This window comes from Lysobacter sp. CCNWLW3 (assembly GCF_036697405.1).
Classification (GTDB): Bacteria; Pseudomonadota; Gammaproteobacteria; order Xanthomonadales; family Xanthomonadaceae; genus Lysobacter.
In genome coordinates, this window is record NZ_JBAHWA010000003.1 from 230,006 (window position 1) to 287,676 (window position 57,671).

The 57,671-nt window shown below is 68.0% G+C and carries 49 protein-coding genes and 2 pseudogenes (2 of these 51 running past the window's edge); 19 read left to right on the forward strand and 32 right to left on the reverse strand.

Going from position 1 to position 57,671, the window contains the following annotated elements; all coding sequences use genetic code 11:
* From V1318_RS08405 to V1318_RS08415, 3 genes are all read left to right on the forward strand, one after another.
* Window positions 1–302, forward strand: partial view of a cation:dicarboxylase symporter family transporter gene (locus tag V1318_RS08405; RefSeq protein WP_332939196.1) — the final stretch only. The gene continues 943 nt to the left of window position 1, outside the view; 302 of the gene's 1,245 nt are visible here — the last part of the coding sequence; the start codon falls outside the window, past its left edge; it ends in the stop codon at window positions 300–302.
* A gap of 234 nt (window positions 303–536) precedes the next feature.
* On the forward strand, window positions 537–2,339 hold the full coding sequence (locus V1318_RS08410) for a hypothetical protein (protein ID WP_332939197.1): 1,803 nt from the start codon (window positions 537–539) through the stop codon (window positions 2,337–2,339).
* Between the two features lie 274 nt (window positions 2,340–2,613).
* Window positions 2,614–3,675 carry an alpha/beta hydrolase gene (locus tag V1318_RS08415; protein WP_332939198.1) on the forward strand — a complete coding sequence of 354 codons (1,062 nt, stop codon included), beginning with the start codon at window positions 2,614–2,616 and terminating at the stop codon, window positions 3,673–3,675.
* 46 nt (window positions 3,676–3,721) lie between these two features.
* On the opposite strand, the gene V1318_RS08420 is transcribed toward V1318_RS08415, so the two are convergent.
* The 3 genes from V1318_RS08420 to ssb all read right to left on the reverse strand — a co-directional run bounded on the left by V1318_RS08420 (window position 3,722) and on the right by ssb (window position 6,448).
* Window positions 3,722–4,465, reverse strand: coding sequence for a LytTR family DNA-binding domain-containing protein (locus tag V1318_RS08420; RefSeq protein WP_332939199.1), 744 nt, complete (start codon window positions 4,463–4,465; stop codon window positions 3,722–3,724).
* On the reverse strand, window positions 4,462–5,445 hold the full coding sequence (locus tag V1318_RS08425; RefSeq protein WP_332939200.1) for a histidine kinase: 984 nt from the start codon (window positions 5,443–5,445) through the stop codon (window positions 4,462–4,464). The genes V1318_RS08420 and V1318_RS08425 overlap by 4 nt, the downstream gene beginning before the upstream one ends.
* A 460-nt stretch (window positions 5,446–5,905) precedes the next feature.
* Window positions 5,906–6,448, reverse strand: coding sequence for a single-stranded DNA-binding protein (gene ssb, locus V1318_RS08430; protein ID WP_332939201.1), 543 nt, complete (start codon window positions 6,446–6,448; stop codon window positions 5,906–5,908).
* 278 nt (window positions 6,449–6,726) lie between these two features.
* On the opposite strand from ssb, the gene V1318_RS08435 reads away from it, so the two are divergent.
* Complete coding sequence (locus V1318_RS08435; RefSeq protein WP_332939202.1) at window positions 6,727–6,948, forward strand: hypothetical protein; 222 nt, start codon at window positions 6,727–6,729, stop codon at window positions 6,946–6,948.
* Window positions 6,949–7,025: 77 nt separating this feature from the next.
* Here the strand turns inward: V1318_RS08435 and V1318_RS08440 are convergent, their stop codons facing one another.
* The 4 genes from V1318_RS08440 to V1318_RS08455 form a co-directional block, all read right to left on the reverse strand.
* Window positions 7,026–7,526 carry a hypothetical protein gene (locus tag V1318_RS08440; protein WP_332939203.1) on the reverse strand — a complete coding sequence of 167 codons (501 nt, stop codon included), beginning with the start codon at window positions 7,524–7,526 and terminating at the stop codon, window positions 7,026–7,028.
* Between the two features lie 120 nt (window positions 7,527–7,646).
* Window positions 7,647–7,997, reverse strand: a complete 351-nt coding sequence (locus V1318_RS08445; RefSeq protein ID WP_332939204.1) for a hypothetical protein — start codon at window positions 7,995–7,997, stop codon at window positions 7,647–7,649.
* A 151-nt stretch (window positions 7,998–8,148) separates the two neighbouring features.
* Window positions 8,149–8,289 carry a hypothetical protein gene (locus V1318_RS08450; RefSeq protein ID WP_332939205.1) on the reverse strand — a complete coding sequence of 47 codons (141 nt, stop codon included), beginning with the start codon at window positions 8,287–8,289 and terminating at the stop codon, window positions 8,149–8,151.
* A gap of 156 nt (window positions 8,290–8,445) precedes the next feature.
* Entirely contained in the window at window positions 8,446–8,838 is a 393-nt protein-coding gene (locus V1318_RS08455; protein ID WP_332939206.1) for a DUF1801 domain-containing protein, read from the reverse strand.
* A gap of 861 nt (window positions 8,839–9,699) precedes the next feature.
* On the opposite strand from V1318_RS08455, the pseudogene V1318_RS08460 reads away from it, so the two are divergent.
* Window positions 9,700–10,740, forward strand: a pseudogene (locus tag V1318_RS08460) (PQQ-dependent sugar dehydrogenase); the annotation flags it as partial.
* 195 nt (window positions 10,741–10,935) lie between these two features.
* On the opposite strand, the gene V1318_RS08465 reads toward V1318_RS08460, so the two are convergent.
* Window positions 10,936–11,409, reverse strand: coding sequence for a group II truncated hemoglobin (locus V1318_RS08465; RefSeq protein WP_332939297.1), 474 nt, complete (start codon window positions 11,407–11,409; stop codon window positions 10,936–10,938).
* Window positions 11,410–11,653: 244 nt separating this feature from the next.
* On the opposite strand from V1318_RS08465, the gene V1318_RS08470 reads away from it, so the two are divergent.
* Window positions 11,654–12,961, forward strand: a complete 1,308-nt coding sequence (locus V1318_RS08470; RefSeq protein WP_332939207.1) for a PQQ-dependent sugar dehydrogenase — start codon at window positions 11,654–11,656, stop codon at window positions 12,959–12,961.
* A 54-nt stretch (window positions 12,962–13,015) separates the two neighbouring features.
* Here V1318_RS08470 and V1318_RS08475 read toward each other — a convergent pair whose 3' ends face one another.
* The gene (locus tag V1318_RS08475; RefSeq protein WP_332939208.1) at window positions 13,016–14,158 is read right to left on the reverse strand and encodes a serine hydrolase domain-containing protein; all 1,143 of its coding nucleotides are present in this window, start codon (window positions 14,156–14,158) and stop codon (window positions 13,016–13,018) included.
* 318 nt (window positions 14,159–14,476) lie between these two features.
* Here V1318_RS08475 and V1318_RS08480 point away from each other — a divergent pair, with 318 nt between their 5' ends.
* The 6 genes and pseudogenes from V1318_RS08480 (at window position 14,477) to V1318_RS08505 (ending at window position 17,292) form a co-directional block, all read left to right on the forward strand.
* Window positions 14,477–14,818: a helix-turn-helix transcriptional regulator gene (locus V1318_RS08480; protein ID WP_332939210.1), complete on the forward strand. Its 342-nt coding sequence runs from the start codon at window positions 14,477–14,479 to the stop codon at window positions 14,816–14,818.
* Complete coding sequence (locus V1318_RS08485; RefSeq protein WP_332939211.1) at window positions 14,815–15,303, forward strand: ArsI/CadI family heavy metal resistance metalloenzyme; 489 nt, start codon at window positions 14,815–14,817, stop codon at window positions 15,301–15,303. Before V1318_RS08480 ends, V1318_RS08485 begins: the two co-directional genes overlap by 4 nt.
* Window positions 15,304–15,359: 56 nt before the next feature.
* Window positions 15,360–15,719 (forward strand): annotated as a pseudogene (arsN2, locus tag V1318_RS08490) (arsenic resistance N-acetyltransferase ArsN2); the annotation flags it as partial.
* 15 nt (window positions 15,720–15,734) lie between these two features.
* Window positions 15,735–16,232: an arsenate reductase ArsC gene (locus V1318_RS08495; RefSeq protein WP_332939298.1), complete on the forward strand. Its 498-nt coding sequence runs from the start codon at window positions 15,735–15,737 to the stop codon at window positions 16,230–16,232.
* A complete protein-coding gene (locus tag V1318_RS08500) occupies window positions 16,229–16,633 on the forward strand; it encodes an arsenate reductase ArsC (RefSeq protein WP_332939212.1) in 405 nt (134 codons plus the stop codon). The genes V1318_RS08495 and V1318_RS08500 overlap by 4 nt, the downstream gene beginning before the upstream one ends.
* Window positions 16,630–17,292, forward strand: coding sequence for an aquaporin (locus tag V1318_RS08505; protein ID WP_332939213.1), 663 nt, complete (start codon window positions 16,630–16,632; stop codon window positions 17,290–17,292). The genes V1318_RS08500 and V1318_RS08505 overlap by 4 nt, the downstream gene beginning before the upstream one ends.
* A gap of 22 nt (window positions 17,293–17,314) precedes the next feature.
* Here V1318_RS08505 and V1318_RS08510 read toward each other — a convergent pair whose 3' ends face one another.
* The 11 genes from V1318_RS08510 to V1318_RS08560 all read right to left on the reverse strand — a co-directional run bounded on the left by V1318_RS08510 (window position 17,315) and on the right by V1318_RS08560 (window position 23,228).
* A complete protein-coding gene (locus V1318_RS08510; protein ID WP_332939215.1) occupies window positions 17,315–17,599 on the reverse strand; it encodes a hypothetical protein in 285 nt (94 codons plus the stop codon).
* 91 nt (window positions 17,600–17,690) lie between these two features.
* On the reverse strand, window positions 17,691–18,218 hold the full coding sequence (locus V1318_RS08515; protein WP_332939216.1) for a hypothetical protein: 528 nt from the start codon (window positions 18,216–18,218) through the stop codon (window positions 17,691–17,693).
* Window positions 18,219–18,344: 126 nt separating this feature from the next.
* A complete protein-coding gene (locus V1318_RS08520; RefSeq protein WP_332939217.1) occupies window positions 18,345–18,620 on the reverse strand; it encodes a hypothetical protein in 276 nt (91 codons plus the stop codon).
* Between the two features lie 316 nt (window positions 18,621–18,936).
* Window positions 18,937–19,398, reverse strand: a complete 462-nt coding sequence (locus V1318_RS08525; RefSeq protein ID WP_332939218.1) for a hypothetical protein — start codon at window positions 19,396–19,398, stop codon at window positions 18,937–18,939.
* Window positions 19,395–19,868, reverse strand: a complete 474-nt coding sequence (locus V1318_RS08530; RefSeq protein WP_332939219.1) for a hypothetical protein — start codon at window positions 19,866–19,868, stop codon at window positions 19,395–19,397. Before V1318_RS08530 ends, V1318_RS08525 begins: the two co-directional genes overlap by 4 nt.
* Window positions 19,869–19,968: 100 nt before the next feature.
* Entirely contained in the window at window positions 19,969–20,673 is a 705-nt protein-coding gene (locus tag V1318_RS08535; protein WP_332939220.1) for a hypothetical protein, read from the reverse strand.
* A gap of 75 nt (window positions 20,674–20,748) precedes the next feature.
* Window positions 20,749–21,207 (reverse strand): hypothetical protein, encoded by a 459-nt coding sequence (locus V1318_RS08540; protein ID WP_332939221.1) that lies wholly within the window; start codon window positions 21,205–21,207, stop codon window positions 20,749–20,751.
* Window positions 21,208–21,209: 2 nt separating this feature from the next.
* Window positions 21,210–21,596, reverse strand: coding sequence for a hypothetical protein (locus V1318_RS08545; RefSeq protein WP_332939222.1), 387 nt, complete (start codon window positions 21,594–21,596; stop codon window positions 21,210–21,212).
* Window positions 21,597–21,624: 28 nt separating this feature from the next.
* Window positions 21,625–21,945, reverse strand: a complete 321-nt coding sequence (locus tag V1318_RS08550; RefSeq protein ID WP_332939223.1) for a DUF2277 domain-containing protein — start codon at window positions 21,943–21,945, stop codon at window positions 21,625–21,627.
* 176 nt (window positions 21,946–22,121) lie between these two features.
* On the reverse strand, window positions 22,122–22,598 hold the full coding sequence (locus V1318_RS08555) for a hypothetical protein (RefSeq protein WP_332939224.1): 477 nt from the start codon (window positions 22,596–22,598) through the stop codon (window positions 22,122–22,124).
* 345 nt (window positions 22,599–22,943) lie between these two features.
* Window positions 22,944–23,228 carry a hypothetical protein gene (locus V1318_RS08560; RefSeq protein ID WP_332939225.1) on the reverse strand — a complete coding sequence of 95 codons (285 nt, stop codon included), beginning with the start codon at window positions 23,226–23,228 and terminating at the stop codon, window positions 22,944–22,946.
* A gap of 614 nt (window positions 23,229–23,842) precedes the next feature.
* Here V1318_RS08560 and V1318_RS08565 point away from each other — a divergent pair.
* Window positions 23,843–25,228, forward strand: a complete 1,386-nt coding sequence (locus V1318_RS08565) for a hypothetical protein (RefSeq protein ID WP_332939226.1) — start codon at window positions 23,843–23,845, stop codon at window positions 25,226–25,228.
* Window positions 25,206–25,562 (forward strand): hypothetical protein, encoded by a 357-nt coding sequence (locus V1318_RS08570; RefSeq protein ID WP_332939227.1) that lies wholly within the window; start codon window positions 25,206–25,208, stop codon window positions 25,560–25,562. The genes V1318_RS08565 and V1318_RS08570 overlap by 23 nt, the downstream gene beginning before the upstream one ends.
* Before the next feature lie 334 nt (window positions 25,563–25,896).
* Here the strand turns inward: V1318_RS08570 and V1318_RS08575 are convergent, their stop codons facing one another.
* Genes V1318_RS08575 through V1318_RS08585 form a run of 3 tightly spaced genes read right to left on the reverse strand, consistent with a single transcriptional unit; the run spans window position 25,897 to window position 41,877 of the window.
* A complete protein-coding gene (locus V1318_RS08575; protein ID WP_332939228.1) occupies window positions 25,897–29,580 on the reverse strand; it encodes a hypothetical protein in 3,684 nt (1,227 codons plus the stop codon).
* Window positions 29,581–29,590: 10 nt separating this feature from the next.
* The gene (locus V1318_RS08580) at window positions 29,591–40,540 is read right to left on the reverse strand and encodes an Ig-like domain-containing protein (protein ID WP_332939229.1); all 10,950 of its coding nucleotides are present in this window, start codon (window positions 40,538–40,540) and stop codon (window positions 29,591–29,593) included.
* Between the two features lie 17 nt (window positions 40,541–40,557).
* The gene (locus V1318_RS08585; protein WP_332939230.1) at window positions 40,558–41,877 is read right to left on the reverse strand and encodes a hypothetical protein; all 1,320 of its coding nucleotides are present in this window, start codon (window positions 41,875–41,877) and stop codon (window positions 40,558–40,560) included.
* Between the two features lie 580 nt (window positions 41,878–42,457).
* Here V1318_RS08585 and V1318_RS08590 point away from each other — a divergent pair.
* Window positions 42,458–43,456 (forward strand): polyprenyl synthetase family protein, encoded by a 999-nt coding sequence (locus V1318_RS08590; protein WP_332939231.1) that lies wholly within the window; start codon window positions 42,458–42,460, stop codon window positions 43,454–43,456.
* Window positions 43,457–43,481: 25 nt separating this feature from the next.
* Here the strand turns inward: V1318_RS08590 and V1318_RS08595 are convergent, their stop codons facing one another.
* From V1318_RS08595 to V1318_RS08615, 5 genes are all read right to left on the reverse strand, one after another.
* Window positions 43,482–43,946: an SRPBCC family protein gene (locus V1318_RS08595; protein ID WP_332939233.1), complete on the reverse strand. Its 465-nt coding sequence runs from the start codon at window positions 43,944–43,946 to the stop codon at window positions 43,482–43,484.
* 58 nt (window positions 43,947–44,004) lie between these two features.
* Entirely contained in the window at window positions 44,005–44,793 is a 789-nt protein-coding gene (locus V1318_RS08600) for a dienelactone hydrolase family protein (protein ID WP_332939234.1), read from the reverse strand.
* 77 nt (window positions 44,794–44,870) lie between these two features.
* A complete protein-coding gene (gene murD / locus V1318_RS08605; RefSeq protein ID WP_332939235.1) occupies window positions 44,871–46,259 on the reverse strand; it encodes a UDP-N-acetylmuramoyl-L-alanine--D-glutamate ligase in 1,389 nt (462 codons plus the stop codon).
* Window positions 46,240–47,601, reverse strand: coding sequence for a UDP-N-acetyl-alpha-D-muramoyl-L-alanyl-L-glutamate epimerase (gene murL / locus V1318_RS08610; RefSeq protein ID WP_332939236.1), 1,362 nt, complete (start codon window positions 47,599–47,601; stop codon window positions 46,240–46,242). Before murL ends, murD begins: the two co-directional genes overlap by 20 nt.
* The gene (locus V1318_RS08615) at window positions 47,601–50,216 is read right to left on the reverse strand and encodes a bifunctional aspartate kinase/diaminopimelate decarboxylase (RefSeq protein ID WP_332939237.1); all 2,616 of its coding nucleotides are present in this window, start codon (window positions 50,214–50,216) and stop codon (window positions 47,601–47,603) included. Before V1318_RS08615 ends, murL begins: the two co-directional genes overlap by 1 nt.
* 279 nt (window positions 50,217–50,495) lie before the next feature.
* On the opposite strand from V1318_RS08615, the gene V1318_RS08620 reads away from it, so the two are divergent.
* From V1318_RS08620 to V1318_RS08630, 3 genes are all read left to right on the forward strand, one after another.
* Entirely contained in the window at window positions 50,496–51,383 is an 888-nt protein-coding gene (locus V1318_RS08620; protein WP_332939238.1) for a PhzF family phenazine biosynthesis protein, read from the forward strand.
* Window positions 51,384–51,440: 57 nt separating this feature from the next.
* The gene (locus V1318_RS08625) at window positions 51,441–52,316 is read left to right on the forward strand and encodes a PhzF family phenazine biosynthesis protein (protein ID WP_332939239.1); all 876 of its coding nucleotides are present in this window, start codon (window positions 51,441–51,443) and stop codon (window positions 52,314–52,316) included.
* 73 nt (window positions 52,317–52,389) lie between these two features.
* On the forward strand, window positions 52,390–52,827 hold the full coding sequence (locus V1318_RS08630; protein WP_332939240.1) for a DUF3592 domain-containing protein: 438 nt from the start codon (window positions 52,390–52,392) through the stop codon (window positions 52,825–52,827).
* A 499-nt stretch (window positions 52,828–53,326) separates the two neighbouring features.
* Here V1318_RS08630 and V1318_RS08635 read toward each other — a convergent pair whose 3' ends face one another.
* The 4 genes from V1318_RS08635 to V1318_RS08650 form a co-directional block, all read right to left on the reverse strand.
* The gene (locus V1318_RS08635; RefSeq protein WP_332939241.1) at window positions 53,327–53,464 is read right to left on the reverse strand and encodes a hypothetical protein; all 138 of its coding nucleotides are present in this window, start codon (window positions 53,462–53,464) and stop codon (window positions 53,327–53,329) included.
* Between the two features lie 179 nt (window positions 53,465–53,643).
* Window positions 53,644–54,333, reverse strand: coding sequence for a hypothetical protein (locus V1318_RS08640; protein ID WP_332939242.1), 690 nt, complete (start codon window positions 54,331–54,333; stop codon window positions 53,644–53,646).
* A 102-nt stretch (window positions 54,334–54,435) separates the two neighbouring features.
* Window positions 54,436–55,125, reverse strand: coding sequence for an alpha/beta fold hydrolase (locus V1318_RS08645; RefSeq protein WP_332939243.1), 690 nt, complete (start codon window positions 55,123–55,125; stop codon window positions 54,436–54,438).
* Between the two features lie 93 nt (window positions 55,126–55,218).
* On the reverse strand, window positions 55,219–55,647 hold the full coding sequence (locus tag V1318_RS08650; RefSeq protein ID WP_332939244.1) for an OsmC family protein: 429 nt from the start codon (window positions 55,645–55,647) through the stop codon (window positions 55,219–55,221).
* Window positions 55,648–56,141: 494 nt separating this feature from the next.
* Between V1318_RS08650 and fusA the strand changes: the two genes are divergently transcribed.
* Window positions 56,142–57,671 carry the 5' portion of an elongation factor G gene (fusA, locus tag V1318_RS08655; protein ID WP_332939245.1) on the forward strand. Its footprint extends 546 nt past the window's final position, so 1,530 of the gene's 2,076 nt are visible here — the first part of the coding sequence; the start codon lies at window positions 56,142–56,144; its stop codon lies off the right edge, out of view.

Here is a 57,671-nt window from a genome sequence, read left to right on the forward strand (position 1 = left end):
CCTTCGTGGCCTGGATCTACGGCGTCGACCTGAGCGCCGCACAGCTGGCCGGCTGCGCCGCGCTGGCGGTGGTGATCAGCCTGGGCTCGGTGGGCCTGCCCGGCCAGGTCAGTTTCATGGCGACCAATATGCCGGTGGTGCAGGCCGCCGGACTGCCGGTGGAACCGATGGGCCTGTTGTTGGCGGTCGACACCATCCCCGACGTGTTCGCCACCCTGGGCAACGTCACCGGCGACCTCGCCGCCACCGGCGTGGTGGCCGGACGCGAGCGCGCGGCGGACGCGGACGACGGCGCGGCCTGAGCGCGTTGCTCGCGGCCGCCTGCCCAGGCAATAGTCGGGCCGGCCACGATTTCCATCCCGGGCCGGCGTCGCTGCGATGCTCCTACCGTCCGCTCTCCATCTCCGATACTGTCGCCCTGCGCCGCCGGCCGCACTGGTATGGGCCGGGGTCCGGCGCGGGATCCCAACGACAGCCCGAGCAAGCCCGGCCCGCTGCCGTAGCGATTCGATCGCACCTGCGTCGCCAATACGTCCTTGGGCTTCAAACACGGTAACCGTATGAAACGTGCTTCGCCGTCGACCATTGCGCTGTCCGCCGCTCTCATGGCGATCGCGACGCTGATTCCCACACCTGGCCGGGCCGCCGCGCCATCCGCCGAGGAAACCACCCAATTCGATGTCCGCCGGTTCGTATGTCCTCTGGGCGGCGCCGAGTTTTCCCAGGACGTGGGCTACTTCTCGCTGGCGCTGGTGGCGTTCGCCGACGGAAGCTGGCTCGGCGATGTCCACATCGATGCGCAGATCCCGGAGTGTCCTGGCAACGGGCTGCTGTTGATCCCGGACTATCTCGGCACGGACGAATCTTCGAAACTCTCGTACCTGGACTACACACCCGAGCAGCTCGCGCAACTGCCCGCGCTGCTCAAGAGCGCCGAGTTCCGCAGGCAGCGCGAATACAGCCGCCACGACGGCGCGCAATGGCTGGCCACCCGCCTGGGATTGCCGGCGCAGACGCGCTGGGAACTGCTCAGGCGCGGCAGTTGGGCGACCGTCGACCCGGCCGAACGCAAGCGGCGGGTGACGCGCCTGGTCGACGAAGGCCCGGCATTGATCGATGGCTTCGACACGCCCGAGGCGAACAAGCGCGTGGCGCGCTTCTACGTGGCCAATGCGCTGCGTGAGCTTGGCCGCTTCGACGAGGCGCACTCGCTGCTGGACTCGATCGTCGCCTCCCTGCGCAACGACCCCGATTCCGAGACCGCGCAATCCCTGCGTTCGATGGGGCCGGCCATCGCCGATCTGGGCGAGGCCATCGAAGCGCGCGACGACGATCGCTTCCCGGTCGGAATGTCGTCCGACAAATGGGCCAGCAAGGTCTGCGGGGGCGGGCCCTTGCCGCCCCCGTACGGGCCGATGACGGACAATGCGCGCGCCGCCTGCGAACGACGCCAGCAGGAAAGCGCCGCCTCCGCGGCCGCATTCCAGGAAGCGGCGCGCTTGCGCGAGCATCCCGAGGAACTCGAACGCCAGTGCCAGGCGACGCCGGAAGGCCAGCGTCCGCTCGGTCTGGCGCAGGCCTGCCTGATGTCGCAGGGCCAACGCGACGAAAAGGCCGGCCATGAACTCGCATTGCGCCAGGCCGGCAAGGTCGCCGCGGATTGCCAAGCGACCCCGCAGCAGTCGCAGCAAGGGCCGTTGTTCTATGCCTGCATTTCGTTCCAGACCCTGCTCGGATCGCAATTGGAGAAGTTGCTGACCGAGGACGACGTCGCGCACAAGATCGTCTGCGCCGATGCCGGGCGGCCCGAGGATCGCGCCAGCTACGCCACCCTGGCCTGCGACGGCTCGGAGCGCACGCGCGCGGCGCGCGCGGTCGAGCGCCTGCTCGCGGACCCAAAGACGCTGGACGCGGCCTGCGCTACCACCCCGGAGCAGGAGCGCGGCCTGGCGCTCTACTCCGCATGCTCGCAACGCCGCATCGATCTCGCGCGCGCCGACGCGGAACGGCTGGCAGGCGACGAGAAGGCCTATGCGGCCGCCTGCGCCGAGATCGACGCACGCCGCCGAGGCGTCTTGAACTGGAACCCAAGCCCGGAGGAACAACGATGCGCCGACGCCAAGCGCATGCGGGAGCGCGAGCTGGAACGGGCCGCCAGAGCCGCATCGACGCAGTCGCCACCGAAGCTGCACCGTCCGATCGACGATCCGCCCGACCTCAATCTCTACCACCCCGACTCCGGACTGAACCGCGAGGCGCAGGCGCTCGCGCGCAAGATCGTCGCCACCGCCAAGGCCGAGGGGACCTACCCTAAACGCCAGGCCGGCGATCGCTACTGAGTCGCGCGGGCAGCCCGTGCCCGCCGCGTACCGATCACGCCATCGCACGTCGGCCGCATGAGGCAGCGTGGCGCCAAGCGGGAACGTGCGGCCCTGGAAGCGGCGGCCTCGCGGCTGCGCCCCAGCCCGGCGCGGCGGAAAACGTTTCGGCACCTCACTGCGCCCGCGTTGGCCGACCGACGGCCGAGCCGCCGCGCCCGTCGACCTGAAGCGTGCCCTGGCGATCGCCCGACGCTCGCGCCCGGATTCCTGTCGTTCGTCCCAAACGTCTTGATTGCGCGACGCGGACATCGCATCAGTGCAGCCGCTGCCTGAAAACGCAGCGTCTCCCGCATCCGATCGACGATGCCGTCCGCGGCAAGGAGCAGACATGAACCGACGAAACTTCCTGGGCGCTTGCGCGAGCGTCGCCAGCATCGCGGCCCTGCCCGCCTGCCGCACGGCGCCGGCGCCGCGCGCCGACGAGGCCGTTCTGGATGCCGCGGCGTTCGCCCGGCTTCGACGCTTCGCCCGAACCCCTTACGGACGCATCGCCTACGTCGAACAAGGCGCGGGGCCGGCGGCCTTGTTCCTGCACGGCCTGCCTTTGAACGGTTTCCATTGGCGCGGATCGCTGGAGCGCCTGCGGGCCCACCGGCGATCTATCGCCCCGGATTTCATGGGGATGGGCTATACGGAGACGCTGGCGCAGCAGTCGCTATCGCCGCAGGCGCAAGCCGACATGCTGGTCGCGTTTCTGGACGCGCTGTCGATCGACGCCGTCGACCTGGTCGCCAACGACAGCGGCGGGACGATCGCGCAGCTCTTCGCCGTGCAGCATCCGGACCGGGTCCGCACGATGCTGCTGACGAACTGCGACGTGCACGAGAACTGCCCGCCGGTGCAGATGCGCAATTCGATCGAGGCCGCCAAGGCCGGCAGCTACCATCCGAAGATGCGGCGGCACCTGGACGACCGCGCTTACGCCCGCTCCGAGAAGGGCATCGTCGGCTCCGCCTACATGTACCCGGAGAAGGTCTCGGACGAAGCCATCGACTACTACTTCCGGCCCCTGGTCGCGTCGCCGCTGCGCGAGTCGCAGCTCAACCGCTACCTGGCGGATCTCGATCCCAATCCCTTGCTTTCGATCGAACCCGACCTGCGCCGCCTGAGCACGCCGACGCGCATGGTCTGGGGAACGGCGGATCCGCTGTTCCCGGTCGAATGGGCGAACTGGCTCGACAGGACCCTGCCGGGGTCCCGCGGCATTCGCCTGGCCGAGGGAGGAAAGCTGTTCTGGCCGGAGGAAATGCCGGAACTGGTCGCCGAAGAAGCGCGGGCGCTCTGGGGCGTCTAGAAACGTTCGCCTGCGCCGCGACCGCGCATGCCCGGCGCACGCCGGTCTAGGCGCCGGGCGAACGCGAAGAGCCCGGGCCCGCCAGCCCGAGCGCTGTCCGTAGCCGATCGCGATAACTGCGCCCGCTGGACAGCTTCTGGCCGTTGTGCAGACGCAGCAGATACTGCCCCGACGGCAGCAGCTCCACATCGCGCACGGCGTCGATCCGAACCACGTGCGAGCGATGGATGCGCACGAACCGCACCGGATCCAGTTTGGCCTCGAGGGCGTTCAGGGTGTCGCGCGCCAAGTGCCGCTCCTGCCCGCAATGCACTTCGACGTAGTTGGCGCTCGCCAGCAGCGAGTCTATGGCCTGCACCGGCACCAGTCGCTGACGCGCTCCGGCCTGCAGCAACAGGCGTTCGGGAAAGGCGCTCTTGCGCGCGATCATGCGCGCGCGCAGGCGCGCGAGCGCGGCCTGCAGGCGCCCTGCGGTGAAGGGCTTGAGCAAATAGTCGACCGCGTCGGTTTCGAAGGCGTGGACCGCGTGCTCGGAATGCGCCGTCACGTACACGACGCAGGTACCGGACGCAACGGCGTCGGCCGAGACATGCAGTCCGTCCATTTCGGGCATGCGGATATCGAGGAAGGCGACATCGGGGCGCTGCGAGCGCAGCGCAGCGACGGCGGAAACGCCGTCCTCGCATTCGGCGACGACCTCGACGCCGCCCTCCTCGCGCAGCAGACGCGCCAGGCGCGCCAGGGCCATCGGCTCGTCGTCCACGACGATGGCGCGGATACGCTCGCTCATGCGGCCTGCTCGATCCGGCGCAAAGGCAGGTCGATATCGACGCGGGTTCCGGTTCCCGGCGATGTCCGCACCTCGAAGCGGAAGTCCTCGCCATAAAGGTATTGCAGCTGCGCGCGCGCGCTCGCCAGCCCCAGCCCATGCCCGGGTTCCGCGACCGCCCGGCCGTCCCCATCGTCGCAGACTTCGATGAGCAAGCGGTCCCCGCGGCTTTGCGCGGCCAGGCGAATATGGCCGGGCGTCGTGCGCGTGGCCACTGCGTAGCGGATCGCGTTCTCCACCAGGGGCTGCAACAGCAACCGCGGCACCATGACCGAGTACAGGGCGCCGTCCGCCTCCAGGGAGAAGCGCAGGCGCGCCCCCAGCCGTACCTGTTCGATCGCCACGTAGTCTTCCACCAATTCGATCTGATCGCCCAGCGTGGTCTGCTGGGCCGCCCCGGCGTCGATGCTTTGCCGCAACAGGCCTCCAAGCCCCACCACCATGCGGTCGGCCGCATTCACATCGCGGTGCATCACCTCGCTGATGGAATGGAGGGCATTGAACAGGAAGTGCGGGTCGAGCCGAGCCGCGAGCGCCTCGAAGCGCGCCCTGGACAGCTGCGACTGCAGCTCCGCGTGCTGCTGGCGCCGCTGCCGTTCGCGGCGCGCGAACAAAAGCGCGTGCGCCACGCCGACGATCATCCAGGCGGTAAGGAAATTGCTGAAGAAGCTCGTGCGCAGCAAGGCGGGCCATTCCGGCAGCTGCGCATACCAGCCCACCCATGGATTGAACGCCGCCATGCACACCGCGCGCAGCACGATCACCCCGGCGACGGCCAGGCTCAGCCATGCGATCGAACGCAAGGCGACGCCGCGCTCGATCGCATGGCGACCCGTCCACCAGAACAGGAACACGGTGAAAGGGATCCACAGCACGGCCTTGGCCATTTCCGTGCGCAGCAAGTAGGACCAAGCGACTTGCCCGGAGAAGGCCTCGTACATCTGCCGGGTCCATACCAGCCCGGAAAGCAGCCACCAAGCGCTGACCCAGCACCATGTCATAGCCGTTTGCCGTCGCATGCCCTCGATCTTATAAACAAGGGCCGCAGGCGCAAGCCCCGGCGTAGCCGGATAAAGTCCCGAGCGCGGCTCGTCAGCGCCCTATCGGAACGGGTCGATCGTCTTGAGCGCGGTTCAGGCGTAGCGGCTCGCGTTCCATGGCTGCCCGCCGCGGGTACTGGCGGCCACGGGGGCGTTGCCGCGTCAGCCCAAAGAATGGGAGATGCTCCCCTTCCGAGCACACTAGGGCGAAATCCTATTGCCCACCTCCCGGCTAGGGATGCGTATCAGAGCGGCCTGACGGTGCGAGCCCCGGGCCCGCCGCGGCCTGCCAGGACCGGAAAAGCGAAAAGGCCTGCAAAAGCAGGCCTTTCCGACTCGATACACCGGTTTGCGGCCGGGATCAGAACGGGATGTCGTCGTCCGCGAAGTCGTCGCCGAAGTCGTTGGACTTGGCCGGGGGCGCATCGCGGCGCGGAGCCGATTCCTGACGGCCGCCGCCACCGTAGCCACCACCACCACCACCGCCGGACGGTCGCGCGGCGCGTTCGCCGCCACCGCCACCGCCGCGGAATTCGCGACCGCCACCGCCGCCGCCGCCACCTTCGCCGCCCGGACCGCCAAGCATCTGCATGTCGTCGGCGACGATATCGGTGAAGTACTTCTCGACGCCGTCCTGGCCGGTGAACTTGTCGTAGCGGATCGAGCCTTCGATGTAGACCTGGCGGCCCTTGCGCAGGTATTCGCCGGCGATCTCGCCGAGCTTGCCGAACAGCTTGACCCGGTGCCACTCGGTGCGCTCCTGGGTGTTGCCGTCCTTGTCCTTGCGCACGCTGGTCGTGGCCAAGCTGAGCGTGGTCACGGCCATGCCGCCCTGGGTGTACTTGGTTTCGGGGTCGTTGCCGAGGTTGCCGACCAGGATGACCTTATTGATGCCACGTGCCATGAGGATGCGGGTCCTTAAGTTGTCGCCGAAAGCGGGCGATAGATAGTGAAGTATAACCGCCGGCCCAGGACCGTCGGGCCGTCGCCCGGCGCCGTGTCGGGAAAAGCCCCGCTCGCGGGTAGGTCCGGTTCACCGGCACGAGCGCCTGAGAGCCCGCAGGGACGGGCTTTGCGGGGCCGGACTGGGCCGATCCGGGGCCTGGACCGGGTCCCGACACCCCGCCCGTCTGGCCCGCCCCGCCGGGGTGGCCTTCGGCAACTGCTGCCGGGCGGCCGGCGGTGCGGATCATCCGCTGGCCCTCGCCACTGGAGAAGCCCCGCCATGTCCCCGCCCAGCGCCCGCTCGCCGCCCTCGCCCGGCTCCTGGTCCTGCCGTCCGCTGCGGCCGCGCCCACCGGCGGCAAGACCGATCTACACCGGCTGACCCAGGAGAACCTGGACACGATCGCGCCGGGCCGGGTCGAGACCCAGATCGGCAGCACCACGGCGGCCGGCCCCTGACCCTGCAGGCGAGGTGGCGCCATCGCGGCTCACGCCGCTCCCACAGGAAGCCAGGGCGGCGCCTCGACCGCCAAGCCTCATCGCACCGGCGGCGGCAGCATGGTTTCGCCGCACACGCAGCGGCCGTTCCATAGCAGCATCTCGAAGCCCGGCGCGCATTTCAGGAACTGCTTGCAGGTGTCCACGCCGCCCAGACTGTCGAGCGGGCCGGGGCCGCGATCGGTCCGCGGCGGGGTATCGCCCGGCGCGGGCTGCGGCGTGCTCAGATCGCGGCAGCCGCATTCGGGCCACTCGCCCACGCCGACCTGATTGCCGTCAGCGCAACCGAAATTGCTTTCGCAGGTCAGCGGCACGCGCGGCGGCGGCGCCTTCTCGCAGGCGCACTGCGGCGGTTCGCCGATGGCGATCGTGCCTTCCGCGCAATCGACCAGTTCCGCGCACGTGCGCTGCGCCGAAGCCGACGGCATCGTCAGCGATGCCGCCAGCACGACCGTGATTGCGAACGCCGCTCGCTTCATCTGCGTTTTCATGCCTGGCCTCCTTGTGGGCGTATGGGCGCCGGTCCGCAGGCGCGGCATCGGCCGCCCAAGGCAAACACAGAACCCGACCCGCCGGAGCTACCGCTTGTCGGCCGCGCGGCCGACGGCCGTTCATCCGCGGCCGGCGCGCATCGACGCGGCGCCGAGGATCCGATCGTGTCAGGCGCCGCGACGCACTTCCCGCCAGACCAGGATCAGCGGCGTCGCGAATACCAGCAAGGCGAAGGCAGCGTAGGCCAGCGCTGGAACCGCATCGCCCTGGACCAACCAAACGAACACCGGAAGGATCACCAGCAACAAGCCCAAAGGCCGACGCCGGGTGAGCAGATAGGCGCCCGCCGCGACCAGCACCCACAGCAGCGACAGCGCCATCGATTCCAGCGACGAAACCGGCTTGGCGTCCGGCGCCGGCCCCAGGAACAGCACCGCCACCGCCCCCAGCACCGCGACCGTCATCAACATCCAGGCGCACAGGTCGGACAGACCGAAAAGTATTTTGGTAAGGCGCACGCAACGGGTCTCCGCTCTTTCGTCCCGCACTCGATGCGATCGCGTCCGAACCGACTTCGCCGGGAGGACCGAATCGCGTGCGGCAGTTTACCGCCCCACCGCGGCCCCACGGCCATCGCCGCCCATCGAACGTCTTCGTTCGCGCGTCACCTCAGTTCGGCACCGACGGCTCGTAGGCGGCGAACGGCCCGAAGCACCGCCAATCGGGCGAGGCCAAGCCGGCCATGACCTTGGCCTGGCTGGGGAAATGCACGCGAACTCCGGCCAGACCCCGGTCACGTACCGATCCCATTGCAGCGGATCCGGTTGGTGCACCTTGCCCTCGGCCAGATCGATGAACTCGTAGTCGCGCGACTGGATCTGCGCGACGGCCTGGATCAACGCTGCCCGCCACCGCCCTGCGCAGCTTACGTTTCGCTCGCATTCGACTCGCTCAACGGTGGTGCGATCAGTCGTTCCTGGAGGCTTCGGTGGGATTACCCACGCTATGGTTCAACGCCACCGCCTGCTTGGTCAGTTTGCGCACGGTCGTCGCCGCGATCGTCATGCCCTCTCGCAGATCCAGGGTGGCCAGTTCGTACTTGCCGCCCGGCTTGAGTCGGGGTTCGACGTCCAGCAGGCGTTTGCCGCGCCAGAAGCCGAACAGCACCCGCTGCGCCTCGGCGCGGATCAGCAATACGGGGCCGTTGCTGAAGTAGACCAGATGGCCCCACTTCACTGCTTCCTCCAGCTTCGCCGCGCCGAGCACGCCGGTACGCAGGCGCTCGACCAGTTCGCGTCGCCAGCCGTCCAGCGCGGCGACGTAGGCGTCGGGATTTTCGGCGGGCTTGGTCTTGTGCATCGCGGGCTTCTGGAGGCGCCGGCATCGGAGGCAAGACGCATGCTACCGGAAGGACGGGGAGCTTCGACGGTTCGCGTCGACGGCAGCGCCAAGCCGCGATCCGATCGCCGCCCGCGCCGAACCCATCCGAGACAGTCGATTCGCATGGCGCCGAACTCCGCACCGTCCGCGCATGCCCGACTCGTCCGCACGACCAATGATCAACTCGCTCCGTCCGTAACGCGTCCGACCGCCCAGCGAGGACGGCCACGACATGCGGAGCATGATCCGCGCCCATGTGGGCGAGTACCCGATTCGGCGAGTCCTCCGTGCATACGTGTTCGCAGGCGCGCACAGTCGGGCGATTGAACGCATCGATGCCGATTGCCTATTCGCACGAGACGCAGGTGGAGGTCTATTTGCTCGGTCGCATCGCCATGATGGGCGCGCCGAGGCTCGGCGGATGCGCTGATGCACGCTGCCGGAAGCGGCGAACACGAGGGCGATCACGCGCTGGCCAAGCGATGATTTCGGTCGACTGCACCACGAGTGTGCCGCACGCAATCGGCTGATCGCAGACAAATGTGCCATTCGTTACAGGCCTTCGTCGCGCCCACCGAAATTGCAGTTCGCGTCACACCTTTCGGCTCTGACGCCACGCTACAACGGGCCATCGACCGAGGGGAAACCGCAATGAGCCAGCACCTGACAACCGCATTGATCGTCGCGGCGTTATCCGCCGCCATCGCACCGGCCGTATCCGAGTCGCGCGAAAGAACCGGCGTCGCTCCGCCAACTGTCGCTACGGCATCGACGCCCGTCTCCGCCGTATCGGCGCAGGAGGTCGGCCCCAGTTCCACACTCGCGGAACCCGACCCATCCTTCGTCGCCACCGAGTTCGGGCGATTCAACGAGCCCTGGGCGATGAGCTTCCTGCCCGACGGGCGCTTGCTGGTGACCGAAAAGAACCGCCGCCTGCGGCTGTTCAACACCGTCACCAAACAAACCAGCGATATCACCGGCGTGCCCGCGGTGGCCTACGGCGGCCAGGGCGGGCTCGGCGACGTCGTGCTGCACCCGCAGTTCTCCAGCAATCGCTATGTCTATCTCAGCTATGCCGAAGCCGGCTCCAACCGCACGCGCGGCGCCGTCGTCGCGCGCGCGCAGCTGACGCTCAACTCCAGCGGCATCGGCGGCAGCCTTTCGGGTCTGCGCGTGCTGTGGCGGCAGACGCCCAAGGTCAGCGGCGAAGGCCACTACAGCCACCGCATCGCCTTCGGCCCCGACGGCAAACTGTGGATCACTTCGGGCGATCGCCAGTTGTTCACCCCCGCGCAAAGCATGCAGCAGAACCTGGGCAAAGTGATTCGCCTCAACGCCGACGGCTCGATTCCCGCCGACAACCCCTTCGTCGCCGTCGGCGGCGTCGCCGCGCAGGTCTGGACCCTGGGCCATCGCAATCCGCTGGGCATCGCCTTCGATGCGGCCGGGCGCCTATGGACCCACGAGATGGGCCCGGCCGGCGGCGACGAACTCAACCTGATCGAGCGCGGCACCAACTACGGCTGGCCCATCGTCTCCAACGGCGACCACTACGACGGCAGGCCCATTCCCGACCATTCGACGCGGCCGGAGTTCAACGCCCCGGAAGTGTCCTGGACACCGGTGATCGCGCCCGCCGGCTTCATCATCTACAGCGGCGATCTGTTCCCCTACTTCCGCGGCCAGGGCTTCATCGGCGGCCTCGCCTCGCAGGCCCTGGTGCGGGTCCAGTTCGACGGCACCGGCGCATACGAGTACAAGCGGCACCCGATGGGCGCGCGCATCCGCGAGGTCGAGCAAGGGCCTGACGGCGCGATCTGGGTGCTGGAGGACGGCAGCAGCGCGCGGCTCTTGAAACTCACGCCGCCTCCTGGCCAGTAACAACAGACCCGCGCGCGGCCGGCTGCCACCAGCGCCGTGCGACGGTTCCGCGCCAGGGCCGCGCGAAACAGCGGGGCGAGTCCCGAGGAGCGGCCGAGCCGCGCCCCGCTTCCCCCAACTCCGATGGCCAGGCTCGCGGCGGCGAAGCGGACCCTTCGCCACCGCCCTGCGCCGAGCCGGCAAGCCCGCGAACGCTCAGCCGCCGGTGTACGGCCCCTTGACCTCGCCCCAGCCCCACTTCGGCATGGGCGCATCGGCATCGACGCTGGCGCCGGCTTGCGAATTGATCACCGCCAGACGCGAACCCCACTCCAGATAGCCCACCAGCGCGGAGCGGAACTCCGGATCGTCCGGCATGCCCAACTCGTCCGCGGTTTCCAGCAGCAGGCCGACCCAGCGCCGGCGCTGATCCTGTCCGAGGTGCCGGTTGAGATGGTGCTGGATCATCTGCGGATGCCCGCCATGTTCGCGCGAGTAATCGTCCGGGCCGCCCAGCACCTCGGCGAGGAAGGCCGCGACGTGCGCCGGATGATCCGCGCCCATGTGCATGAACACGGGGCCCAATAAATCGTCCGCGCGCACATGCTCGTAGAAGCGCACGGTCAGCCGCTTGAGCGCGTCGATGCCGCCCAGCCATTCGTACAAGGTTGGAACGCCGATATTCCGCATGGTCACATCGCTCTGGGCAGGCGCACCGGCGCCCGGCGGGTCCGGCCATGCACGGCACCGGAACCAGCGAATGCTAGGGCATGCGCAGACGCTTATGGAGGCGGCGCGAGAATCTCGGCCAACCTCGTCACGGATGCGCCGCCGGGTACCGCCCGTCGCCGCCGCCATCGAAACCGCCGCGCTCGTCACGTCTTCTGATCCCACCCTGCGCTAAAACGCGCTATCGGACCGATGAGAGCTCACCATGAGCAAGTGCCTGACGACCGCCTTGGCGCTCGCGGTGTTGTCCGCCGCCTGCACGCCGATCGCCCCTGAATCCGGCGAGGACGCCGATAAGGCGCCGCAAACTGCGCATGCGCGGCCGCTGATCGCGTTCGCCATCCCGTCCCAAGCCCCGCCCCAGACGCCCGCGACAGCCGCGGCGCCCGCGCCCGCCGCGCAGGTGCAGGCGCTCGCCGAGCCGCCGGTACAAACCGGCGGCCCCAATCCAGCCGTGGCGGAGCCCGACCCACCCTTCGTCGCCACCGAGTTCGGGCGGTTCAACGAACCCTGGGCGATGACCTTCCTGCCCGACGGCCGCCTGCTGGTGACCGAGAAGAACCGCCGTCTTCGGCTGTTCAATACCGCCACCAGAACGACCAGCGAAATCACCGGCATGCCCGCGGTGGCCTACGGCGGCCAGGGCGGGCTCGGCGACGTCGTGCTGCACCCGCAGTTCTCCGGCAACCGCTACGTCTACCTCAGCTATGCCGAAGCCGGCGCCAACAGCACGCGCGGCGCCGCCGTCGCGCGGGCGCAGCTGACGCTCAATGCCGACGGCAACGGCGGCAGCCTTTCGAACCTGCAAGTGCTGTGGCGGCAAACGCCCAAAGTCACCGGCGAGGGCCACTACAGCCATCGCATCGCTTTCGGCGGCGACGGCAAACTGTGGATCACCTCGGGCGATCGCCAGAAGTTCGACCCGGCGCAGGACATGCAGCAGAACCTGGGCAAGCTGATCCGTCTCAACGACGACGGATCGGTCCCTGCCGACAATCCCTTCGTCGGCGTCGGCGGCGTCGCCGCGCAGGTCTGGACCCTGGGCCATCGCAATCTGCTCGGCATCGCCTTCGACCCGGCCGGGCGCCTGTGGACCCACGAGATGGGCCCGGCCGGCGGCGACGAACTCAACCTGATCGAGCGCGGCACCAACTACGGCTGGCCGATCGTCTCCAATGGCGACCATTACGACGGCACGCCCATCCCCGACCATCCGACGCGCCCGGAATTCAACGCGCCGGAAGCCTGGTGGAATCCGGTGATCGCGCCGGCCGGCTTCATCATCTATACCGGCGACCTGTTCCCCTACTTCCGCGGCCAGGGCTTCATCGGCGGGCTCGCCTCGCAGGCTCTGGTGCGGATCTGGTTCGATGGCACCAGCGCGCGCGAACTCAAGCGTTACCCGATGGGCGCGCGCATCCGCGAGGTCGAGCAAGGGCCCGACGGCGCGATCTGGGTGCTGGAGGACGGCGGCAATGCGCGCTTGCTGAAACTCACGCCCACGCCGTACTAACGGCGCTCGGTCGTCCTGCGGGCCGCGGGCGCACCGGCCGCGGCGTGCAAGCGCCTATTTCTTGCAGGCAGCCGCCGGATCCACCTTGGCCACGTCCGCGCCCCACAGGCAGACCACGCGCTCCAAGGCCAGGCCGCTGCGCGAATTGCTGAAGAAGACGATGCCGTCGCCGCTGCTGGGGCGCATCAGGAACTTGGCGCGGAAACCCGCCTGATTGCGGCCGTCGTGACCGACCGCGGTGCTGCCGTCACCCAGGCGCTCGATGAAGTGCCCCAGGCCGTAGACCATCGCGTCCGGCGCGCGCGGCACGCTCAGCGTCGCCGGCGCATACAGCTGATCCAGTTGTGCCCGGCTCAGCGGGTGCGCGCCGCGGTCGCGAGGGGCCACCATGCCTGCGATCATCCAACGCGAGAAATCGTTGACCGTGGTGGTCAGAGTCGAAGGCGCCTGCTCGACGTAGTAACGCATCGGCACCGGGCCGCCGTCGTCGCCATGGCCCTGCGCGGCGCCGGCCAGCAGCTTCGGCGTCATCGCCACGCTGGTGCGTTTCATGCCCAAGGGCTTGAACACCAACTCCCGCGCCAGATCCGCGTACTTGCGCCGGGTGCTTCGCTCGATGGCCAGCTGCATCAGCGTATAGCCGCCGCCGGAATACTGGAACTGGGTCCCGACGGGCGCGAACAACTCTACCGCGCCGCGGCCATTGGTCTTGCCCGCCAGGGACTGCTCCAGCGTCGGCAACTCTTTGTAATCCAGCCAGCCTTGGTAGCCGCCCAAGGTGGTCCCTGCCGTGTGCGAGAGCAGGCGACGGATGGTGATGCGGCGGTAGTCGAACCGATTCTGCGCCAGCGGCCACGGCGACAGCGTGTCGGCCACCGGCCGATCCAGCTGGATGCGCCCCTGATCGGCCAGGCGCATCGTCACCCAGCTGGCGATCGGCTTGGACAGCGAGGCCGCGACGAACACCGTGTCGGGCGTCGCGGGCACCTTGCCGGCGTGGTCCGCATAGCCGAAGCCGCGCGCGTAGACCAGCTTGCCGTCGACGATCAGGCCCACGGCCGCACCCTGGATCTTGGCCTCCTTCATGATCGCCGGCACTTCGCGCTCGATGACCTGCGCGAATGCTGGCGATGGAGCGCCCGGTGCCGCAAGGGCCTGCGGACCTATCGTTGTTGTCGCGATCGCGCTTGCGAGCACGAGCGCTTTAACACGGGCCGCGAGCTGCGGGCCTTGGAAGTTGTGTCCGTGGTGTCCGTGATTCATGGCGTCCTGGCTGGATTGAGGGGTCACGAGTGCGATTGGGATCCCGACGAAAGCGAGGCCGCCGCGAAGCGGTAAGGAACCAACTCGAATCGCGTTATACGAATGCCCCTTGCGCCGCGCTCCCAACCACAGAGTTGGCGCCCCATTGGGATGCGTGCCATCGCCGCTGGTTTAGGCACGCAACGGCGGCCGCGGCCCGCCCGATCCATGCGACCACTTGACAAGACTCAATAATTCCAAAATACTGGAATTATGGAAACATCAACCGCCCTCGGTGCGCTCAGCGCCCTCAGCCACGAATCCCGCCTAGCCGCGTTCCGGCAGCTGGTGCAGGCCGGCCCGGATGGAATGTCGGTAGGCGAGCTGCGCGAAAAGCTGGATCTGCCGCCCGCCACCCTCACTGCGCACCTCAACGTGCTACGCGGCGCGGCCCTGGTCCATGACCAGCGCGAGGGCCGGGTGATCCGCGTGCGCGCCAATTACCTGCAAATGAACGCCCTGCTCGCCTACCTCACCCAGAACTGTTGCGCTGGCGTCGAAACCTGCGCACCGGCCGCCGCTTGTACTCCACGTCCTAAAGGAGCCCACCGATGAACCGCTTTCACGTGCATTTGAATGTCACCGACCTGGCGTCCAGCATCCGCTTCTACAACGAACTCTTCGCCAGCCAGCCCAGCGTGCAAAAGAGCGACTACGCCAAGTGGATGCTGGAAGACCCGCGCATCAACTTCGCCATCTCCAACACCGGCCGCGCGCCGGGCATCGATCACCTGGGCCTGCAGGTCGACAGCGGCGACGAGCTGACCGCGCTGGGCCGTCGCCTCGACGCCGCCGGAGGCACCGTGGTACCCGAAGCCGCGGCGGTGTGCTGCTACGCGCAGGCCGACAAGCTATGGACCGAGGACCCGCAAGGCCTGCGCTGGGAGTCCTTCCATACCTTCGGCGAAGCCACCACTTATTACGACACCGAGGCCGGCTGCGCCGGCGAAGGGGCGGCCGCCTGCGCGCCCAGCCCTCAGACCGTATCCAAGCCCGCCGCGGCGGCCGCGTGCTGCGCGCCCGCATCGCGCTGCTGCTGAGCGCCGCCATGTCGATTCGTCCCGCACTGCCGTCCGAACACGCGCTCATTCGCGAAATGCTGGCCGATAACGACTTGCCCGTGCAGGACCTGGATGCCGCCGAAGTCGCCTTCTTCGTAGCCGACGCCGGCGGCACCGCCGCCGGCGTGGTCGGCCTGCAGACGTTCGGCCAGACCGGCCTGCTGCGCTCGCTGGCGGTGCGCGCCGAACACCGCGGCGGTGGCCTCGGCGGCCGCCTGGTGGCCGAGGCCGAACGCGAAGCCCGAGCGCGCGGCCTTGCGCAGTTGGTGCTGCTGACGCAAACCGCGGCGGATTATTTCGCAAGCCGCGGCTACCGCCGGATCGAGCGCGCGCAAGCGCCGGTCGCCGTGCAGGCCAGCGCCGAATTCTCGTCGCTGTGCCCGGCCTCCGCCGCCTGCCTTAGCAAATCCCTGCTCGGCTCCACCGAGACGCGCGGCTACAACGTCTTGTTCTTGTGCACCGGAAATTCCGCGCGCAGCCAGATGGCCGAAGCGCTGCTCAACGCCATGGGCCAAGGGCGCGTTCGCGCTTACAGCGCCGGCAGCCGGCCCGCGCCGAGCGTGCAGCCGCTCGCCGCGCGGCTGATCGCAGATCTGGGCCTTCCCACCGATGCGCTGCGCCCCAAATCCTGGGACGAGTTCGCCGGCCCGGAAGCTCCGGCCATGGATATCGTGATCACGGTTTGCGACAACGCGGCCGGCGAAGCCTGCCCGCTGTGGCCCGGCCACCCCGCGATCGCGCATTGGGGCGTAGCCGATCCGGCGCTCACCCCGGACGATCCGCAAGCGTTCAAGCGGGCATGGCTGACCCTGCGCCGCCGCATCGAGCTATTGCTGGCGCTGCCTTTGGACAAGCTGGATCGGCTTGCCCGCGAACAACACCTCCAACGGATCGGCCAGACCCTATGACCTCGAATCGTCCGAAAAAACGCCTGCTGTTCGTCTGCGTGGAAAACTCCAACCGCAGCCAGATGGCCGAAGCCTTCGCGCGCATGCACGGCGGCGACCGTGTCGAGGCGCTCAGCGCGGGCTCGGCCCCGTCCGGCAAGATCAACCCGAAAGCCATCCAGTACATGGCCGAACTGGGCTACGACCTGAGCACGCACGCCTCCAAGTCGCTGGACGATGTCGACGGCGCCTTCGACGCCGTCATCACCATGGGCTGCGGCGACAACTGCCCCTGGGTGCCGGCGCAGCGCCGCGAGGACTGGGCCCTGCCCGACCCCAAGCACCTGGACGACGACGCCTATCGCGCGGTACGCGACGACATCTCGGCGCGGGTGCAAGCCTTGCTGGCCTCGTTGTCGTGAGGCTGCGGCAACGCCTGCTGGCCGAGTTCGTCGGCACCGCGCTGCTGCTGGCCACCGTGGTCGGCTCCGGCATCATGGGCGTGAACCTGGCTGGCGGTAACGACGGCCTGGCGCTGCTCGCCAACGCCGCCGCGACCGCGGGCATGCTGTACGTGTTGATCGCCTTGCTGAGCCCGATATCCGGCGCACATCTGAACCCGGCCGTTACCTTGGCGATGCGGTTGCGCGGCGAACTGGGAACGACCGAGGCCTGCGCCTACATCGCCGTGCAGATCGTCGCCGCTGTGGCCGGCGTGCTGCTGGCGCACGCCATGTTCGACCTGCCGCTGTGGCAACCCGGCCTACGCGAGCGCGGCGGCTCCGGGCAATGGCTGAGCGAAGCGGTGGCGACCTTCGGCCTGCTGCTCACCATCCTCCTGGGCACGCGCCATCGCCCCGCCGCGATGCCCGCATTGGTCGCCGGCTATATCTTCGCCGCCTACTGGTTCACCGCCAGCACCTCGTTCGCCAACCCGGCGGTGACGCTGGCGCGCGCGCTCACCCAGAGCTTCGCCGGCATTCGTCCCGAAGACGTGGGCGGCTTCGTGCTGGCGCAGCTCATGGGCGCGGCCCTTGCGCTGTGGATCGCACCGAAACTGCGGATGCAAACGGCGGACTAGACCCCGCCCTAACCCTGGGCTTTCAGGTACCGAAGCTGTTGAACGCCCAGCACACACCGAGGAAGAGCGAGACCGCAGCGGCCGCGATGGCGAAGAGATGGCGGCGATGCGCGACCGTCGCGAACCACCGCAGTTTGCCCGCGGCTTTGGAATAGCCGATACCCGCTGCGATCGTCGAGGCTCCTAGCCAGAGGACCATGATCGCACCGTAGGGCAGCGCCAAGCCGAAGAACTTCGAGCCATACGCACAGTACAAGAAGGCGATGTGCGCTATGGCGATCGCTACTATGACGACGATCGGTCTCATCGGGCCTCCCACTCGGACTCCGGCTCGTGGCACATGGAGCAACAGGCACAACTCTCCACGTGAATCCGGTCGATGGCGATGCCAATCGGCTTTACCTGGCCTTGCTCGAGTTTTTGCGCTCGAGCCACCACTGCGCCTCTTCGTCGCATTGGTCGGTGTCCTCGGCCCTTCTTGCGCGTTCCACGCACTCGTAGAAGACCTTTGACATGGGCTTGCTCTCGCATTCAGACGCGAGGCCGACAAAGAACTCGTTTCCCTCTCCGGTCGGCGAAAGATAGGCGCTGAGCTTGGCGAATGTCGCCTGACACTGTTCAGTGGTGACTGTCTTCTGCCCGGTAGGAAAAGCCACGAAGTAGAACGCCCACAGCATCGACAGGCCCGATCCAATCAGCAGCAGACGCCCCGCGAGGAGCATTCCCTTGGACTCCTTCAAATGCCCCACGAAGAAAGCCAACGCGAACAGCGCGATACTCAGCATGGCCGGAGGAATGGCCTCCTCATGCAGATGAACCCCATTACGCCTACCTGTCGGAACGTAAATATCGTTCGACATGCCACCGATCAAGGCATAGAGGAGAATGAGGATGGTGATGTAGATGCCGATATAGCTGCGTTTCATGGACAGCCTGCCGCCTCGATTGCAAAAGCCGCGCTCAGTGCAACGGAACGAATCGGCATGCTCCCGGCGCCCGCCGAGTCCTCCACGACCGGGCTCGACCTCACGCAGCCCCTGCTCGCAGGCCAATCACTTGGTGGCAAGCACCACTACCGTCAGCGCGGCAAGGGGCACCGTAACGATCGCCCACAGCAGGACCCGCAGCCAACGTGGCATGCTCGCGGTCCGGTGCCACTTCAAGGTGAGTACGGCTGCTGCGGGAAAGCAACCCGCATAGAGGTATGCATCGACATCGGAGAAGACAGCTACCACCAGAAGCATCGTCAGCGACGCCAGGAAGGTGACAAGAACCGGTTTGACCTCGACATGGTCGGAAGAACGGCGCCAGCTGTCGGGATATTCCATCGAATTGCCTTGTCACCATGAATAGCGATTGGCTTGGCCATCCGAACTCGCCGGGCTCGAAGGGAAGCGGTCGCGCACGATACGAAACGGCCCAGGCGCACGCAACCATCGGTACGGCACGGTTTCGGGATTCCGCCGTCGCTGCGGCGGCGGCGCCGTCGCCGCAGGACGGAGCATCCTATACGCCATGACGAACCATCGGACACGACTTGGCGCACGGTTTGGCGCAAGCCGCCATTCCGACCATGCGCGACGCCACGCCTTAGCCAGGCCGCGATCGCCTACGGGCTGCGCGATGCGCCTCTACGAACGACGCTCAAGGCTGCGGGGGCGGCGGTAGCGGCGGCATGATGGGAACCATCGGCGCCGACCTCAGGATCTGCGGCACGTGCGGGCCGCAGCCCGACTGGCAGACGTAGCTGCACGAGGCCCCACTGCGGGACTCCATCACGTAGACCGCCTTGGAATAGGAATACTGGGGCCCGTCCTCGGAGACGCAGGAAAACTGTAGTTTCCCCGCGCCGTTCATCTCGAAGCTGCAGCGCTGATGCGGCCACACCTCGGTGATCTTGTCGCCTTCCTTATAGAAGATCAGTCCCGAGCCAACGCCCGCCTCGCACACCCGCCACGGCTGCGGGCTGAAGACGACCTGGATCCCCTTGCCGTTGGCACCGACCAGCTCCATGGGCATTTCGGAGGCGGCAGCGGTCGTAAGCCAGGCCGCGATGAATGCCACCGCGATGCAGACAGTCCTGGTTTCCATGCAGACGGCGCTCATCGAACCGGAATGGACAGGGAGCAGACCTTCGTCATGCCCCGCCGATCCAGTAAATGGACGTCGAGCTGCGCCGTGGGCCTTGCATCCGAATAGGTGGTACCGACCAGATAGACCTGCGAGCGCAAGCGGCGGATCGCGATACGTGGAAATACGGCGGTTCTGGTCGCGCCGGTGGAAGACAAGGCGATCTCGGCCTCGTCGAAATCCCCGGGAAACTTGCTAGGCGAACCATTCCGGAACAACAGGATCCGATCGCTGGCGCCGTCGGCGTCGAGATCGACATTGGGCACCCGCGCGTTCCAGCGCGGACCATCGACCGGAATTTCTTCCAGAACCTCGCCCGCGGGCACGCCCGGGGAATGGACGCGCAACGCGCCGCAAAGCGCGGGCTCGGCCGCGAGGGCGCTGCACGCCGCCGCGACCAGAGAACAGGCGCAGATCGATACGACTGCATTCCGAACGCTGTCCATATGGCTCTATCCCTGAATTGAAGCGGCCGACGATGCGATTTCAGCACACCCGCCCCGGCGGACGATAGCGGGCCGAGCGCCTACTCGCACGACCCGTGTCTCAGCGGCGCTCCAGTCCCAGTGCCCTGGACCAACCATGCCGCTGATGCCCCGCCAGCCGGTCGAAGTACCACAGGTAGACGGCAGCGGCGTCCTGAAACTGGGCGCCCTTGGGCAAGGGCGTCGTCCCGGTGAGCGCGCCCGACGATATCTCCATCCAGGGGCTGGTGTCGTCGGCCTCCAGGCCCAGCCTTTGCGCGGCTTGCACCACGGCCGCCGGGATCTGCTCGTCGGGCCAATCGCAGTTCATCTCCAACAGGTAGTACAGATGCTCAGGCATGACGAGACCCGGCACCGGTCGCGCTGTCTTGGTGTCGCGCCGCAGCTCCGCGATCGCCGCTTTGAGCGGCGCCAACGCGATCGCCTGCCCTTCCGCGTCGGTCAGCCCGGACTCGCCGATCGCCGCCTTCGCCATGGCCACCCAGAAAGCATGGTCGTGCCGGCCATCGGTCTGCGTGATATGACTCAGCGCGTACGCAGCGATGGCGTCCTCGCTGGCGAACAGCGGCGTCAGCACATGGTCGTCGCGGTATTGGTAGCCGAAGAAATAGCGCTTGCCGTCGATGGTGATGGACTCGATGCCCCCGACGGTATTCGCGTCCGCGCCGACTGCTGGAGCATCGATCGAAGCGCCGCCGCACCCGCTCAATAACGGCGCCGATACGATGCAGGCGAGCAATGCGACAAGAACTCCCTTGCGCTTCATACGATTTCCCCGAAATCAAAGCCGGTATCGACCTGGCGACCGGCTACCCGCCCATGGATCGAACTCGAACGGCACTCATTTTCCCCGATGCTGTTCGGCTAGCGCGGCCCAATCCCGCTCAGGCGAGAATCCGACCTCTCTCATGAGAGCGCCCAAACCAGAATACAAAGACCAAGGCGGGGTGGCGCTCGTTGCGTCCCATCGCACTTGCGAGCACTTGAAACAGATCGCCATGGTGCTGATCCGCTTGTCCAAGGCGTAGAACTCGATCCTGTGATGCGGCTCGTAGATGCAAGCGGCGAAGGCGTCCTGCAATTCAGGGTCTAGGCCATCGACGGTGGCCAGGAAGAAATCCTTCTGCGACTGGCTGAGCGGAAGGCTGCCGTACACGACCTCTTCCGGAATGAGCGATTTCCCGGCCTGGGCGTCGTAAGCGTCGTACAGGTAGGAATGCTCGGTGACCACGATCCGATCGGACCGTCGGATCAACCCGGCGAGCTCGTCCCGGTACGCCAGACCAGTAACGACCGCCATCGTCAGGAAAGCGCCCGACTGGAGGGCGAGCTGGACGTGCTGGCACCCGCGGCGGCGATCAGGCTGGCGATGACGGCCAGCCAGAACCCGCCCTTGACCTCGCCCCATAGCTGATGGCTCGCGACGTACAGGCCTGCGCAGAAGACGACGGACAACAGGAAGCCCCACCATGGCCGGCGATACAAAGCCACTACGGCCAACCCGCCCACGGCGCACAGGCCTAGCCATAGGCCCTTTACCCAAGCCGCAACGACCCGCAAAGCATTGAGTTCCGCGGAGCCCTGGACCAAGCCAAAGATCAGGTCGAGCGCAAGAATCAGATGCATGACCGTAAGCGCCAGCAGCAGCATGGCGGCGAATCGGCTCAGGAACGTCTTCGAGGTTTTCATCGGCGGCGTCATTTACCCAAACCCCGCATCAAACCGCGCCACGTACCGACTTCGCTTCCGGCTTGGGTACACGGCCGGACGGTTTGCCGAAACGCTTGGCGGAAAGCTCAACGGCCTTGGCGCGCTCGGCCTCGCGATTCTTCGGCGGCGTGAACGTGGTCAGCGAATTGATGAGCGTGGTCGCCGCCTCGCTGACCTGCTTAACGGCCAAATTGAACGCCTCTTCGTTGGCTTTCGACGGGGCATTGAATCCGCTCAACTTGCGAACGAACTGCAAGGCCGACGCACGGATCTCGTCGCCCGTCGCCGGCGGCTCGAAGTTGTACAGCGTCCGGATGTTCCTGCACATGTCGCCTCCGACATCAGCGGTTGTTGACGCTATCGCCCCACATCGGGGGACCGTGCTCAATACTCGGACTGGCGCTCGAAGACTGTCAACTCCACCGCGCCAGTGCGACGAGGCCTGCAGCGGCAATCCCGCTCCCGATCAGCCGGCAGCGTAGCTGACTGGGCACGATGCAGGACTCACTGACACGGATCTAGCGCTTTCATGACGGCCTTCCGAATAGTCGGCTCGGTGAATTCTGTCGCTTCCTCTAGCTTGAGGTAGGACGGCATGCTGATGATCCGCTTGATCTGATCCGCCTCGTCTTGCGTGAACGCGCCAGATGGCGCAACGCCGGTTTCCGCTGCCAAGAGAATGTTGTCTGTCCAGCGGGCGCCTAGCGAGCTACCGAAGAACGCGTCCAGCGTTTCGATGTCGGCAGCCGGAACGGTGCCGGCCATGACGGATTGAACGATGTCGCTGAGGGCGGAGTCACCCATCTTGTTGACGCAAGTCGCCATGGCCGGATGCTTCCGCGCCGCCTCATTCTTCATGCTCGTCACCATGAGCCTGGAGAACTCATCGGCGGTCGCGTGCCGAACCTCTTGCGCATGCGCCTGGGAACCGACCATAAGCGCGAGCAAGGTGGTTATGCGTAGCGTCTTGAGCACGAACATCCCCTTGACACTCTGGTCCATCCGCCCGGCGCGGGCCGTGTCGGGGAATGGTCTGTCGGGTACAGGGCCTTGTCAACGAATTGCCAGACCTAATTGCGCCGGTGCGCCACGACGGTGCGGTTGAGCTTCTGCCGCTTCCGACGATGCTCCCTTCGGGTAGGAGCAGCTTAGGCCGCGACCCGCGCAGGCGGCCGAAGCTTCGCGATCGCGGCTCACGCCGCTCCCACAGGCGGCCGCGCCGCCTTCTGTAGGAGCGGCGTGAGCCGCGATTGCGCAGGGCACCGAAGGTTCGCGGTCGCGGCTTGCGCCGCTCCTACCCAAAGCCGGCGCCTGCCGGGTGTTGCGCTAGTGCAGGCGCCTGTCGCCCGATTGGCACCACTGCTCGCACGCGTCCGGCAACCACTCGCAGGCGTCCATCACCGGGTCCAGTTCCCTCGCCATGGTGGTGAAGATGCGGTGCAGGGTCTGCTCGCTACGCGTATTGCGGTAGCCGATTTCCTTCAACACCTCCGGCTGCAGGCTGCGGGCGATACCGTGCAACTCCTGATGGAACCGATACAGCAGCTCGAACATCTCTTCGGGCATCACCACGCCCGCGCGCGGCGGGGTAGATTCGGGTTTGCGGGCCATATGCAGCACTCCTGTCCTTGAGCGGAATACCCGCGCTGCGCGCAAAGGCACAGACGGGATGTCGGGAGGCTCAAACCGCAAACGGCCGGCGGGCTTATTCCCCTTTCGGGTGTTGTATTCACCGCCCTCCCGACGCAGGGCACTAGCGTCAGTCATGCCCGAATTACAGGCATGAAAAACCCACCTGTACATCGGGGTGGGTGCCGCCGTTTGCGGAGTTTGAGGCTCCTTGAGAGCAAACTCTGCTCCGCAAAACAGCGACCGTCAATCAGAAAAATCCTACACACAATAGGACACACAAAGAGCGCACGACCATCGCACCGACGAACGGTAGAAACGACCGGACGATTGCATGATTAAGTAGCCAAGCGCCAAGGAGGCGCGCGGCAAAGGACTACCGCAATGTACTTCAAGCCCCATAGGGATTGGCGCAGGATGCTTCGCGCTATATGCCGCCGCCGACAGACAGATCGCGGACTCAACCGGGGACCGCAACCGCAATCGGCATGCTTCCGGCCGGCACATAGTTTCGGCCCAGACGCGACTCGTAATGACCGGTTTTTTCTTATGGTCGCGTTCTGGAGATACATGGTGTCGGCGAGCAGGATGCTCTCATGGCCATTCACACCTTAGATGCTCTAAGCGAGATCGCGGGCCCTTTTCGCCATAAATCGCTTGCAAAGGCCATCGGCAACAGTGTTTTCGCGTCGGCTCCCGGCGCCGGGCACGAACTGCAGCGACTCAGCGTCAAACTCGGCCGTCCTATCGATGCGCAACGCATGCCCCATGCCTTGCGTGCTCTATGCAAGTACACACTCGCTCTCGAACTAACTGAACTCTCCGGCTTAACCAGCCCCGCCACGGGCAGCTGGATGCGCGCCAGAGTAGTCGACTTAGCGGGCGAAAAACTCGGAGCGACCTACCGACACGATGTCGAAGCCCTTATGTCCGAACTTGCATCAGTGGATGCGGCCCAGGGCAATCTCTATCGACATGCAGCCGATTTACTGTTCTCCGATCTGGGACTAACAGACAGACCGATATCGAATCGCTTCACTTGGCTCGACTATGCAGAAGGAATGCTGGGCCAGAACATCCGAATCAGCAGAACATTCCTTAGCGGTTTAGCCGAAACGGAAGCCGGATGGATGCCCAACCCAACAATGCTCTACCGACAGGAGGAGCATTCGAAAAGCATAAGCTGCCATATCTCTCTGAAAAACAAAGATATCGTAGGCTTTTTCCCAAAGAATCCATTCAATCTGCTATCCGTCAGGGTCGGCGAGAGAGGATGGATAACGAGGCCTTCGATCAGGGCTGGTGTCAGCCAGACGACCGGGGAACCCGACTTCAGAACCATCTCTGACGTTTGGCGAGTGTCGATCGCCGACATGCAACTCGCCGAAGCACTAAATCACAAGTTGCTAGCGCACAGCCGAAATCTTCGTTACCTGGAAATGTTGTTCAATGCCATGGATTTCTTGAACCTCGACTTGGTAACGGGCCCCGATCTCTTTCCAGACACATCGCAGGCCGGAGATCCTGACCGCTTAGCCGCATGTCGAGCAGCGGTATTGAGCCAAGCAAAACTAGGCGACGTCGTACTCACATTTCATAGAAACCGCGAACTTGCGCGCATCATCGCAAACTTGGACAAGGGATCGTGGAGCCATATGCTGTCGGTTACAGCGTCTGGCATGGCACTGGATGCGCAACCTCAAGGCATCACGGAAGTCGGCCTTGATGAGTATTTAAACGGTGAGTACAGATTCGCGCACTGTCGTCAGCACGACCAATTGTCGCCTCCGCCTTGCCGGCAACGCTGGAATAACGAGCATATCTACAGGCTCTTAAGCGGGCAGGAAGGCAACCCATATTCTGTGAGCGGAGCGCTCTTGGCCGGGCTCTTCTCATGGATGTTTAACCGCCCTCCGCCCAAGCATAGGACGCCCAACGCCATTGCCTACCTTGGCCTCCTTGAACCCCAAACTGTTTGGTGAATCCATGGCCACCGGAATCGTACCCAAGCGCTACCAGAAGACGGTTTCCATCTGCTACTACATCGCCGTTGCTTTCGCCGGCCTAATCCTGTTGATCGCCAATCTACTCGGCCTCCTGACCATCAGCGGGATAACCACTTTCCCCGACGACTTCACCCAACAAAAGCTCTTGGCGCTGTTGGGCATCAGCACCGCCTTTATGGCAACGCTGCTCTGGTTCGGAATGGTGCTAGATGTGTTTCGCCCCGATCAGACATTTCGCAAACTGGTCACTGCGGGATTCGTCGCCGGCCTCCTCGCTGCAGTGGCGTCAGCCATAACAAATGTGTTTTAGACGACGTCACGGATCGGACAGGGCCCGTAGGATGTGGTGAGCCGCGGGCGAACCGCATCGTCGCCAGCCCGGGCCGCTGCGTCGGTGCGCCGTGGCCAAAGCAAATCCCCCTCAATCCCCCTTTTTCAAAGGGGGAAGACAAGCGGGTGCGCAGTGCGTACATCCGCTACTCGGGATGTACGCGGATGGGGTCGTTGTCGCGATGGTGCGGTTCGCTGCGCTCACCACACCCTACGGCGACGATGCGAGGGCGGAACAACGTTTCGGCGACTCGGACGCAAACAAAAACGCCGCGGAATCCGCGGCGTTTTCGTGAGCTTCAAGACCCGGCGGCTTAGTAGTAACCCGCCAGATTCAAGAACCACCCCTTGTTGTCGTACTTCAGATCGGTCAGATCATCGCTGAAATCGGTGAAGTTGTAGCCCACGCCGACCTTGAAGTTGTCGCCGATCTGGCGGTCCAGGCCGATCAGCCAGCCGCGCTTGTCGCCGCCGTCCTTGACCTGCAGCCAGCGGTACTCGACCAGGCCTTCCCACTTGGCGATCAGGTGGTAGCGCAGCTGGCCGGCGACGAAGTCGGCGCGGCTGTCCAGCCACTGGCCTTCGCCGCGGCCGATGCGGTAGTCGCCCCAGCGGCTGGCGAGCTTGCCGGCCACTTCCCACTTGTCGTCGATGCGGTAGACGCCTTCGAACGACAGCACCTGCGAGCGCTGGTCGTAGGTGGCGCCGCCGTCCTGGCCGAGGGTGGCCAGGTCGTACAGGTAGGTGTACTTGCCGAACAGGCCCCAGCGGGTGTTGTCGTGCGGGCGGTAGGCGAAGCCGAGGTTGGCTTCGGCCAGCTTGGCGCTTTCGGCCGGGTTGAGCTCGTCCTGGGTGTCGGCGTAGTTGGCGCGCAGGGCCAGGCGCAGGTCTTCGTTGACCTTGTAGAACAGGCGGTTGGTGGTGACCCACTGCTCGCGCTGTTCGGCGCCGGTGTCCTTGCGGTACTCCAGCTTGCTGTTCCATTGGGCGATTTCGTCGGTGCGGCCGCCGCTGACGCTGTAGGCGCGGCGGTCGACACGGCCGGTGCTGGCGTCGAGTTCGCCGTCCATGATGGTGAAGCCGATGTTCCAGCCTTCGGACGGATAGAAATCCATGCCGTAGGTGTGGACGATGCCCTGGCTGTTGTCGCTGGGATCCTTGAGGAACTGGCTTTCGTTGAACAGGTTGACCTGGTTGCTCAGGCGCCAGCGCTGACCGAGGGTCCAGCCGTTCTGCAGCTCGCGGTTGAACAGCGGGTCGGTGGCGGTGGTGTCGGTGCTGTAGCTGTAGGCGCCGTAGATGGTGTGATCGGGCTTGAGGCGGTACTCGGCCTCGACCTTGCCGCCGTGGCCGCGGCTGCCGCTGCTGACTTCCGCGCCGACGCTGGAACGGTCGCCGAACAGGTACTTGGCCCCCAGGGTGACTAGGTTGTTGCGGTCGTAGGCGCCGTTGTCGTCGTCGGCGGTGAACTGGCCGACGCCGTAGAGTTCCAGCGAGGATCCGAAGCGGCGACGGTAGCTCACCGCTGCCAGCAGGGCGTCGGCGGTGCCGCTGAGGCGTTCTTCGCGCACGCGGCGCAGCTCGGCGCCCAGCTGGGTGTCGTTGGTGATGCGCCAGTCGGCGGTCAGCTGGCTCTGTTCCAGGGCTTCGGCGCCGCGTTCGGCGCGCGAATACTTGCCGTACAGGCTGAAGTTCTCGCTGAAGTAGCCCAGGAACTCGGCGCCGTATTCCTCGATGTCCTGGCCGGTGTCGGCGCGCGAGACCGAGAAGCCGGCGTCGACGTCGCGCCACCAGGCGCCCACGCTCCAGTCGTGGTCGGTCCAGCCCAGCTCCTTGAAGTTGGCGCGCGCTTCGACCGCGCGGGCTTCGCCGCTGCGGGCGCCGCTGGTGGGGTTGCGCTGGATGAAGCTCAGGCCGCCGTTGTCGGAGTAGAAGATCGGCGCTACGGTGGACTCGCTGCGGGTCTGCTCCAGCTTCAGGTAGGTGCCGCGGCCGGCCTGCAGGGTCAGGTCCGCGCCCTTCAGGCTGTAGTCGTCGCCGCGGCGGTTCTCGTCGATATAGGTGCCGCCCACCGCGACGTGCTCGCCGAACCACTGCTTGCCGCGGAAGCCGGCGCTGACGTCGTCGGGATCGAAGCCGACCGGCACGTATTCGTAGTCGACCAGCAGCAGCTGGGTGTAGCCGTCCAGCGGATTGTCGCGGGTCAGGGTGCGCACGTTCTCGCGCGTGACCTGGGCCAGCGGACGGGTCAGGATCAGGCGGCCCTGGAGTTCGTCGATCTCGTAGTCGGCGCCACGCTGCAGGTCCACCCGGCTTTCGGTGCGGCCGGTGGTGCGATCGCGGATTTCCAGGGTGACCTTGTCCGAACCCGGCAGCACGTCGGTGTGCTTGAGGTAGTACAGGCTGCCGCCAGTGCCGAGGAACTCGGTGTGGCCGTAGGCGCTCTGCGCTTCGGAGCCGAATGCGCGCACTTCGCTCTTGGGCGCGCCGAGCAAGGTCGTGGTGCGCGAGCGCCAGGACAGCGCCGCGCCGTACAGCGAGCGGTCGTACTGGCCGTACTCGGTGCCGGTGATGCCGGTGTTGAAGTTGCCCCACAGCGCCTGGTTCTGGTCCCAGTCCACGCGCACGTACAAACGGCCCTGGGTGTCGACGTCGCGGTAGGTGCTGGAGTCGTCGCCGTAGACCGGGTAGTACAGGTCCGGGTCGAGGCGGCGGAACACGTCCTGGGCGTCGGCGTCGAAGAAGCCGTTGAACAGCTGCTTGATCTCGCGCTCGCGGGTGTCGGCCTGGGCGGTGATCAGGTACTTGCCCTTGACCTTGCCCTTCAAATAGAACGCCAGACGGCCTTCGCTGATGAAGTCCTTGTCGTAGCGCTCGTCGCCGGCCAGCGGTTCGATGTTGCCGCTGACGTTGTTCTCCGACACGGTGACGTCGGCCAGCGCGACCAGGAAGGCGTACTTGCCGGTGACTTCGACGTCGAGGCGGTGCTGCAGCGGCGCGCCGCCGCGCGGCTTGACCGCCACGTCGTAGCCGTGACGGCCGATCGGCTCCAGGAACTCGGCCACGAACTTGCGCTCGAGGTCGATCGGGAAGGTTTCGCCGTTGATGGTCAGCTGGGTATCGCGCGGGATGTCGCGGCCGTAGATGCGCACCCGCGAGCCGTAGATCGGGATGTTCTGGATGCGCAGCGAGCTGCGCCCGTAAATCGCGTTCTCGATGCCCTGCGATTCGGCATCCTCGGTGTCCAGGGCCTTGCCCAGCGAGCGCTGGTTCTCGTCGCGCAGGACCTGGATGCCGCGCTCGTAGTCCTCCGGACGCACCAGCTGCACGCGCTTGCCGACGGTTTCGTCGAAGGTGCCGTCCTTGCCGTAGGCGCGGGCGACATAGATCAACTCGTCGCCGGGCTGCAGATTGAGGTCGGCCGGCAGGGTGCCGTCCCACTCCCGATCGGTGACGTTGGCCACCGGCAGCTCGATCCTGGCCAGCGGCGTGACCAGGTCGGCATCGCTGCCGCGGTACACGGTGACTTCGATCTTCTCGATGAACGAGGCGTAGTTGGTGTAGCCGTGGAAGCGCAGCGGCTTGGCGATGCGGCCGTTCTCGAAGGGCACGGTCGAACCGCCCTGCACGTCCAGCACGGGGCGGCCGAGGGTGGGATCTTCGGTGGCCCAGATCACCCCGCCGTTGGGCAGGTCGATGCTGAAGCGGCCGGCGATCTTGGCGCTGCCGGGCAGCACGTCCTCGCGCACCACGTCGACGCGGCGGTTGCGCTGCAATGCGTCGGGGTCGTCGCCCTGCGCGACCGGACGCTCTTCGCCGCGGGTGCGGACGCGGAACAGCAGGCCTTCGTCGCTGCGGCATTCGCCGCCCTCGCAACGCGCCGCGGCGCCCTCGCCTTCCGGCTTCGGCGTCGCGTCCTGGGCCAGCGCGGAGCCGGCGGCACCGGCCGAGAGCAGGCCGATCAGGGTCATGTCCAGAAGCTTCATCTTCATCTTCATGGCCATGTCCTCAGCGGCCGTCCACGCCGACGGGGGCGTTGGTATCGTCAGTTATGTCCACTCGCACCTTCTGTCTCACCTTCGGCTCGAGCTCGGCCGATATCGCCTCGAACACGGCCTTGGCGCGGCGCAGGCCGAGCTGGACGTTGTAGGCGTTGGCGCCGCGCGGATCGGCGCGGCCGACGATACCGATCACACCGCGACCTTCGCGGTTGAGGGTCTTGGCGATTTCCGAAATCAGGCCGCGGTATTGCGGACGGATCGTGTCCTGGTCGGTGTCGAACAGCAGCTCGCCCAGCTTGATCGCCTGATCGAGGCTGATCAGCGCCGAGGCGTCGGTGCCGGCGACCACGTCGATGCGCACCTTCTCGGCCAGGGCCGGCTCCAGTTCCTTGCTCAGCGCCGCCCGCACCGCATGGGCGCGGGCGAAGGCCAGGGCCTCGCCTTCGGCCTGGGCGGCGATGGTGACGCTGCCGCCGTCGGCCTCGCGCAGGCGCTGGGCGATCTTGCCGAACATCGGCGCGTAGTCGCTCTTCACCTGGTCGCTGCCGGCTTCGAACATCACCTCGCCCAGCTCGACATCGGTCTGGCTGCCGCCGCCGCGGATCTCGCCGGCGGGCAGCTTGACGCCGAAGTCGAAGCGGGTCGGCACGCCCTGGGTCACGCGGCGCACGCGCGGGTTCTCGGTGGTGAACACCGTGCCCGGCGGCAACGTGGCCTGGTCGACCTTGAGGATGAAGTTGCGGCCGCGTGCGGCGTCGCCGCCCGAGATGCCTTCCAGGTGGTAACGGCCGTAGGCGTCGGTCTGCATGATCAGGCCCTCCACCGATGCGATACGCACGCCGGGGATGCCGCGCTCGTCGATGCCTTCGTTGCGGATCGTGTAGCTGACCTCGTAGCCGTCGGCGCGCTGGCTGACCTGGCGCGTGACCTGCAGGTCCTGCGCGGTCAGGCCCTTGGCCGCGTCGCCGCGAGCGCGTTCGATCGTGGTCTGGCCGGCGGCGTTCATGCGCACGGTGCTGCCCTCGTCGGTGGTCAGGACGAAGTCGTCGCTGAAGTCGAGCGAGCGCAGGGTCTGGCGCACCACCACCTGACGACGCTGCGCGCCGTCGGCGCTGGAGCTGCGGCCGGCGATGTCGCCGATCGCGATGCCGTGCAGCAGCGGCGCGCTGGCGTCGGGCAGCGGCTGCGGGCCGGCGCCGCGGTCGACCGTGGTGGAACCCGCGACGTAGGCGCCCGGGGCGAAGCCGCCCTGCACGCGCACGCCGCCGGCCTTGGCCGGGTCCTGCCAGCCGTCGCCGTCGCGGTCGTCGTAGACCGTACCCATGATCAGGCTGTCTTCCAGCAGCGGGTCGCCGGCCATGTCGACATCGGCGGTGGCGACGTTGCCGATCGAAGTGCCGTTGACGTCGAGCGCGGTGACGCTGTTGCTGTGCACGCCCTTGCCCACGCCGGCGCCGACGCGCAGGAAGTAGACGATGGTGGCGCGCTGACCGATGGCGACGTCGATGCCGTTGATGCGCAGCGGATTGGTGCCGCCGACGCTGGCCGCGTTGTCTTCGTCGTCCACGCTCAGCGATCCGTCGACGTAGGTGAAGCCCGCGGGCGGCGTATCGACCAGGGTCGCGTTGCGCGCCGGCGAGTCGCCCACGTTCTCGGCGATCACCGTGTAGCGGACCAGGTCGCCGATCTTCACCGAGCGCTGAGCCGACTGCTTGCTCAGGCGCAGCACCGGGGCGTTGGCGTTCACCGTGATGGTGACCACGGCGGTGTCGCAGACCGGGGTCGGTACCGAGGTGTCGCAGACGCGGTAGCTGAAGCTGTCGGTACCGGCGAAGAACTGGTTCGGGGTGTAGGTGCATACCCCCGCGGCGCAGTTCACGGCGCCGTTGGTCGGGGCCACGGTCACGCTGACCGAGGCCGGGTCCAGCGGCGCGCTGGTCACGGTGTCGTTGCCGAGCACGCTGATCGCCACCGGGGTCTGCTGGTTGGTGGTGACGACGTCGTCGGTGGCCACGACCAGGTTGGGCTGCACCAGCACCGAGACGGTGGCGGTGGCGCAGTTGGCCGGGTTGAGCTTCTCGCAGATCGTGTAGGTGTAACTGTCGTTGCCGCTGAAGTTCGGATTGGGCGTGTAGGTCACGGTGCCGTTGCTGTTGACCACGACCGTGCCGTTCGCCGGGTTGCTGGCGATGGTGATGTTGACCAGGGCCGGATCGATCGGCGCACCGTTGAGGGTGTCGTTGCCCAACACATTGGTGACCAGCGGCGTGTTCTGCGGGGTGATGCCGTTGCCACCGCCGACCAGGTCGTCGATCGCAGCGATCGCCGGAGCGACCACGGTGACCGTGACCACAGCGGTGTCGCAGTTGCTCGGATTCAGCACTTCGCAGATGCGGTAGGTGACGGTGTAGGTGCCGGCCGGGGTGTTCGGCGCGACGTCGACCGTACCGTTGGCGTTCACCGTCAGCGGGCCGCTGGTGACCGGCGTCAGGCTGACGTCGGCCGGGTTCAGCGTGCTGCCGTTGAGGGTGTCGTTGCCGAGCACGTTGATCACGCCGCTGGCGCCGGTGCTGCCGTTGACCGGCGTGGCGACCGTATCGTCGATCGCGTCGATCGGTGCGGCATTGACCGTGACCGTGACGATCGCGGTATCGCAGTTGCTCGGGTTGAGCACTTCGCAGATCCGGTAGGTCGCGGTGTAGGTTCCAGCCGGAGTGTTCGGCGCGACGTCGACCGTGCCGTTGGCGTTCACCGTCAGCGGGCCGTTGGTGACCGGCGCCAGAGTGACATTGGCGGTGATGGCGGCGGCACCGTTGAGGGTGTCGTTGCCCAGCACGTTCACCACACCGGTCCCGCCGGTGGTGCCGTTGACCGGCGTGGCGACGGTGTCGTCGACGGCGTCGATCGGAGCGGCGTTGACCGTCACGGTGACCGTGGCGGTATCGCAGTTGCTCGGGTTGAGGACCTCGCAGATCTGGTAGGTGACGGTGTAGGTGCCGGCCGGGGTGTTCGGCGCGACATCGACCGTACCGTCGGCATTCACCGTCAGCGGGCCGCTGGTGACCGGCGCCAGGGTGACGTTGCTGGTCGTGGCCGCGCCACCGTTGAGGGTGTCGTTGCCGAGCACGTTGACCACGGCGGTGCCGCCGGTGCTGCCGTTGACCGGCGTGGCGACCGGGTCGTCCACCGCATTGATCGGCGCGGCATTGACCACCACGGTGATCGAGGCGGTGTCGCAGTTGCTCGGACGCGCGGTCTCGCACAGCTGGTACGGGATCACGTAGCTGCCGGCCGGAGTGCCCGGGGCGACCGAAACCGTGCCGTCGGCCGCAACCGCGACGCCATCGCCCGGGTTCGGGTCGTTGACGGTGAGGCTGACGAAGGCCAGGTCGATCGCGCCGCCGTTGAGGCTGTCGTTGCTCAGGGCGTTGCCGACGTTGGCCGAGCCGCTGGCGCCGTTGACCGGCGAGCCGCTGTAGTCGTCGTCGTTGGCCACGATCACCGCCTGCGCCACGGTGATCGTGGCGGTGGCGTTGGCGCAGACCGGGGTCGGCGTGGAAACGTCGCAGACGCGGTAGACGAAGCTGTCGCTGCCGCTGAAGCCGGTGTTCGGCGTGTAAGTGCACAGACCCGCGCTGTCGCAGGTCACGCTGCCGTTGGTCGGCGCCGTGACGATGCTGACCGAGGCCGGATTGAGCGGCGCGCCGGTGGTGGTGTCGTTGCCGATCACGTTGATGCCCACCGGGGTGTTCTGCGGCGTGCTGGCGCTGTCGTCGACCGGGGTGACGGTATTGCCGCCGACGGTGATCGACACGGTCGCGGTATCGCAGACCGAGCCGTTCGGCGCCGGCAGGCACAGACGGTAGCTGAAGCTGTCCGGGCCGCTGTAGTTGGCGTTGGGCACATAGGTGTAGGTGCCGTCGGCGTTGAAGGTCAGCGTGCCGTTGCTGGTACCGGTCACCAGGGTGTAGGCCGAGCCCACCGGCGCGCTGTCGCCGCCGGTGACGGTGGCGTTGAGCGTAGTGTTCTGCGGCGTGGTGGCGGTGTCGTCCACGGCATCCGGGCCGACCACGACCGGCACGTTGGCATCGTCGCAGGTGGCCGGCGAAGTGGCCGGCAGCGTGCAGATGCGGTAGCTGACGGTGTAGGCGCCCGGGGCCGAGCTGGCCGGCACGGTGAAGCTGCCGTCCGGATTGGCGATCAGGCCGGTCAGGCCGCCGTTGCTGACGATGGTCGGCGCGGTGGCGTTGACGCCGATCGCGACGGCGACGCCGTTGGTGGTGTCGTTGACGGTCACGTTCGGCACGGTGCCGCCGGCGAACGGCAGGACCGCGGCCGGGTCGTCGACGGCGTCGATCGAGATCGACACCGGCGTGGTTTCGGTATCGCTGTCGTTGCCGCTGTTCGGGTCGGCGGTGGCACTGCCGACGCTGGCGGTGTTGCTGATCGTGGACGCGCCGCCGTAGTTGGCCGGCACCGCCAGGGTCAGGGTGATCGCTGCATTGGCGCCCGCGGCCAGGGTCGGACGCGAGCATTCCACGGTGCCGGCGTTGTCGACGCAGCTCCAGCCGGCGCCGTTGGCGCTGACGAAGCTCAGGCCGGCCGGAATCGCATCGCTGACCGTGATCGAGGAGGCCGCCGAAGGACCGGCGTTGGCGACGGTGATCGTGTAGACCACGTTGTTGCCGGGCACCACCGAAGCGCCGGCGTCGTCCTTGTCGATCGACAGATCGGCCGAAGCCACCGGGGTGGTGGTCGCGGTGCCGGTGTTGTTGGCCGGGGTCGGATCGGTGGTGGTCGAGCTGGCCGTGGCGGTGTTGAGGTAGGTGCCGCTGGCGTTGACCGTTGCGGTGATCTGCAGCGAGGCGCTCGCACCGTTGGCCAGGGTGCCGACGGTCCACACACCGGTGCCGGAGACATAGGCGCCCGCACCGTTGTCGGAGACGTAGGTGTAGCCGTTCGGCAGCAGGTCGGCGACCGAGACGCCGGCCGAGGCCGACGGGCCGTTGTTGGTGACCGTCAGGGTGAACACCACATTGGTGCCGACCGTCGGGGTCGCGTTGCTCACCGACTTCGCCATGACCAGGTCGGCCGAAGCCACCGGCGTGGTCGTCGCAGTGCCGGTGTTGTTGGCCGAAGTCGGATCGCTCGTGGTCGAGCTGACGGTGGCGGTGTTGATGTAGGTGCCCGTGGCATTCACGGAAGCCGTGATCTGCAGCGAGGCGCTCGCACCATTGGCCAGGGTGCCGACGGTCCACACACCGGTGCCGGACACGTAAGCGCCCGCGCCGTTATCGGAGACGTAGGTGTAGCCGTTCGGCAGCAGGTCGGCGACCGAGACCGCGGCCGCAGCCGACGGACCGTTATTGGTCACGGTCAGGGTGAAGACGACGTTGGTGCCCACGACCGGCAATGCATTGTCGACCGACTTCGCCATGACCAGATCGGCCGAGGCGGTCGGCGTGGTGGTCGCGGTGCCGGTGTTGTTGCCCGGGGTCGGATCGTTGGTGGTCGAGCTGACCGCGGCGGTGTTGACGTAGGTGCCCGTGGCATTCACGGAAGCCGTGATCTGCAGCGAAGCCGAGGCCGCGTTGGCGAGCGCACCGATGGTCCATACACCGGTGCCCGGCACATAGGCGCCCGCACTGTTGTCGGAGACGTAGGTGTAGCCGTTCGGCAGCAGGTCGGCGACCGAGACCGCGGCCGCAGCCGACGGACCGTTATTGGTGACCGTCAGGGTGAAGACGACGTTGGTGCCCACGACCGGCAATGCGTTGTCGACCGACTTCGCCATGACCAGATCGGCCGAGGCGGTCGGCGTGGTGGTCGCGGTGCCGGTGTTGTTGCCCGGGGTCGGATCGTCGGTGGTCGAGCTGACCGTTGCGGTGTTGAGGTAGGTGCCGGTGGCGTTGACCGTTGCGGTGATCTGCAGCGAAGCCGAGGCCGCGTTGGCGAGCGCACCGATGGTCCAAACACCCGTGCCGGGGACGTAGGCGCCCGCGCTGTTGTCGGAGACGTAGGTGTAACCGTTCGGCAGCAGATCCGCGACCGACACCGCAGCCGCCGGCGACGGGCCGTTGTTGGTGACCGTCAGGGTGAACACGACGTTGGTGCCGACGATCGGGTTCGCGTTCGACACGCCCTTGACGATGGCCAGGTCGGCGGTCGGGATCGGGCCCGGGGTCGAAGTCGAGGTGTTGTTGCCCGGGGTCGGGTCGTTGGTGCTCGAGGTGACCGTGGCGGTGTTCGCGTACGGGCCGGCGGCGTTGACGGCGACCACGATGTTCAGCGCGGCACTGGCGCCGCTGGCGAGGTTACCGATGGTCCAGGCACCGGTACCCGGCACATAGGCGCCCGAGCTGTCGTCGGACACATAGGCGTAGCCGGCCGGCAGCGGATCGGCGACCGCGACGCCGGTCGCGGCCGAGGGACCGTTGTTGGTGACGGTCAGGGTGAAGGTGATCTGGTCGCCCACCGCCGGGCTGGCGTTGGACACGCCCTTGACGATGGCCAGGTCGGTCGAGGCGACCGGGGTCGTGGTCGCGCTGCCGGTGTTGTTGGCCGGGTTCGGATCGCCCGTGGTCGAGCCGACCGTGGCGGTGTTGAGGTAAGTGCCGGTCGGATTGACGGTCGCGGTGATCTGCAGCGAGGCCGAAGCCGCGTCGGCGAGCGTACCGATGGTCCACACGCCAGTGCCGGGCACGTAGGCGCCGCCACTGTTATCCGAGACGTAGGTGTAGCCGTTCGGCAGCAGGTCGGCGACCGAGACCGCGGCCGCGGCCGACGGGCCGTTGTTGGTGACGGTCAGGGTGAACACGACAGTGGTGCCGACGACCGGGCTGGCGTTGGAGACGCCCTTGACGATCGCCAGATCGGCCTGCGCCGCGATGTCGGTGTTGGCCGAGCTGCTGTCGTTGCCCGGGGTCGGGTCGACCGCGCCGGCCGGAACCGAAACCGTGGCGGTGTTGGTGATCGAACCCGGCGTGGTCGCCGTACCGGTCACGGTGATGGTCACGAACTCGGTGTTGGGTTCGCTGGCCACGCCGGTATCGACCGGCAGGTCAACGGCGATGCTGGGATTACCGACGCCCGCAGCGCTGGCGCAGTTCGCGCTGCCGGTGCCGACGCAGGTCCAGCTGACGCCGGTCAGGTTGGTCGGCACGGTGTCGTCGACCGTCGCGCCGGAGATCGCGCTCAGGCCGTTGTTCCAGGCCAGGATGGTGTAGGTGACGGTGCCGCCCTGGTTGACGTTCGCGGTGCCGACCTTGCGGATAGCCAGATCGGCCGAAGCGGTCGGCGTGGTGGTCGCGGTACCGGTGTTGTTGGCCGGGGTCGGATCGTTGGTCGGCGAACCGACGACCGCGGTGTTGAGATAGGTACCGGTGGCGTTGACCGTCGCGACGATCTGCAGCGATGCACTCGCACCGTTGGCCAGGCCGCCGATGGTCCATACGCCGGTACCCGAGACGTAGGCGCCCGCACCGTTGTCGGAGACGTAGGTGTAACCGTCCGGCAGCAGGTCGTCGACCGAGACGGCGGCCGCGGCGGACGGGCCGTTGTTGGTGACGGTCAGGGTGAAGGTGACGTTGCTGCCGACGACCGGGGTCGCGTTGGACACGCCCTTGACCAGGACCAGGTCGGCCGAGGCCGCCGGCGTCGTGGTTGCGGTGGCGGTGTTGTTGCCGGGGGTCGGATCGCCCGTGGTCGAGCTGACCGTGGCGGTGTTGAGGTAGGTGCCGGTCGGATTGACGGTCGCGGTGATCTGCAGCGAAGCCGAGGCCGCATTGGCCAGGCTGCCGATGGTCCACACGCCGGTGCCCGGCACATAAGCGCCACCACTGTTGTCCGAAACGTAGGTGTAACCGTTCGGCAGCAGGTCGGCGACCGAAACCGCCGCCGCATCCGAGGGACCGTTGTTGCTGACGGTCAGGGTGAAGACGATATTGGTGCCGATGATCGGGGTCGCGTTGGACACGCCCTTGGTGATGGCCAGATCGGCCTGCGCGGCGATGGTGGTGCTGGCCGAGCTGCTGTTGTTGCCCGGGGTCGGGTCGTTCGCGCCGGCCGGTGCCGCCACCGTCGCGGTGTTGGTGATCGCGCCCGGCGTGGTCGCCGTGCCGGTCACGGTGATGGTGACGAACACGGTGTTGGGCTCGCTCGCCACACCGCTGTCGACGGGCAGGTTCGCGCTCAGGCTGATGTTGTTGCCGGTGCCGCTGGTCGTGCCGCAGGTCGCGCCCGCGCCGGTGCCGGCGCAGGTCCAGCTGACGCCGGTCAGGTTGGCCGGCACGGTGTCGGTGATGCTCGCACCGGTCGCCACGCTGGGACCGTTGTTCCAGACATAGATGTTGTAGGTGACGGTGCCGCCCTGATTGACGTTCGCAGGGCCGGCCTTGCTGATCGCGACATCGGTGGACGCGCTCGGCGTGGTGGTGGCGGTGCCGGTGTTGTTGGCCGGGGTCGGATCGTTGGTGGTCGAACTGACCGTCGCCGAGTTCAGGTAAGTGCCCGTCGCATTGACGGACGCCGTGATCTGCAGCGATGCGCTCGCACCGTTGGCCAAGCTGCCAATGGTCCACACGCCGGTGCCCGGGACATAGGCGCCGCCACCGTTATCCGAGACGTAGCTGTAGCCGCTGGGCAGCAGATCGGCCACCGACACGGCAGCCGCGGCCGACGGGCCGTTATTGGTAACCGTCAAGGTGAACACGACATTGCTACCGACGACCGGCGAGGCGTTGTTCACCGACTTGGCCATGACCAAGTCGGCCGAAGCCACCGGCACCGGCGTCGAGGTCGAGGTGTTGTTGCCCGGGGTCGGATCGCCAGTGGTCGACGACACCGTCGCGGTGTTCGCGTACGGGCCGGTGGCGTTGACGGTGGCCACGATCTGCAACGCGGTCGACGCGCCGTTGGCGAGACTGCCGATGGTCCACACGCCGGTGCCCGGCACGTAAGCGCCCGCACTGTTGTCCGAGACATAGGTGTAGCCGGCCGGCAGCAGATCGCTCACCGCGACCGCGGCGGCGGCCGACGGGCCGTTGTTGGTCACCGTCAGGGTGAAGGTGACGTTGGTGCCGATGATCGGGGTCGCGTTGGACACGCCCTTGGCGATGGCCAGATCGGCCTGGGCGGCGATGGTGGTGCTGGCCGAGCTGCTGTTGTTGCCCGGGGTCGGGTCGTTCGCACCGGCCGGTGCCGCCACCGTCGCGGTATTGGTGATCGCGCCCGGCGTGGTCGCCGTGCCGGTCACGGTGATGGTGACGAACACGGTGTTGGGCTCGCTCGCCACACCGGTGTCGAGCGGCAGGTTCGCGCTCAGGCTGATGTTGTTGCCGGTGCCGCTGGCCGTGCCGCAGGTCGCGCCCGCGCCGGTGCCGGCGCAGGTCCAGCTGACGCCGGTCAGGTTGGCCGGCACGGTGTCGGTGATGCTCGCTCCGGTCGCCACGCTGGGACCGTTGTTCCAGACATAGATGTTGTAGGTGACGGTGCCGCCCTGATTGACGTTCGCAGGGCCGGCCTTGCTGATCGCGACATCGGTGGATGCCACCGGCGTGGTGGTCGCGGTACCGGTGTTGTTGGCCGGCGTCGGGTCGTTGGTGGTCGAGCTGACCGTCGCGCTGTTGAGGTAAGTACCGCTGGCGTTGACCGTCGCGACGATCTGCAGCGACGCCGAGGCTGCGTTGGCGAGCGCACCGATGGTCCACACGCCGGTGCCCGGGACGTAGGCGCCGCCACCGTTATCCGAGACGTAGGTATAGCCGCTGGGCAGCAGATCGGCGACCGACACGGCAGCCGCGGCCGACGGGCCATTGTTGGTGACGGTCAGGGTGAAGGTGACGTTGCCGCCCACCACCGGGTTGCTGTTGGACACGCCCTTGACGATAGACAGATCGGCGGAAGCGACCGGCGTCGGCGTCGAGGTCGAGGTGTTGTTGCCCGGGGTCGGATCGCCGGTGGTCGACGTCACCGTCGCGGTGTTGGCATAGGTGCCCGTCGCGCGCACGGTCGCCACGATCTGCAGCGAAGCGCTGGCGCCGTTGGCGAGCGCGCCGATGGTCCAGGCACCGGTGCCCGGCACATAAGCGCCGCCACTGTTGTCCGACACATAGGTATAGCCGTTCGGCAACAAGTCGGCGACGGTGACGGCGGCCGCGGCGGCCGGGCCGTTGTTGGTCACCGTCAGAGTGAAGGTGACATTGGTGCCGACGATAGGCGCGCTATTGGACACGCCCTTGGTGATGGCCAGATCGGCCTGCGCGGCGATGGTGGTGTTGGCCGAGCTGCTGTTGTTGCCCGGCGTCGGATCGGTGGCGCCGGCCGGTGCGGTCACGGTCGCGGTGTTGGTGATCGCGCCCGGCGTGGTCGCGGTGCCGGTCACGGTGATGGTGACGAACGCGGTGTCCGGGGTGGTGGTCGCGCCGGTATCGACCGGCAGGTTCGCGGTCAGATTGATGCTGTTGCCGGTGCCGCTGGCCGCGCTGCAGCTCGATCCCGCGCCGGTGCCGGCGCAGGTCCAGCTGACCGCGGTCAGGTTGGCCGGCACGGTGTCGGCGATGGTCGCGGCCAGCGAGCCGCTGAGGCCGTTGTTCCAGGCCCGGATCGTGTAGGTGACGGTGCCGCCCTGGTTGACGCTGGCGGTGCCGGTCTTGCTGATCGCCAGGTCGGACGAAACCGCCAGCGTGTTGGTGTCGGTGGAGGAGCAGACGCCGCCGCTGAAGCTGCGGCCGGCGCCGGTGCAGGACGCGCCGCTGTTGGTCACGCCGCTGGGCGGCGAGATCGACGCGGTGTTGCTCAGCGACGGCGGAAAGGTCTGGGCCAGCGCCAGCGGAGCCGCGAGCAGCAGCATCGCGGCGAGCGCGATGCGCGACACGGTCCGGGACAGACGCGATCCGGCGCCCTCCTCGCGGCAGTTCTGCAGCGGGCGAGCGAGCGGGTGGGTGTTGGCAGTCTTCATGCGGAGGCCCAGACGGGTCAGTAAGCGCCGGCGTTGGCGTTGAACGCCACCGGTACAGTGATGGTGGCCGTGCCGTTGGCGAGCAGGTTCACGGTGAGCGAAACGGTGTTGCCGCCGACGGTGCCGCCGGTGGTGGCGCTGCAACTGGAGCCGGCGCTGGCGGCGCAGCCCCATTGCCCGGACAAGGTCGCGCCGGCGGGCAGGGTGTCGCTGATCTGCGCGGCGCTGATCGTCGCCGCGCCGAAGTTGCGCGCGATCAGCGTGTAGCTGGTGGCGCCGCCCGGCGTATAGCTGGTGGGGGCATCGCTCTTGCTGATCGTCAGATCGGAGGTGGTCGCGTTGACGAAGGTGCAGGTGATGTTCTGGTTGGCACGGTAATTGGCCGCGGCGATGGTCAGCGCGTTGCCGGCCAGCGACGAGGTCACCACGGCGTTGCTCTGGTCGCGGCAGGTCGCCGATTGCAGCGCGAAACCCGCCACCGCCGCTTCAGTGATGGAAATCGGCTGGCTGTGGTTGGCGATCGCGAAGGTCGCCGAAGCGGCCGGATTGAGGCTAGCGGTGCTGAGCGTCGACGAACCTACGCCGTTGCTGCCGGTGAACGTGAAGCTGCCGGTGTTGGCCAGGGTCTGCTTGACGATGCGCACGTCGGAACCGGCGATCGACCAGATCGCTTCCAGGCCGTCGCCGATGCTGCCGCCACCCGGGTCGACGTTGGTGACGGTGAACGTCAGGCTGGTGATGCCGGTGCCGTTGAAGCGCACCGAACCGCAGCCGGTGCCGTTGGTCGCGGTGGTGCCGCACTCGGTGTTGCCTTCGGCGGGCCCGCCGGTCGCGCGCTGAAAGCTGTTGCCGGCGACCAGGAACACCGAGTTGCCGGCCAACCGGGTCAGGCTGACGGTTCCGCCGCTGGAAACGTTGCCGCTCAGAGTCCAGACCGAAGAGTTGTTGACGCCACCGGAGATGCCGCCGATGCGGTCGATGTGGAGCACCGGGTTGTCGACCGCCTTGCTGAAACCGACGGTGACCGTGTAACTGCTGGTCTGGACCGTCATGCTCAGCGAGTTCGCGCCGGCAACCGTGCCCGAATACGGGTTGATCCAGTAGTTGGTGGTGTTGAAGGCGCCGTTCGAATACGGATTGCCGCCGCCGATCGCGCCCGACCAGGTCACGGTGACGCCCGCCGCAGGCGAGGTCGCGGTGTTGCCGGCCGCGTTCCAGGTCCCGGTGGTCGCGGCGGACACCGAGCCGGCGACCAATAGCAAAGCCCAGGCTGCGCATTGCGCGAACGAACGACGGATGCGGGCGGCGCGATCGGGCGCGGCGACGCAAGTAGGCATTGCTTCGGTCATAAGGTTCGGTGCGCTGCGCGCCATCGCGCCGACCACGCCCGACTTCGCGTCGTGCGTACCCGAGCTGCGTGACTTTGGTTGAAGCCCCCAGGCACTAAATAAGTGCCCAACATGTGCAATTACCGTGCTCAGCCCTGTGTCTGAGCCACGGTGCGCGCGGACGCCACCAGCGACCTGTCCCTGTATCCCCTTCCGCACTACGTGACCCCATCCGCCGTGGCTTCCGGGAGTCCGTTGCAAATAGTGTGCCACTCATCACACTAAGCCTGCAACAGACAGCACATTAATGAGCGGAACTGGGTCTCAAACGAAATACATAACAGCCAACAACTTTCGGGTCACATGCGGTCGTTGTGCGTCACTTTTGTGCCCCCATCGAATAGGGAAATCCCCTATAGCCTTGCGAATTCGCGTAGCGAATTGCGTCAATCACACATACATAGAGCGCAGAGAATCCATACAGAGGACCCGGGAGGCCATGGCCCGCGCTGCGCCCATGGCGACCCGGGCCATTCGGCTGAACGCGGCCTCGCTCTATACTTTCTTCCCCCACCGTAGCGGCCGTCCCATGCCCTCCAGCGCACCGTCCCTGACCGTCCCCGACCTGGCGACCATCCAATCCCTGGCCCGAGACGACATGGCGGCGGTCGATGCCCTGATCCGGCGCCGGCTGGCCTCGGACGTGGTCCTGATCAACCAGGTCGCCGAGTACATCGTCGGCGCCGGCGGCAAGCGCCTGCGCCCTATGCTGCTGCTGTTGGCGGCCGGGGCCCTGGGCCACCGCGGGCCGGACGCGCACCAGCTGGCGGCCGTGGTCGAGTTCATCCACACCGCCACCCTGCTCCACGACGACGTGGTCGACGAGTCCGACCTGCGCCGCGGCCGCAAGACCGCCAACGCGGTCTGGGGCAACGCCGCCAGCGTGTTGGTGGGCGACTTTCTGTACTCGCGCAGCTTCCAGCTGATGGTCGAGCTGGACCGCATGGAGGTGATGAAGATCCTCGCCGACACCACCAACGCCATCGCCGAGGGCGAGGTGCTGCAACTGCTGCACGTGCGCAACCCGGACACCGACGAAGGCGCTTACCTGCGGGTGATCGAGCGCAAGACCGCGGTGCTGTTCGCGGCCGCGACCCGATTGGGCGCGCTGCTTTCGGGCGCCGACGCGGCCACCCAGCAACGCCTGCACGACTACGGCATGGCCCTGGGCTACGCCTTCCAGATCGCCGACGACGTGCTCGACTACGCCTCCGACGCCCAGACCCTGGGCAAGAACCTCGGCGACGACCTGGCCGAGGGCAAGGCCACGCTGCCGCTGATCCACGCGATCGCGCACAGCGACGACGCGGTCCGCGCGCGCCTGCGCGCGGCGGTCGAGCACGGCGACACCGACGCGATGCCGGAGGTGATGGCCGCGATCCACGTCAGCGGCGGACTGGACTACAGCCGCCAGCGCGCGCGCGACTACGCCGACGCCGCCGAAACCGCGCTGGACGGACTGGACGAGAACGACTACACCGCCGCGCTGCGCGGCCTGGCCCACTACGCGGTCAGCCGCGACCACTGAGCGGTGCGACGCCAGGCGGCCGCTCCTAGGTCCGGCGCTCCAGGCCGCCGCTTGCGACATAGGCATGCAGCGCGCCCAGGCGCCTGCGCGCATGTCCGAGAAACGACCGGTTCAGCAGCGGCTGGATCAGCCAGGCCAGCGCCCGCGGCCCGGCGACCACGCGGTACTTGAAGGTCACCCGCGTCTCCTGTTCCGACACGCGCTTGAACGACCAGGCGCCCGCGAACGCCGAGATGTACCAAGGCCCTTCGACCATGTCGATAGCGGCCGCGCGCGGGCGGTTGTAGCCGACATAGCGCACCGTCATCGACTGACCGTTGCGCGCGCGCACCACCACCAGCGCACCGGGCTCGGGGCCGGTGGCAGGCGCCAGGAAGCGGTAGCTGTGCGGGAACGGATCCCAGCGCAAACGCACCGAATAGTCCTGGGTCAGATCGAACAGGGCTTCCGGCGAGCCGGGCAGCGTCCGGCTGTGCTCGATCACGCTCATCGGCCTGCGCGCTCGTGCTTCGGAGCGCGCAAGCCCGGCGACGACGCCTCCGTCATGGCTACTGGCCCGCGAACCGTTCCGCGAAGAAGTCGCGCATCATGCGCTCGGCGCGCTTGGCCGCGCGCTCGTTGTAGACGCAGCCCGGCGGATTGTTGGCTTCCGCCTCGGCGAAGCAGTGCACCGCACCGCTGAAGTTGACGAACTGCCAGTCGGCGCCGGCGGCGTCCATTTCCTTCTCGAAGCTGGCGATGTCCTGGTCGGTGATGCCGCGGTCGTCGGCGCCGTTGAGCACCAGCACCGGCGTGCGCGCGCCGTCGTCCTGGGCCGGCAGGTCGGTGGACAGGCCGCCGTGGAAGCTGACCACGCCGGCCAGCTCGCTGCCGCCTCGCACCAGTTCCAGCACCGTGCTGCCGCCGAAGCAGTAACCCAGCGCGCCGATCCTGTCCGCGTCCACCGGCGCCTTGCCGGCCTGGGCCTTGAGCACCTTGACCGCTTCCTCGATGCGCGCGCGCAGCTTGGGCCGGTCGGCGCGCAAGGGGCCGGCGACCTTGGCGGCCGCCTTGTCGTCCTTGGGACGGATCTTGCTGCCGTAGACATCGGCCACCAGCACCACGTAGTCGTCGCCGGCGATGTGCTTGGCGCGCTCGATCGCGGCCGGGCTCACGCCCTTCCAGTTCGGCACCATCACCAGGCCCGGACGCTTGATCGCGTTGACGTCGTCGTAGACCAGCACGCCGGTGAAGGACTCCTTGCCGACTTTCCACTTCACCGGCTTGGCCTGCATCGCCGCGAACGCGGGCGCTGCGCACAACACGAGAACGATCGCGGCTACGAGACGACGGCGCATGGCGGATTCTCCCTGAGGTAAGCGCGCAGCCTAACTCGCCGGAATGACGCCTCGATGTGAAGGCGGTCGCGCCAGGCTCAGGCGATGCCGAGCCCCGGGATCGAGCTGATCGCGTCCGGGTCGAATCCGGCCAGTTCGGCGAAATGGCGGCCGCGGGCGACGTAGTCGCGGTAGGGGCCGAAGCTGGGCGCGCCCGGCGACAGCAGCACCACGCCGTCGCCGGCCAGGGCGTCGCGGGCCTGCGCCATCGCTTCGGCCAGGTCCCGCGCCGCGCTCAAGCGGAAGTCGGATTGCGCCGCCAGCGGCGCCAGCAAGGCGTGGATGCGCGGGCCGTTCTCGCCCATGGTCACGATCGCCCGCGGCGCCTTGCGCCGCATCGCATCGGCGAACACGCCCCAATCGACGCCGCGGTCGTGGCCGCCGACCAGGATCGCGATGCGCTGGCCGTCGTAGCAGTCCAGCGCGGCCAGGCTGGCGTGCGGGGTGGTGCTGATCGAATCGTTGACGTAGCCGATGCCCTCGCGCGTGCCGATCGGCTGCAGACGATGCGGCAGCGGGCGGAAGCCGGCCGCGTGCGCGGCCAGGGGCGCGGCGTCCAGGCCCAGGGCCTCGATCGCGGTCAGCACCGCGCACAGGTTGCCGCGGTTGTGGCGGCCCGGCAGCGGCAGCGCGGCGGTGTCCATGATCCGCGCATCGCCGCGATGCAGGGCGTCGCCGCGCAGGTGCCAGCCGTCCTCGCGGCCGAACCAGCGCACCTGGCTGGCGGGCAGGCTCAGCCCGGCCAGGGTCGCGTCGTTGGCGTTGAGCACGGCGATGCGCGGCTTGGCTTCGGTCAGCAGGCGCAGCTTGTCCTCGACATAGCGCGCATGCGAGCCGTGCCAGTCCAGGTGCTCGGGAAACACGTTCAGCGCGACCGCGATCTCCGGGCGCACACCGCCGGCGGCGACGTCGCCGGTCTGGTAGCTGGACAACTCGATCGCCCAGAACTCGGGCGCCTGCGGCGGCGCCATCAACTCCAGCAGCGGCAGGCCGATGTTGCCGGCCAGGGCGGTGCGATGGCCGGCCGCGCGCAGCAAATGGGCGAGCAAGGAGGTGGTGGTGCTCTTGCCCTTGGTGCCGGTCACGCAGACCGTGCGCGCATCGGGATGCTCGCCGAACCACAGCGCGGTGCCGCCGAGGAAACGCGCGCCCTGCTCCGCCGCGGCCACGGCCTCGGCGCGATAGGGGCTGATGCCCGGCGACTTGATCACGAACTCGAACGCGCCCAGGCGCTCGGCGCTGGCCGCGGTCTCGATCAGCAGGCGGGCGTCGCCGAGCGCGCGCGCATCGGCCGCCTCGTCCTGCGAACAGAACAGGGTCAGGGTCTGTCCGGGCAGGCGCTCGCGCAGCAGCCGGTAGGCGGCACGGCCTTCGCGGCCCCAGCCCCACAGCGCCAGGCGGCGCCCTTCAAGCTGCGAAATGCGCACGCAGGCGCTCCCACAAGGCCGGCGGCAGGCGCTGCTCGTCGTCGAGCACCAGCAAGGGCTCGATGCGCAATTCGTCGGCGTCCAGTTGCGGACGGATCTCGCGCGCGAAGCGTTCGACCAGCGCGTCCTCGCGCCACTCCGGGCGCTCGCTCAGGGCCGCCATCGCGGCGCGCGACTCGCGGCCCTCGCCCACGCATTCGAAGGGCTTGTGGTCCTTGTATTCCAGCAGCGCGTCGTAGCCGCCGATCTGGGCGGTGTCGTCGAGCAGGTTGCGGCCGAAGATGCCGACCAGGCGCGGTTTGGGCATGAACGGCGCCAGCGCCAGGAACACGAAGTGGCACTTCGGGCAGACCCCGCACCAGCGATTGGCCGGGCGTTCGCCGAGGATGTGGAAGTTGCGGTTGCAGCTGCTGAAGTGGGCGTCGTAACGATCGCTGCGCGCGAACTGGCGCGCCACCGCGAGTTCGCTGAGCGGCCGCAGCAGCGAGTAGTAGCGCAGATCGGCGGCGACCTGGCGCTGCACGTGATCGCCGAAGGCCTGCTCGCAGGCCCAGCCCTTGGACCACTGGTGGTTCACCTCGCCGGTGCCTTCGATCAGGCTGCCGTAGCTGGCCGAGCGCTCGTTGGAGAACACCACTTGATCGACGCCGTGCAACAGCGCCGCCAGCACCATGATCGCCGAATTCACCACGGTGACCGGAATATGCCCGTTCCAGGCGCCTTCGCGGTTGTAGTCGAACAGCTGCGGCGCCAGCGCGCGGCCCAGGTTGAGCGTGGGCAGGCCGGTGCGCTGGGCGCAGGCCGCGATCAGCTGCGAGCCGCCGATCCAGGTCACGGTCTGGTCCACGCCCAGGCTGCGCAGCGCTTCGATGCTGACCAGCGAATCCTTGCCGCCGCCGATCGCGACCAGGGCGTGCCCGCGCAGGCCCAGCGCCGGCGCCTGCGGCGCCGCCGCGGCGGTGTGCGGGAAGCGGATGCGGCCATGCAGGTTCAGGCCGTTGCGGTAGGCGAACTCGCCCAGGCCGTTGACGTAGATCAGTTCCAGCAGCGCCGCGGTGTCGGCGTCGATCTCATAGGAGTCGATGCGGATTTGCTCCGGCACCGCCGCCTTGTAGTAGCTCACGCCCGCGATCAGGTGCAGCAGGCGCAGCGCGCGTTCGACCGCGGCGGCGCGCGCCTCGTCCAGCGCGAACGGCGCGCCCGGCACGGTGATCGTTTCGATCAGCTCCGGGCCCTCGTCGAACGCGTAGACCAGCTGCGCCACGCCGCTCGCCGCATCGAAACCGCAACGCACGAAACGGAACGCGCGGATCGCATCGCGCTGGAAACGCCAATCAGTCATTACAGATCACCTTCTTGCAGTACTTGCTCGGCGGGCAGCGCCCGCAGGTTGTAGGTATGCGCCATGGCCATGCCGTAGGCGCCGGCGTCGGCGACCAGCAGCACGTCGCCCTCGGCCGTCGCCCGCGGCAGCGGGCGGCCGCGACCGAGCACATCGCTGCTCTCGCAGATCGGGCCCACCACGTCGAAGGCGACCTGGTCGGCGTCGTCCAGGCGGCTGAGGTTGTGGATGCCGTGATAAGCCTCGTACATGGCCGGACGCATCAGCGCGTTCATGCCGGCATCGCCGCCGACCCGGCGCACGCCGTCCTTCTCGACCACCTGGGTCGTGGTCAGCAACAGCACGCCGCTTTCGGCGACCAGGTAGCGGCCCGGCTCGACGATCAGGCCGTAGCGCGGGTAGGCGGCCTTGATCTCGGCCAGGCCGGCGCGCCAGGCGGCGAGGTCGAACTCCGGCGCCTCGGGCGTGTAGGCGATCGGCAAACCGCCGCCGATGTCGATGGTCTCGATGGTGCCGATGCCGTCGGCCAAGCCGGCCAACTGCGCGTACACGCCGCGCCAGTGGCGCGGATCGTCGATGCCGCTGCCCAGGTGCGCGTGCAGGCCGGAGATGCGCACGCCGAGACGGCGCGCGTGTTCGACGAAGGCATCGAAGCGCGACATCGGCAGGCCGAACTTGGCCGCGACGCCGCCGGTGCGGACCTTCTCGTGATGGCCTTCGCCGTGGCCCAGATCGATGCGCAGCCAGATCGAGCGGTCGCGGAACAGCTCCGGCCAGTTCTGCAGCGCCTCGATGTTGTCGAGGGTGACGGTGACGCCGCGCGCGAACGCGGCCGCGTATTCGCGCTGGGGCGCGAAGCTGGGGGTGAACAGCACGCGCGCCGGCTCGATCCGCGGCAGGGTCTCGAACACGCGTTCGATCTCGCCCAGCGACACGCACTCCAGGCCGAAGCCTTCGTCGGCGATGGCGCGCAGTATCTCGGGGTGCGAGTTGGCCTTGATCGCGTAGTAGCAGCGGTCGATGGACTGCGTCTCGCGCAGCGAACGCGCGCGTGCGCGCACCGTCGCCAGGTCGTAGACGTAGCGCGGCGTACCGGCCGCGGCGGCTTCGAGCAGGCGTGCGCGCGCGCCACGCCACCAGGCCGGGGCGCGCGTGGGCTTGCCGTGCGCGATCTCGCGCCAGCTGGGGCCGAATACGCTGTCGTCGCGCACCGGCATCGCGCCACCGCGGATCAGCTCGTGGTGCAGGTGCGGCAGCAGGCCGTCGGCGTCGGCCTCGTCGATCACGAAGGTCAGGTTGAGGTCGTTGGAGGACTGCGAGATCAGGTGCACGCGCTCGCGCCCGAACGCGGCCCAGATGTCCGACAGGCGGTGCAGCAGCGAGCGCATGCCGCGCCCGACCAGGGTGATCGCCGCGCAGGGCGCGATCACCTTGACCCGGCAGACCTCGGCCAGATCGGCCGACAACGCCTCCAGCACGTTGCTGTTGACCAGGTTCTCGCTCGGGTCCAGCGACACGGTGACGTTGGTTTCCGAGGAACCGATCAGGTCGATCGACAGGCCGTGGCGCTTGAAGCGTTCGAACACGTCGGCCAGGAAGCCGACCTGCTGCCACATGCCGATGCTTTCCATCGACACCAGCACGATGCCGTTGCGGCGGCTGATCGCCTTGACCCCAGGCACGGTCGCCGCGCTGGCGTCGATGCGCGTACCCGGCAGGTCGAAGCGTTCGGTGTCCAGGATCGCCATCGGCACGCCGGCGTCGCGGCAGGGCGCGATCGAACGCGGGTGCAGCACCTTGGCGCCGGTGGTCGCGATTTCCTGCGCCTCGGCGTAGTCCAGGCGGGCGAGCAGGCGCGCATCGGGCACTTCGCGCGGATTGGCGCTGAACATGCCGGGCACGTCGGTCCAGATCTCGACCCGCTGCGCCTTCAGCAGCGCGCCGAAGTACGCGGCCGAGGTATCGGAACCGCCGCGGCCCAGGATCGCGGTGCCGCCGTCGTCGTGGCGGGCGATGAAGCCCTGGGTCAGCAGCATGGGCGCGGCCTGGCGCGCGAAACGCGCGGCGAATTCCGGATCGGGGTCGCGCCGGCAGTTCACCGACAAGCGGCGCGCCCAGGCGCTCTGATTGGGCAGCGAAACCGCGTCCAACCACTCGCGCGCATCGCACCAACCGAAGTCCAGGCCCTGGCTGCGCAGGTAGGCGGTGCCGATGGTCGAGGACAGCAACTCGCCCTGGGCCAGCACTTCGGCCTGCCAATCCAGGGCGCGCGCGGCCGCGCGCGGGTCGACCGCCAGCGCCTGCAGCGCGGCCAGTCGCTCGCCCAGCACGGCATCGGGGTCGAGATCGAGTTCGGCGCAGAACGCGCGGTGGCGCTCGACCAGGGCCTGCACGCGCGCGCCGATCCCGTCCTGCGCGCCCTCGGGCGCGCTGGCGATCGCCTGCAATTCGTTGGTCACGCCCGACAGCGCCGAGACCACGACCACGACGCGCACGCCTTCCTCGTGCATGCGTTTGGAGGCGAGGCGTCCGATGGTGTCCCAACGGTTGCGGCGGGACACCGAAGTGCCGCCGAACTTGAGTACTACCCAACGAGATGCTTCCGCCACCGCCACTGTCTCCGGTCTGTTGTCGCGCTCTGATCGATGCCCGGCCGCGGCCGGGCGTGTGCTTGGGAACCATGCCGCGGCCGCCGGGCGCGACGACTGCGCCCGCTGGAGGCCGGAGTCGGCCGCAACGGGTCGAGCAGGAGGGTCGCGCTCGCCCGCGCCGCGGGCATGAGGCTGCGATTCTAAACGGGAAAGCGCCGGCGCAGGCCGGCCGGTACGCGCAACACTGGAACGACCGCGACGGAACGGTTCTACTGGCCCGCCGGCCCCGCGCCCGAGACCGCCATGACCCTGCGCCGCTACCTGCAACTGGACGTGTTCGCCGACCGGCCGGGCGCCGGCAATCCGCTGGGCGTGGTCCTGAACGCCGACGGCCTGGACAGCGCGGCCATGCAGGCCTTCGCGGCCTGGACCAACCTGTCGGAAACCATCTTCCTGCTGCCGCCGGTCGAGGGCGCGGACTACCGGGTGCGCATCTTCACCCCGCGCCAGGAGCTGGCCTTCGCCGGCCACCCCAGCGTGGGCGCGGCCTGGGCCGCGATCGACGCCGGCCTGGCCACGCCGCGCGAGGGCGCGCTGGTGCAGGACTGCGCGGCCGGCCTGCTGCCGGTGCGCGTGGCCGGCAGCGGCGCACGCGCGCTGGTCTCGGTGCGGGCGCCGCGCTCGCGGCGCATCGAGCCCGCCGAGCTCGCCGATCCGGCCGCGGTCGAGACCGCCCTGGCCGCGGTGACCGCGCCGCTGGCGCTGGGCGAACGGCCGCCGGCGCTGTGGGACAACGGCGCCCGCTGGTGGGTGCTGGAGCTTGGCGATGCCGCCGCGGTGCGCGCGCTGGCGCCGGACCTGCCCGCGATCTCGACCCTGAGCCGCGCCAGCAATGCGCTGGGGGTGGCGGTGTACGCCCCTGCCGACGCGGCCGACCACCAACTCGCGGTGCGCGTCTTCTGCCCCGCCGACAACATTCCCGAGGACCCGGTCACCGGCAGCGCCAACGCCTCCATCGGCGCCCAGCTCGCGGCCGATGGCAGCTTCCCCGGCGGCGGTTCGCGCTATGTCGCCAGCCAGGGCCGCGAGCTCGGCCGCGACGGCCGGGTCGAGGTCGCCCTGGACGAGGACGGCGAGATCTGGATCGGCGGCCGGGTCCAGGCGGTTATCCACGGCCGCGCCGATTGGTAAGCTTCGCGACCCAGCGGACCCCACGCCGCGACGCGATCCCACGATGATCCGCCCACAATGAAGCGCCGCTATCTGCAATTGGACGTATTCGCCGACCGTCCCGGCGCCGGCAACCCGCTCGCGGTGGTGCTGGATGCGCAGGGCCTGGACGACGACGCCATGCAGGCGATCGCGCGCTGGACCCGACTGCCCGAGACCACCTTCGTGTTCGCGCCCAGCGCGCCGGGCGCGAGCTATCGCATCCGCATGTTCAGCCCGCGCCGCGAAGTGCCGTTCGCCGGCCATCCCAGCGTGGGCACCGCGCATGTGGTGCTGGACGCCGGCCTGGCCGCGCCGGTCGACGGCCTTCTGCTGCAGGAAGGCGTGGCCGGCCTGCTGCCGCTGGCGGTGGACGGCGCGGGCGCCGCGCGCACGATTGCGGTGCGCACGCCGCGCGCGCGGGCGCTGGAAACCGCCGACGCCGCGGATCCGCGCCTGAGCGCCGCTTTGCGCGGCCTGCCGCTGGGCGCGCTGCCGCCGGCGCTGATGGACGGCGGCCGCCGCTGGTGGCTGGCCGAACTGCGCGACGAAGCCGCCCTGCGCGGTGCGGCGCCGGATTGGGCCGCGATCGGCGCGCTCGCCGAAGCCACCGACAGCATGGGCCTGTGCGCGTTCGCGCGCGCCGACGCCGGCCGCGACTACGACCTGGTGGTGCGCGCCTTCGTCGGCGCGCCGGCGCAGTTCGAGGACGCGGCCTCCGGCGCGGCCAACGCCACCCTGGCCGCCTGGCTGCAGCACAACGGCGCCCTGCCCGGCCGCGACGGCCGCTACACCGTCAGCCAGGGCCGCGAAGTCGGCTTCGACGCGCGCCTGCAACTGCACGTGGACGCCGACGGCGACGTCTGGTCCGGCGGCCAGGTGCATCCGATCGTGAGCGGGCATATCGATTGGTAGGAGGCGGTGACCCGAGCAGTCGATGCGATGCTCAACGAGCGGCCCCAGATTCGGCTCAAGGCGCAGCCCCTCCATGCAGCTATCGATAAACCGCAGCGTCATCTCCCTGCTGGCGATCACTGTCGCGCTCGCGGCGGCGGCTTGGCAGACCCGTATCGACCGGGTCTCGGCGGATGCGCGGATGAGTCGCGCCGAAGGCACGGTCCTGGCCTTGCGCGCGGATTGCCAGGCGAGCAGCCGGTTCTGGAATAGGACCGTGTGCGCGCAATTTCCGCTGATTGGTTTCCACGACCCCTCGGGCAACGAACACCGTTTCGAATCGACCACGGGCCGGGGCTTTCGTCGCCTCTCCGAAGGTCAATCGGTCGTCGTGCTGTACCTGCGCGCCGCGCCTGCTCGAACGGCGAAGATCGACGGCTACGGCCTGACGACGGACACCGTCCTCATGACGCTGGCTGCGGCGGCCTTGGCCATGACCGTGTTGGCCGCCGCACTGAACAACAAACACTGACATGAGCCGTACTCGTGGCAATAGCAAACTCACCGATTTCCTCGGTGCGCTGCTGGCAACGTCCTGGTGGGTGATCGGCGGGAGCCGTTTGCATACTCGTCGCCATGACGGCCTTGGCTGTCGCCATCTGCTTCAGGTCGCGCTGGCGGCAGGCGCGCGCGGAGGCCGCGGGCGCCTTGCTGGGATTGGCAGGAGCGATCACCCTGCTCTTGTGCGTGCGATATGGCGCCTGAGCTTTCGCCTGATCCGAAGTCGCCTTAGGGCCGCCCGAGTCGGACACTCTCCATCGACTCGAACTTTCCCAAGGCGCAACGCGGCTCCATACGCGCACGGCCAATGCCGCCGGACTGACTGGGCCAAGACGTACACGCCCCGGCCCAGCGTTCCGATCAGCTGCACTCGGCCAGGCCGTAGGTGATGTGGCCGCCGCCGGACGGATAGGTCTGCACCGCTTCCACCCAGGCGCCGCTGTAACCCTGGTTGATGCACATCTGGCGGCCTATCGAAATCGCATCGCCGCGCGCTCACCCTCGGTCCTTCCCTGACCCCACACGCCAAACACTTGCGCCGCCAGCGCCGAACCCGCCGTCAACACCAGCACGGCGGCGAGCGCGAACTTCCCTATACGCTTGTTCATTACCTTTGTTCCTTGTGTTTGCCTCAACGGGCAGCGGAATGTCAGCAAGGCGCGGCGACGCACGCAGCCGCAGCGGAGCCGCGCCGCGGACAAAAAAAGGGCCAGCTCGCGCTGGCCCTTGCTCTGTCGCCGGCCGATCGGCCGCAGGCGCGTCGCCGCGCCCGACCGTCGCGGCGTCCTTACTCCGGACGCACGTCCACGCGCACGCGGATCTTGTCGCCGGGGTGGTAGTTGGTGCGGGTGCGGTAGCTGCGGCCGCCGTATTCGTAGGTCACGTCGTAAGCGCTGACCGCGCGGTCGTCGCCGCCGTAGCCGGTGTTCTGGACCGGATCGCAGACGCGCACTGTGCCGACGCGGTCGCGATTGCTGCTGCGCTTGTTCTGCTCGTAGACGCTGCGGCCGGCCATGCCGCCGACCATGGAACCGATCGCCGAGGTCGCATAACGCGCGCTGCCGCCGCCGACCTGGCTGCCGACCGCGGCGCCGAGGATGCCGCCGATCACGGTCGCCACGGTGCGGCCGGTCTCGGTGCCGGCGGAACGGCGGTAGTTGCCGTACTGGTCGGTGTAGCCCTCGTCGCGACGGTAATCGTCGTCGTAGCCGCGATCGTCGTAGCCGTCGTAACCGCCGCCGTTGACGTAGGTCGGACGCTCGTAGCAGCGCTGGCCGCCGTACTGGCCGCCGTTGTAGGAATCGAACACCGGATCGACGCGCAGCACGCGCGCATAGTCGACCTGCGAACCCGAAGAAGCCGGATAGCTGTTCGGGTAGGCCGAACCGTAGCCGTTCTGCGGATAGGACTGCGCCGATGCGGCGCCGGTGGCGGCGGCGAGGACCAGGCTCAGGGCGGTAACGGACAGGCGCTTCATGGCGGGCTCCACACGCCGGGATGGCGTGGAGCGCATCGTCCGGTCGCGGCGGTCAACGCCGGCTGAATCCGGGCCCGGTTTCGCTGCCGGCCCTGGCGGCGTTTACCTGGCCGACAGCCAGTCGGCCACGCGGCCGGCCAATTCGACCGCGCCGCGGCCCAGCAGCGGGCCGACATGGCTGGGCGACGGCGCCTGCAACAGCTCCGCGCCCCAGGCCCGCGCCAGTTCTGCGCAAAGTTCGGGCGGCACGTCCTCGTCCCGGGCCGAAGCCACGCACAAGGTCGCGCAGGCGGGCGCGGCGACCGCGATGCCGGCCTGGGCCGCGCGCAGCACCGCGCCGGATTCGTCGCGCCAGCGCCGGTAGGCGTACAGCGCGCCCGCGTCGTCGGCGTCGGGCAGCGCGCGCCGGGTCGAGGCCAGGCGCGCGTCGCGACGCCAGGGCACCAGCGCCGGCCAGTCGCGCCCCGGCATGCGCGCCGACCAGGGCGCGGGCGGCAGCGGATTGACCAGCACCAGCGCGTCGGCGGCATCGGCGCAGCGCAACGCGAGCAGGCCGCCGAGACTGGCGCCGATCAGCGCGCGCGGCCGCGGCAGCGCCTCCAGCGCGGCGCGCGCCTGGGCGGCGTAATCGTCGAAGCCGGTCGAAGCCAGGCCGCCTGGCGCCGGCCGCAGGTCGGGCGCGTGCGCGAGCAGGCCGCGCGCGCGCAGCAGTTCGCACCACAGGGTCCATTCCCAGCCGCCACCGCCCGCGCCGTGGATCAGCAGGACGTGGCGGATCGGGGCTTCGCGCACGGCAGACAAACGTAAGCGGTCCAGTCGATCGGAGTACGGCTCACCCGCCCGCGATGGCGCAGGCAGGGCGGCTTGGGCAAGCCGGACGCCGGCTCAGGCCAGCGTCGCCTCCAGGCTGATCGGCACCGCGCTCAGCGCCTTGGACACCGGGCAGTTGGCCTTGGCGTCCTCGGCGATGGCCTGGAACTTGGCGGCGTCGATGCCGGGCACGTCCGCGCTCACCTTGAGCCGGATCTGCGAGAAGTTCGGGCCGCCTTCCATCGACAGGTCGACCTCGGCGCGGGTGTCCAGGCGCGCCGGCGGATGGCCGGCCTCGGTCAGCTTGGCCGACAACGCCATGGTGAAGCAGCCCGCATGCGCGGCCGCGATCAGTTCTTCCGGATTGGTGCCCTTCTCGTCGCCGAAGCGGGTGTTGAAGGCATAGCGGGTGTTGTCCAGGACGCCGCTCTGGCTGCTCAGACGGCCCTGCCCGCTTTTGAGATCGCCTTCCCAATGCGCGCTGGCGTGACGCGAAATGCCCATGGCCTGACTCCGGTGGATGAGGGGCCGCCAGGGTAACCTCAGGCTTGTTAGTTCCATATTGCGAACACGGGCCGGCTTGTGCTGCCGGGACGAGGGCGATCGCCCGGCGCCGCGCGGGATCGCCGCTCATGGTTCGGCGGGCTCGCCACCTCGGCTGCCGGAGTCGCGAACGTCGCTGGAAATTCCGCTACGCCCCGCCCTTATGTCGGGAGAATCGAGAAGGACCTGCTTTCGCGCCCGCGCGCCCCGGCCGCCCACGGTCCAACAGCCCCGCGACGAACCGCCGCGAAAACGGCCTCGCGCGCGCCACAGCTTCATGTTGCAACGCAACCCAAGGCGGGCTTGACCCGCCCCGCCGCCTGCGGGAGTCTTGCTATCCGGCCCCCACGAGTGCCGGCACCCGCCATGACCGCCCGCCGAGCGCTCCACGCTCGGGCGCGCAGCGCGGACAGCCATGACGGCCTTCCCACCCTCACCCAGGGAGAAGTCCGCTCATGTCCTACAGCACACAATCCATCCGCAACGTGGCCTTGGCAGGCCACCCCGGCGCCGGCAAAACAACGCTCTTCGAAGCCCTGCTGCAGGCCGGCGGCGCACTCCAGACGGCAGGCAGCATCGAACGCGGCAGCACGGTCTCCGACTTCGACCCGATCGAGAAACAGCGCGGCCATTCGCTGGACGCCGCCATCGCCAGCATCGATCGCGGCGCGGGCTCCGACAAGCATGTCCACATCAATCTGATCGACACCCCCGGCTACCCCGACTTCCGCGGCCCGACCTTGTCGGCGCTGGCGGCGGTGGAGACCGTCGCCATCGTGGTCGACGCCGACACCGGCGTCGAGTACGGCACCCGCCGCATGATGGAGCACGCCAAGGCGCGCAATCTCTGCCGGGTGCTGGTGGTCAACAAGATCGACCACGAAGGCGCCGACGCGGCGCGCGTGCTCGAGGACCTGCGCGAGACCTTCGGCCCCGAATGCCTGCCCCTGAACCTGTCCGCCGACCGCGGCCAGCGCGTCGTCGACTGTTACGCCGCCAGCGCCGCCGGCAGCGCCGAGGACAGCGACCTGGGCACGGTCGGCGACTGGCACCAGAAGATCATCGACCAGGTGGTGGAGATCAACGAGACGGTGATGGAGCACTACCTGGACCTGGGCGAAGGCGGCCTGTCCGGCACCGAACTGCACGACGCCTTCGAGCAATGCCTGCGCGAGGGCCACCTGGTGCCGGTGCTGTTCTGCTCGGCGCGCAGCGGGGTCGGGGTCAAGGAACTGCTGGACGCGGCCGAGGCGCTGTTTCCGAATCCGGCCGAGGCCAATCCGCCGCCGTTCGCCAAGGGCGTGGGCGAGGACGCGCAGCCGATCGTGGCCGCGCCCGATCCCAAGGCGCACGTGATCGCCGACGTGTTCAAGATCGTCAACGACCCCTTCGTCGGCAAGCTCGGCGTGTTCCGCGTCTATCAGGGCACGCTCAAGCGCGACACCCAGCTGTTCGTCGACGACGGCAAGAAACCGTTCAAGGTCGGGCACCTGTTCAAACTCAAGGGCAAGGACCACGTCGAGATCGACCAGGCGATCCCCGGCGACATCGCCGCGGTGGCCAAGGTCGAGGAACTGCATTTCGACGCGGTGCTGCACGACAGCCACGACGAGGATCACATCCACCTGGCGCCGCTGAACTTCCCCAAGCCCATGTTCGGGCTGGCGGTGGAAGCGGCCAGCAAGGGCCAGGAGCAGAAGCTCGCGACCTCGCTGCACAAACTGTCCGAGGAAGATCCCTGCTTCCACATCGAGCACGAGACCGAGACCAACGAGACCGTGATCCGCGGCCTGTCGGACCTGCACCTGCGCATCAACATCGACCGCTTGAAGGACAAGTACGGGGTGGAGGTGAAGTCGCGCCCGCCGCGCATCGCCTACCGCGAAACCGTCAGCGGCAAGGCCGAGGGCCACCACCGCCACAAGAAACAGACCGGCGGCGCCGGCCAGTTCGGCGAGGTGTTCCTGCGCGTGGAGCCGCTGCCG

Bases quoted from the DNA above. Each gene is read 5' to 3' on its own strand.
- V1318_RS08420 (WP_332939199.1), bottom strand. From the start codon at position 4,465: ATGAGCGAGCGTATCCGCGCCATCGTCGTGGACGACGAGCCGATGGCC.
- V1318_RS08425 (WP_332939200.1), bottom strand. From the start codon at position 5,445: ATGTACGAGGCCTTCTCCGGGCAAGTCGCTTGGTCCTACTTGCTGCGC.
- ssb (WP_332939201.1), bottom strand. From the start codon at position 6,448: ATGGCACGTGGCATCAATAAGGTCATCCTGGTCGGCAACCTCGGCAAC.
- V1318_RS08440 (WP_332939203.1), bottom strand. From the start codon at position 7,526: ATGCCGCGCCTGCGGACCGGCGCCCATACGCCCACAAGGAGGCCAGGC.
- V1318_RS08450 (WP_332939205.1), bottom strand. From the start codon at position 8,289: ATGGGATCGGTACGTGACCGGGGTCTGGCCGGAGTTCGCGTGCATTTC.
- V1318_RS08455 (WP_332939206.1), bottom strand. From the start codon at position 8,838: ATGCACAAGACCAAGCCCGCCGAAAATCCCGACGCCTACGTCGCCGCG.
- V1318_RS08465 (WP_332939297.1), bottom strand. From the start codon at position 11,409: ATGCGGAATATCGGCGTTCCAACCTTGTACGAATGGCTGGGCGGCATC.
- V1318_RS08470 (WP_332939207.1), top strand. From the start codon at position 11,654: ATGAGCAAGTGCCTGACGACCGCCTTGGCGCTCGCGGTGTTGTCCGCC.
- V1318_RS08480 (WP_332939210.1), top strand. From the start codon at position 14,477: ATGGAAACATCAACCGCCCTCGGTGCGCTCAGCGCCCTCAGCCACGAA.
- V1318_RS08485 (WP_332939211.1), top strand. From the start codon at position 14,815: ATGAACCGCTTTCACGTGCATTTGAATGTCACCGACCTGGCGTCCAGC.
- V1318_RS08500 (WP_332939212.1), top strand. From the start codon at position 16,229: ATGACCTCGAATCGTCCGAAAAAACGCCTGCTGTTCGTCTGCGTGGAA.
- V1318_RS08510 (WP_332939215.1), bottom strand. From the start codon at position 17,599: ATGAGACCGATCGTCGTCATAGTAGCGATCGCCATAGCGCACATCGCC.
- V1318_RS08515 (WP_332939216.1), bottom strand. From the start codon at position 18,218: ATGAAACGCAGCTATATCGGCATCTACATCACCATCCTCATTCTCCTC.
- V1318_RS08520 (WP_332939217.1), bottom strand. From the start codon at position 18,620: ATGGAATATCCCGACAGCTGGCGCCGTTCTTCCGACCATGTCGAGGTC.
- V1318_RS08525 (WP_332939218.1), bottom strand. From the start codon at position 19,398: ATGAGCGCCGTCTGCATGGAAACCAGGACTGTCTGCATCGCGGTGGCA.
- V1318_RS08530 (WP_332939219.1), bottom strand. From the start codon at position 19,868: ATGGACAGCGTTCGGAATGCAGTCGTATCGATCTGCGCCTGTTCTCTG.
- V1318_RS08535 (WP_332939220.1), bottom strand. From the start codon at position 20,673: ATGAAGCGCAAGGGAGTTCTTGTCGCATTGCTCGCCTGCATCGTATCG.
- V1318_RS08540 (WP_332939221.1), bottom strand. From the start codon at position 21,207: ATGGCGGTCGTTACTGGTCTGGCGTACCGGGACGAGCTCGCCGGGTTG.
- V1318_RS08545 (WP_332939222.1), bottom strand. From the start codon at position 21,596: ATGAAAACCTCGAAGACGTTCCTGAGCCGATTCGCCGCCATGCTGCTG.
- V1318_RS08550 (WP_332939223.1), bottom strand. From the start codon at position 21,945: ATGTGCAGGAACATCCGGACGCTGTACAACTTCGAGCCGCCGGCGACG.
- V1318_RS08555 (WP_332939224.1), bottom strand. From the start codon at position 22,598: ATGTTCGTGCTCAAGACGCTACGCATAACCACCTTGCTCGCGCTTATG.
- V1318_RS08560 (WP_332939225.1), bottom strand. From the start codon at position 23,228: ATGGCCCGCAAACCCGAATCTACCCCGCCGCGCGCGGGCGTGGTGATG.
- V1318_RS08565 (WP_332939226.1), top strand. From the start codon at position 23,843: ATGGCCATTCACACCTTAGATGCTCTAAGCGAGATCGCGGGCCCTTTT.
- V1318_RS08575 (WP_332939228.1), bottom strand. From the start codon at position 29,580: ATGAAGATGAAGATGAAGCTTCTGGACATGACCCTGATCGGCCTGCTC.
- V1318_RS08580 (WP_332939229.1), bottom strand. From the start codon at position 40,540: ATGAAGACTGCCAACACCCACCCGCTCGCTCGCCCGCTGCAGAACTGC.
- V1318_RS08585 (WP_332939230.1), bottom strand. From the start codon at position 41,877: ATGCCTACTTGCGTCGCCGCGCCCGATCGCGCCGCCCGCATCCGTCGT.
- V1318_RS08590 (WP_332939231.1), top strand. From the start codon at position 42,458: ATGCCCTCCAGCGCACCGTCCCTGACCGTCCCCGACCTGGCGACCATC.
- V1318_RS08595 (WP_332939233.1), bottom strand. From the start codon at position 43,946: ATGAGCGTGATCGAGCACAGCCGGACGCTGCCCGGCTCGCCGGAAGCC.
- V1318_RS08600 (WP_332939234.1), bottom strand. From the start codon at position 44,793: ATGCGCCGTCGTCTCGTAGCCGCGATCGTTCTCGTGTTGTGCGCAGCG.
- murL (WP_332939236.1), bottom strand. From the start codon at position 47,601: ATGACTGATTGGCGTTTCCAGCGCGATGCGATCCGCGCGTTCCGTTTC.
- V1318_RS08620 (WP_332939238.1), top strand. From the start codon at position 50,496: ATGACCCTGCGCCGCTACCTGCAACTGGACGTGTTCGCCGACCGGCCG.
- V1318_RS08625 (WP_332939239.1), top strand. From the start codon at position 51,441: ATGAAGCGCCGCTATCTGCAATTGGACGTATTCGCCGACCGTCCCGGC.
- V1318_RS08630 (WP_332939240.1), top strand. From the start codon at position 52,390: ATGCAGCTATCGATAAACCGCAGCGTCATCTCCCTGCTGGCGATCACT.
- V1318_RS08635 (WP_332939241.1), bottom strand. From the start codon at position 53,464: ATGAACAAGCGTATAGGGAAGTTCGCGCTCGCCGCCGTGCTGGTGTTG.
- V1318_RS08640 (WP_332939242.1), bottom strand. From the start codon at position 54,333: ATGAAGCGCCTGTCCGTTACCGCCCTGAGCCTGGTCCTCGCCGCCGCC.
- V1318_RS08650 (WP_332939244.1), bottom strand. From the start codon at position 55,647: ATGGGCATTTCGCGTCACGCCAGCGCGCATTGGGAAGGCGATCTCAAA.